Origin of the sequence: Aquibaculum arenosum, assembly GCF_029222965.1 — a bacterium.
Lineage (GTDB): Bacteria > Pseudomonadota > Alphaproteobacteria > Kiloniellales > DSM-21159 > Aquibaculum > Aquibaculum arenosum.
Genome location: NZ_JARHUD010000006.1, coordinates 225157 through 282827, shown reverse-complemented (window position 1 = coordinate 282827; position 57671 = coordinate 225157). Strand labels below are relative to the sequence as shown.

General features: G+C 66.2%; 46 protein-coding genes and 1 tRNA gene (2 of these 47 only partly in view). 30 read left to right on the top strand and 17 right to left on the bottom strand.

The genetic code is table 11. The annotated features are described in order from the left end of the window. Together P2G67_RS11690 and P2G67_RS11685 are read right to left on the bottom strand one after the other, a co-directional pair. Window positions 1–2605, bottom strand: the 5' portion of a protein-coding gene (locus P2G67_RS11690) for a hypothetical protein (protein WP_275823278.1). Its footprint begins 755 nt before the window's first position; only the first 2605 of its 3360 coding nucleotides appear in the window; it begins with the start codon at window positions 2603–2605; its stop codon lies off the left edge, out of view. Then, complete coding sequence (locus P2G67_RS11685) at window positions 2602–4089, bottom strand: glycosyltransferase (RefSeq protein WP_275823276.1); 1488 nt, start codon at window positions 4087–4089, stop codon at window positions 2602–2604. Before P2G67_RS11685 ends, P2G67_RS11690 begins: the two co-directional genes overlap by 4 nt. A 441-nt stretch (window positions 4090–4530) precedes the next feature. On the opposite strand from P2G67_RS11685, the gene P2G67_RS11680 reads away from it, so the two are divergent. From P2G67_RS11680 to P2G67_RS11665, 4 genes are all read left to right on the top strand, one after another. After that, the gene (locus P2G67_RS11680; RefSeq protein ID WP_275823274.1) at window positions 4531–6213 is read left to right on the top strand and encodes an ABC transporter substrate-binding protein; all 1683 of its coding nucleotides are present in this window, start codon (window positions 4531–4533) and stop codon (window positions 6211–6213) included. Window positions 6214–6337: 124 nt separating this feature from the next. Beyond that, window positions 6338–7270, top strand: coding sequence for an ABC transporter permease (locus P2G67_RS11675; RefSeq protein ID WP_275823272.1), 933 nt, complete (start codon window positions 6338–6340; stop codon window positions 7268–7270). A 10-nt stretch (window positions 7271–7280) separates the two neighbouring features. Beyond that, complete coding sequence (locus P2G67_RS11670; RefSeq protein WP_275823270.1) at window positions 7281–8180, top strand: ABC transporter permease; 900 nt, start codon at window positions 7281–7283, stop codon at window positions 8178–8180. Between the two features lie 11 nt (window positions 8181–8191). After that, the gene (locus P2G67_RS11665; RefSeq protein WP_275823268.1) at window positions 8192–10312 is read left to right on the top strand and encodes an ABC transporter ATP-binding protein; all 2121 of its coding nucleotides are present in this window, start codon (window positions 8192–8194) and stop codon (window positions 10310–10312) included. Window positions 10313–10331: 19 nt separating this feature from the next. Here P2G67_RS11665 and P2G67_RS11660 read toward each other — a convergent pair whose 3' ends face one another. Then, the gene (locus P2G67_RS11660) at window positions 10332–11411 is read right to left on the bottom strand and encodes a TAXI family TRAP transporter solute-binding subunit (RefSeq protein WP_275823266.1); all 1080 of its coding nucleotides are present in this window, start codon (window positions 11409–11411) and stop codon (window positions 10332–10334) included. A 221-nt stretch (window positions 11412–11632) separates the two neighbouring features. Between P2G67_RS11660 and P2G67_RS11655 the strand changes: the two genes are divergently transcribed. After that, a complete protein-coding gene (locus P2G67_RS11655; protein ID WP_275823264.1) occupies window positions 11633–12574 on the top strand; it encodes an NAD(P)H-dependent flavin oxidoreductase in 942 nt (313 codons plus the stop codon). A 109-nt stretch (window positions 12575–12683) separates the two neighbouring features. Continuing rightward, the gene (gene speB / locus P2G67_RS11650) at window positions 12684–13640 is read left to right on the top strand and encodes an agmatinase (RefSeq protein WP_275823262.1); all 957 of its coding nucleotides are present in this window, start codon (window positions 12684–12686) and stop codon (window positions 13638–13640) included. Between the two features lie 126 nt (window positions 13641–13766). Here the strand turns inward: speB and P2G67_RS11645 are convergent, their stop codons facing one another. The 5 genes from P2G67_RS11645 to P2G67_RS11625 all read right to left on the bottom strand — a co-directional run bounded on the left by P2G67_RS11645 (window position 13767) and on the right by P2G67_RS11625 (window position 18452). Then, window positions 13767–13946, bottom strand: a complete 180-nt coding sequence (locus P2G67_RS11645; protein WP_275823259.1) for a type II toxin -antitoxin system TacA 1-like antitoxin — start codon at window positions 13944–13946, stop codon at window positions 13767–13769. A gap of 91 nt (window positions 13947–14037) precedes the next feature. Then, complete coding sequence (locus P2G67_RS11640) at window positions 14038–15234, bottom strand: CaiB/BaiF CoA transferase family protein (protein WP_275823257.1); 1197 nt, start codon at window positions 15232–15234, stop codon at window positions 14038–14040. Further along, on the bottom strand, window positions 15231–16562 hold the full coding sequence (locus P2G67_RS11635) for a phenylacetate--CoA ligase family protein (protein WP_275823255.1): 1332 nt from the start codon (window positions 16560–16562) through the stop codon (window positions 15231–15233). Before P2G67_RS11635 ends, P2G67_RS11640 begins: the two co-directional genes overlap by 4 nt. Continuing rightward, entirely contained in the window at window positions 16559–17233 is a 675-nt protein-coding gene (locus P2G67_RS11630; RefSeq protein ID WP_275823253.1) for a TetR/AcrR family transcriptional regulator, read from the bottom strand. Before P2G67_RS11630 ends, P2G67_RS11635 begins: the two co-directional genes overlap by 4 nt. Window positions 17234–17291: 58 nt before the next feature. Next, window positions 17292–18452: an acyl-CoA dehydrogenase family protein gene (locus tag P2G67_RS11625; protein WP_275823250.1), complete on the bottom strand. Its 1161-nt coding sequence runs from the start codon at window positions 18450–18452 to the stop codon at window positions 17292–17294. Window positions 18453–18676: 224 nt separating this feature from the next. Here P2G67_RS11625 and P2G67_RS11620 point away from each other — a divergent pair, with 224 nt between their 5' ends. The 14 genes from P2G67_RS11620 to P2G67_RS11555 all read left to right on the top strand — a co-directional run bounded on the left by P2G67_RS11620 (window position 18677) and on the right by P2G67_RS11555 (window position 33783). Next, window positions 18677–19075 carry a Zn-ribbon domain-containing OB-fold protein gene (locus tag P2G67_RS11620; protein WP_275823247.1) on the top strand — a complete coding sequence of 133 codons (399 nt, stop codon included), beginning with the start codon at window positions 18677–18679 and terminating at the stop codon, window positions 19073–19075. Between the two features lie 8 nt (window positions 19076–19083). Then, on the top strand, window positions 19084–20250 hold the full coding sequence (locus P2G67_RS11615) for a thiolase family protein (RefSeq protein WP_275823244.1): 1167 nt from the start codon (window positions 19084–19086) through the stop codon (window positions 20248–20250). A 24-nt stretch (window positions 20251–20274) separates the two neighbouring features. After that, window positions 20275–21186 (top strand): SDR family NAD(P)-dependent oxidoreductase, encoded by a 912-nt coding sequence (locus P2G67_RS11610; protein ID WP_275823242.1) that lies wholly within the window; start codon window positions 20275–20277, stop codon window positions 21184–21186. Window positions 21187–21189: 3 nt separating this feature from the next. Then, window positions 21190–22056 (top strand): MaoC family dehydratase, encoded by an 867-nt coding sequence (locus tag P2G67_RS11605; RefSeq protein ID WP_275823240.1) that lies wholly within the window; start codon window positions 21190–21192, stop codon window positions 22054–22056. 3 nt (window positions 22057–22059) lie between these two features. Continuing rightward, window positions 22060–23220 (top strand): acyl-CoA dehydrogenase family protein, encoded by a 1161-nt coding sequence (locus tag P2G67_RS11600; RefSeq protein WP_275823237.1) that lies wholly within the window; start codon window positions 22060–22062, stop codon window positions 23218–23220. Window positions 23221–23455: 235 nt separating this feature from the next. Then, window positions 23456–24595, top strand: coding sequence for an ABC transporter substrate-binding protein (locus P2G67_RS11595; RefSeq protein ID WP_275823234.1), 1140 nt, complete (start codon window positions 23456–23458; stop codon window positions 24593–24595). Between the two features lie 71 nt (window positions 24596–24666). After that, entirely contained in the window at window positions 24667–25539 is an 873-nt protein-coding gene (locus P2G67_RS11590; protein WP_275823232.1) for a branched-chain amino acid ABC transporter permease, read from the top strand. A gap of 17 nt (window positions 25540–25556) precedes the next feature. Beyond that, window positions 25557–27260 carry a branched-chain amino acid ABC transporter ATP-binding protein/permease gene (locus tag P2G67_RS11585; RefSeq protein ID WP_275823230.1) on the top strand — a complete coding sequence of 568 codons (1704 nt, stop codon included), beginning with the start codon at window positions 25557–25559 and terminating at the stop codon, window positions 27258–27260. Next, window positions 27257–27967 carry an ABC transporter ATP-binding protein gene (locus P2G67_RS11580; protein WP_275823227.1) on the top strand — a complete coding sequence of 237 codons (711 nt, stop codon included), beginning with the start codon at window positions 27257–27259 and terminating at the stop codon, window positions 27965–27967. Before P2G67_RS11585 ends, P2G67_RS11580 begins: the two co-directional genes overlap by 4 nt. Window positions 27968–27989: 22 nt before the next feature. Further along, complete coding sequence (locus tag P2G67_RS11575; RefSeq protein WP_275823225.1) at window positions 27990–29039, top strand: cyclase family protein; 1050 nt, start codon at window positions 27990–27992, stop codon at window positions 29037–29039. A gap of 31 nt (window positions 29040–29070) precedes the next feature. Continuing rightward, window positions 29071–30159 (top strand): SDR family oxidoreductase, encoded by a 1089-nt coding sequence (locus P2G67_RS11570; RefSeq protein ID WP_275823223.1) that lies wholly within the window; start codon window positions 29071–29073, stop codon window positions 30157–30159. 11 nt (window positions 30160–30170) lie between these two features. Further along, window positions 30171–31316: a thiolase family protein gene (locus P2G67_RS11565; protein ID WP_275823221.1), complete on the top strand. Its 1146-nt coding sequence runs from the start codon at window positions 30171–30173 to the stop codon at window positions 31314–31316. A 4-nt stretch (window positions 31317–31320) separates the two neighbouring features. After that, a complete protein-coding gene (locus P2G67_RS11560; RefSeq protein WP_275823219.1) occupies window positions 31321–31695 on the top strand; it encodes a Zn-ribbon domain-containing OB-fold protein in 375 nt (124 codons plus the stop codon). Beyond that, window positions 31696–33783 (top strand): acetate--CoA ligase family protein, encoded by a 2088-nt coding sequence (locus P2G67_RS11555; RefSeq protein ID WP_275823217.1) that lies wholly within the window; start codon window positions 31696–31698, stop codon window positions 33781–33783. Between the two features lie 22 nt (window positions 33784–33805). Here P2G67_RS11555 and P2G67_RS11550 read toward each other — a convergent pair whose 3' ends face one another. Continuing rightward, the gene (locus P2G67_RS11550; protein ID WP_275823215.1) at window positions 33806–34819 is read right to left on the bottom strand and encodes an aspartate-semialdehyde dehydrogenase; all 1014 of its coding nucleotides are present in this window, start codon (window positions 34817–34819) and stop codon (window positions 33806–33808) included. 312 nt (window positions 34820–35131) lie between these two features. Between P2G67_RS11550 and P2G67_RS11545 the strand changes: the two genes are divergently transcribed. Further along, window positions 35132–36073: a L,D-transpeptidase family protein gene (locus tag P2G67_RS11545; protein WP_275823213.1), complete on the top strand. Its 942-nt coding sequence runs from the start codon at window positions 35132–35134 to the stop codon at window positions 36071–36073. A gap of 101 nt (window positions 36074–36174) precedes the next feature. On the opposite strand, the gene P2G67_RS11540 is transcribed toward P2G67_RS11545, so the two are convergent. The 5 genes from P2G67_RS11540 to P2G67_RS11520 form a co-directional block, all read right to left on the bottom strand. Continuing rightward, on the bottom strand, window positions 36175–36429 hold the full coding sequence (locus P2G67_RS11540) for a hypothetical protein (protein ID WP_275823211.1): 255 nt from the start codon (window positions 36427–36429) through the stop codon (window positions 36175–36177). Between the two features lie 388 nt (window positions 36430–36817). After that, a complete protein-coding gene (locus P2G67_RS11535; RefSeq protein WP_275823209.1) occupies window positions 36818–37858 on the bottom strand; it encodes an aspartate-semialdehyde dehydrogenase in 1041 nt (346 codons plus the stop codon). 151 nt (window positions 37859–38009) lie between these two features. Further along, window positions 38010–38396, bottom strand: a complete 387-nt coding sequence (locus tag P2G67_RS11530; protein WP_275823207.1) for a dihydroneopterin aldolase — start codon at window positions 38394–38396, stop codon at window positions 38010–38012. A gap of 10 nt (window positions 38397–38406) precedes the next feature. Further along, window positions 38407–39147, bottom strand: coding sequence for an SDR family oxidoreductase (locus tag P2G67_RS11525; protein WP_275823205.1), 741 nt, complete (start codon window positions 39145–39147; stop codon window positions 38407–38409). After that, a complete protein-coding gene (locus P2G67_RS11520) occupies window positions 39144–40025 on the bottom strand; it encodes a glycosyltransferase family 2 protein (RefSeq protein WP_275823203.1) in 882 nt (293 codons plus the stop codon). Before P2G67_RS11520 ends, P2G67_RS11525 begins: the two co-directional genes overlap by 4 nt. Window positions 40026–40426: 401 nt before the next feature. Here P2G67_RS11520 and P2G67_RS11515 point away from each other — a divergent pair. The 7 genes from P2G67_RS11515 to pbpC all read left to right on the top strand — a co-directional run bounded on the left by P2G67_RS11515 (window position 40427) and on the right by pbpC (window position 53526). Further along, window positions 40427–40501: transfer RNA gene (locus P2G67_RS11515), tRNA-Thr, on the top strand. Window positions 40502–40670: 169 nt separating this feature from the next. After that, window positions 40671–40922 carry a helix-turn-helix domain-containing protein gene (locus P2G67_RS11510; RefSeq protein WP_275823201.1) on the top strand — a complete coding sequence of 84 codons (252 nt, stop codon included), beginning with the start codon at window positions 40671–40673 and terminating at the stop codon, window positions 40920–40922. Continuing rightward, window positions 40922–42229 carry a type II toxin-antitoxin system HipA family toxin gene (locus P2G67_RS11505; RefSeq protein WP_275823199.1) on the top strand — a complete coding sequence of 436 codons (1308 nt, stop codon included), beginning with the start codon at window positions 40922–40924 and terminating at the stop codon, window positions 42227–42229. Before P2G67_RS11510 ends, P2G67_RS11505 begins: the two co-directional genes overlap by 1 nt. A 166-nt stretch (window positions 42230–42395) precedes the next feature. Next, window positions 42396–44621, top strand: coding sequence for an AAA family ATPase (locus P2G67_RS11500; protein ID WP_275823197.1), 2226 nt, complete (start codon window positions 42396–42398; stop codon window positions 44619–44621). Then, window positions 44618–45778, top strand: coding sequence for a 5-methylcytosine-specific restriction endonuclease system specificity protein McrC (mcrC, locus tag P2G67_RS11495; RefSeq protein WP_275823195.1), 1161 nt, complete (start codon window positions 44618–44620; stop codon window positions 45776–45778). The genes P2G67_RS11500 and mcrC overlap by 4 nt, the downstream gene beginning before the upstream one ends. 163 nt (window positions 45779–45941) lie before the next feature. Next, window positions 45942–51416: an alpha-2-macroglobulin family protein gene (locus P2G67_RS11490; RefSeq protein WP_275823193.1), complete on the top strand. Its 5475-nt coding sequence runs from the start codon at window positions 45942–45944 to the stop codon at window positions 51414–51416. 13 nt (window positions 51417–51429) lie between these two features. Then, complete coding sequence (gene pbpC / locus P2G67_RS11485) at window positions 51430–53526, top strand: penicillin-binding protein 1C (protein ID WP_275823191.1); 2097 nt, start codon at window positions 51430–51432, stop codon at window positions 53524–53526. A gap of 40 nt (window positions 53527–53566) precedes the next feature. On the opposite strand, the gene P2G67_RS11480 is transcribed toward pbpC, so the two are convergent. After that, complete coding sequence (locus tag P2G67_RS11480) at window positions 53567–54295, bottom strand: GntR family transcriptional regulator (RefSeq protein ID WP_275823189.1); 729 nt, start codon at window positions 54293–54295, stop codon at window positions 53567–53569. 217 nt (window positions 54296–54512) lie between these two features. Between P2G67_RS11480 and P2G67_RS11475 the strand changes: the two genes are divergently transcribed. Together P2G67_RS11475 and P2G67_RS11470 are read left to right on the top strand one after the other, a co-directional pair. Then, on the top strand, window positions 54513–55856 hold the full coding sequence (locus P2G67_RS11475) for an acyclic terpene utilization AtuA family protein (protein WP_275823187.1): 1344 nt from the start codon (window positions 54513–54515) through the stop codon (window positions 55854–55856). A 14-nt stretch (window positions 55857–55870) separates the two neighbouring features. Further along, window positions 55871–56224, top strand: coding sequence for an AtuA-related protein (locus tag P2G67_RS11470; RefSeq protein WP_275823185.1), 354 nt, complete (start codon window positions 55871–55873; stop codon window positions 56222–56224). Window positions 56225–56376: 152 nt separating this feature from the next. Here the strand turns inward: P2G67_RS11470 and goxB are convergent, their stop codons facing one another. After that, entirely contained in the window at window positions 56377–57501 is a 1125-nt protein-coding gene (goxB, locus tag P2G67_RS11465; RefSeq protein ID WP_275823183.1) for a glycine oxidase maturase GoxB, read from the bottom strand. After that, window positions 57485–57671 carry the final stretch of a CTQ-dependent glycine oxidase GoxA gene (gene goxA, locus P2G67_RS11460; protein WP_275823181.1) on the bottom strand. 1877 nt of this gene lie beyond the right edge of the window, so the window shows 187 of its 2064 coding nt (coding positions 1878–2064); its start codon lies off the right edge, out of view; its stop codon occupies window positions 57485–57487. Before goxA ends, goxB begins: the two co-directional genes overlap by 17 nt.

The window sequence follows — 57671 nt, the reverse complement described above, 5'->3', positions numbered from 1 at the left end:
CGGCCACCTTCCTGCGTCGATGGGGCATGATGGCATGAGGGTGGCTTGGCGCCGCTTCCAAGGCGGCTCGCAAGTGAGGCACGGCGTCGTGCGGCCGGTCGCTATCGGCGAGCAACTGAGCGAGATCCTCGCGATACTCCGGCACATCCGGCGCATGGCTTGCCGCCAGGCGCATGAGCGCTCCGGCGCGCTCGCCTTCGCCGGCGGCGCGGTCGAGATGGGCGAGCCGCGCGAGCAACGCCGGGCGCTCCGTGCCGTCCAACGCTATGGCCTGCGCCAGGTGGTGGCGCGCCTCCTCCCGACCGGCGGCGGTGTCGGTGGCGAGCAGGGCGTCGGCCAGCAGCTCATGGCGCGCGCCGGTGGGTGCGAGGGTAAGGGCGGCGCGACGTGCCCGAACCTGCAGTTCCAGCGCGTGCGTGCCGCTTGCCGCTTCGGCCAGAAGGTCGAAGTAGCGGGCACGCTGCCGCGGCTCCAGCTCGTCCGGATCGACGAACAGGAGGCTGGCGCGCGCCCGCTGGAACTGCTGCAGTTTCAGCTGCGCCGCAGCAAGACGCAGCAGGCGTCCGGGACTCGCTTCGATCTCCGCGGCCTCTGTCAGCGCCGCAAGCGCTGCCTCGAAGGCACCGGACTGCATGAGAACGTCGGCCAGAGCCTCCAGCGCCGTGAGACGTTGCCGCTGCGATAGGCCTTCTTCGAGCGCCTGGCGCAGCAGATGCGCCGCCATGCCGCGCCGACCGCGCTGCAGCAGTGCATAGGCCAGGGCCAACCTGGCCTGTGAGCCCGCACCCGCATCCACTGCGGCACGAAAGCGACGCTCCGCGCGTGCTTCCCGGCCCAGACCAAGCTCGAGGTGACCCAGCTCGAGAAGCCAGTCCGCTTCGGCGCGACGCTCCACCGCCTGCGCGAGGCGTTTTGCGGCTGTCTCGTGATCACCTCGGGCGCGTGCCAGTGAGGCCGCCCGATAGAGCAGTTCCGCCTCCTGCGGCAGGCGCCGGGCCAGCGCCAGAAGACAGCCTTCCTCCTCGGTGGCGCCCAGGCGGCCGAGCGCATCGCAGTAGCTGCGTGCTTGATCTATGTCCTGGGGCAGGCCGTCAGCCGCCTTGGGCTGTCTTTGCAGCAAAGTCACGAGCTGCTGCCACGCCCCGGCTTGCTGGGCGGCGTAGATCGCGACCCGGGCGGCGCGTGGCGAAAGCTGTCCTGCGGCGTCTTCGGCGCCGGACAGCAAGAGCTGGAGGCCAAGGTCGCCTTGCCCGGCGGTGAGGTAGACTTCCGCCGCCCGGCGTCCTTCTTCAGCGGCCTTGTGCGGGGTGCTGGCAGCAGCGCTCAATCCGGTCAGGAGGCGCGCTGCCTCTAGCGGCCGGTCTTCCTCCATCAGTGTCAGGACCAGTGAGGCCAGCATCTCCGCGCCCTGGGAGGCGGCGAAGGCGCTGCGCAGCATTTCGTCCAGTTGATCGCTTCGACCGCTGCGCCGCAGTGCCGCGACAGCCAGGCGCAGGCACCGCTGCTGCTCCGTCTCCGGTTGGTTACCGCACGGCTGTCCTCCGGTACCGGCCAGGACCAGCCAGGCACGCTCGCCGTTGCCGGCCGGGTCTCCGTTTCGGTCGAGCAAGCGCTGGGCCAGTTCCAACCGCAGCAGCGGATCCTCGCCCAGTGCCAGAGCCTCGGCCGCGGACGTCATCGCAAGCTCTTGCACGCCGACACGTTCGGCAAGGCGTGACAGCAGGCGCCGGCGCCGCGGCTCATAGGCATCCGGCAAGGCCCGGCCGAGAATCTGGCGCAACGCCTCCTCGCTGTGGCCGGCGAGATCGAGACTGTTGGCGAGAGCCAGCCTCACTCCGGATTCGGCGCCCAACTCTAATGCCTTGCGGAAATGCGCCACTGCAGTCTCGTGGTGGCCCAGGGCATGCGCGGCATGGCCCAACGCACGCTCCCTGTCCCGGGAGGGGGGCAAGACGTCTTGCAGTCTGTGACCCAGCCGCTGCGCCGCTTCGGGTTGGCCCAGGTCGACCAGGATCTGCAACTGTGCCGTCGCTGCGCGCGCGAAATCCGCCAGCGCCAGCGGCTGCTCCAGGGCGCGGGTAAAGTCCGTGTAGGCCTGAAGCTGTTCTCCCAGGCGATAGCGCGCCTCGGCACGGCGCAGGTAGGCCGGGCCGAAACTGGGCAACAAGCGCAGCAGCCTGTCGGCTGCCAGGATGACTGACTGATCGTCACCTTGCGCTGTGTGTAGCTCCAGCAGCCGCCAGCCGATCAGCAGATCCCCGGCGTGGCGCTGGACATGAGTGGCGAAGATCCGGCGCGCGGTGTCGAGGTCGTCGTGCTTCAGCGCCAGTTCGACATCGCGCAGCACCGGATGCTGCCGCACCCTCTGTCGCAAGCCTGTAAACCAGCCCCGGCCGGATGCACGACGAAGCTGCGCTTCATAGTCGAGCTCGCCCGTGTGGCTCCGCACCAAAACGCCGTGGGCTGTGAGGTGCAGGAGGTTGGCGCCCTCTGCTTCGCTGTTGCTTGCTTCGGGTACGATGAACAACTGAGCCACCAGCAGGCAGGGCAGCAGGTTCCGCAGGCCACAGCGTGAGCCCGGGACCACCGTGTCGCTGCCGCTCACACAGCATCTCCAAGTGCTATCGGTGGCGCGTGCTTCGAAGGAAGCCGCTTTGCGTGGTGCGAAAGGCTGCGCGGAAAGTGGTGCCGGGTTTTGTCCCAGCCCAGCGGCTCACCGGTCATCTTGTGCTTGAAGTACTGACGGGCGGCGCGCACCAAGGCCAGGTAGTTGATCGCCGTGCCCACGATATAGCGCAGCAGCACCGGCAATGCCTGGCGCCAGCCGTGGAGCGCCGCAACCCAGAGATGCCGGATGGCCAAGCGGTAGAACAAGAAACCCATATTGGCGTAGGCAAGCAGCCACAGCGGATCCTCAGGCGGTAATAGGGGCGGCAGGGCATAGGCCGGGGCCTTCTGCGCCACAATGCTGGCCAAACCTGTGTAGAGCAGGCCCGCGATGCTGCAGCAGGCGGCGGGGCCGCACAGCAAGATCTTGCGGTCGCGGTAGAAAAAGTAGCGCTGTGCGATGCTCCCGCGCCAGCCAATGTACTCCCAGCCCTGGAAGACATTGCCCAGGATCCAGCGCGTCTTCTGCCGTAGGGAAGCGCGGCAGCTGCGGGGAAAGATCTCGCACGTGCCCAGCAAATCCCGGCGGGTGTTGCGGCCTGGTCCCGGTCCGGCCAGCCGCCGCAGGAAGATCTGGCGTGTCCCTTCGTTGGCCAGCCGGTGGGAGAGTTCGTAGTCCTCCGTCACCATGCCGATGCGGAAGGCATCTCCCTGGTTGTTGCGGGCCACGTTCAGCAGTGCCTCCCGAGCGTAGGCCGTGGCAACGCCGGCGCCTGGAACGATTCCGCTCAGCAGCCCGCGCAGCGGTGCTTCCTGAGCGTGCTTCTCCGCGAACTCATCCAGATAGTGTCCGCCCACAAGGTGGCGCAGACGTTCCACCAGCGGAAAGACCGGGAGCTGTATCAGGTCATAGTCGTGCAGCAGGCTGTCGAAGTGCGTCAGCGCATGCTCATGGGAAACGTCTTCGGCATCTTGCAGCACGAAACCGGCAAAGTGCAGACCGTGGCGCGCTTCCCAAGTCAGGATTTCGGCCAATATGGCGTTCAGGCAATGGGCCTTGGACGTGGGTCCCGGTTGGCCGGTGGAAACGGGAATGATGCGTGCGTCTTCTGCGGCAAGTCTTTCCAGTACGTCCCGAGTTGCCGGATCGTTCGGGTAGTAGCCTACGAAGACCCAGTAGCGCTCGTACTGCGCGGTGGACAGCAAGTGGCACAGGGATCGAGGCAACACCTCCGCTTCATCCCAAGCGGGCACCATCACGGCCAAAGGGCGCTGTGGAGCGCGGTGGGTCGGAGCGACTGCCGCCGGCGCCGCAAGTCGACCTTGCAGCCGCGCCAACAGCCACAGCCCATCCAGCAGGGCGTCTTCCAGTGAAGAGAAGAATATCACCAGTGTAGACGAACAAAAAGCGAACAAAAATAGGAAGAGCAGCAGGAACTTAATTTCATCGAAAAGCATCGCTGTCCAAGCCGGCTCGCTCACGCGCACCACCCTTTATCGTTTACGGAAATACTATTTCGACGAGATTTTTTTGTAAAGCGTGTGCCGTGAAGTCGCGCTGGTGTGAGCGCCACAGCTTGCCGAACTTCCGAGTGAACAGCTGGTCGAATAGCCCGTCATTTCAGGGGGAAGGCAACGCATTCGCGTTGGTTGAGAGTCGCCGCAAAGGCAAAGAATGTCGGCATTCCGACACTTGGGCTTTATGGGCCGCCATACAGTCTGCTAAGCTTCTCATAGTCGTGGGGGCTGACGTTGCCGCCGCCCTTTGCAGCAGATGCTTGCAGCGGGATCGGGCGGCGACGGTGGGGCAGGGAGCATGCAAGACGCCGGGCAGGCGCGAGCGCGTGTGGAGGGGCCTGGGCCCGCAAGAGATTATCAAAGGTCCGGCGCCGCTGGGCCATACGCATGAACGGGGAGACAAAAATGTCCACGAATGGCCAGGAAAAGGCAGTCAAGCGGGTTCACCCCCTTCTGTCGAAGATGAAAGAGCAACTCGAGACGGGCAAATGCGGCCGTCGCGAGTTCTTGCGCACTGCGGTCCTGCTGGGCGTGTCAGTGCCGGCTGCCTACTCGATGGCGGGCAAGATACTGGGTGAAGACCTCATGCCGCAGGCCGCGGCCCAGGAGCCGCAGCGTGGCGGCACCCTGCGCGTCGGCATGGCGGTGATGGAAGTCGGTGACCCGGCGACGGTGGACTGGTCGGAGAAGGGCAACCTGCTGCGCATGTCCATTGAGTCCCTGGTGCGCATCGGCACGGACAACCTTTCGCATCCGCTGTTGGCGGAGAGCTGGGAGCCCAATGATGATCTCACGCAGTGGACCTTCCACCTGCGCAAGGGCGTGAAGTGGTCGAACGGCGACGACTTCGGCGCCGACGACGTGATCGCCAACTTCGAGCGCTGGCTCGACCCGGCGGTGGGTTCGTCCAACCAGGGGCGCTTCTCCGCTCTCACCATCACCGAGGACGATGTAACCAAGGCGATTCCCGACGCCATGGTCAAGATCGACGACCACACGGTGCAGTTCAACCTGCGGCGGCCCATGCTGCAGTTCCCGGAAAGCCTGGGCGACTATCCGGCCCTGATCGCGCACCGCTCGCTGGGCGAGACCCTGGCCAGCGGCGGCAACTGGATGACCGACCCCATCGGCACCGGCCCCTGGGCCTTGCAGGAGATCCGTGTCGGCGAGATGGCCGAGTTCACCAAGCGCGACGACTACTGGGGCGACGAGGTCTATCTCGACACGGTCCGCTATATCGACCTCGGTTCGGATTCCAGCGCCCACTTCCAAGCGCTCGCCTCCAATCAGGTGGACATTCTCTACACCCTGGACATCAACTTGATTCCCCAGGTGGAGGGCATGCCCAACCTGCAGCTCTTCGAGAAGACCACGGCGATCACCGGCCTGGCGCGCATGCGCGTCTCCGAGGCCCCCTTCGACAACAAGACGCTGCGCCAGGCCATCCAGGCCGGTCTCGACCGGGCACGTATCCTGGAAGTGGCTTATCAGGGGCTCGGCGTGCCGGGCGAGGACCATCCGGTCTCGCCGATCCATCCGGAGTTCACCTCCCTGCCGCTGCCGCCGCGCGATGTGGAGAAGGCAAAGGAGCTGCTGGCCGAAGCCGGCTATCCGGACGGCATCGACATCACCATGCAGACGGTGAACGATCCCGGCTGGGAAAGCTCCATTGCCTTGGCGATGCGTGAACAACTCGCCGAGTGCAACATCAACCTCAACGTCGAGGTCCTGCCGGGCGGCACCTACTGGGAACGCTGGACCACCTGGCCCTTCTCCATCACCCAATGGACCACCCGTCCGCTCGGCGTGCAGGTGCTTGGCCTGGCCTTCCGCAGCGGCGGAGACTGGAACGAGACCGACTACAACAACCCTGAGTTCGATGAGCTGCTGGACCAGGCCGAAGGTACGGTCGACGTAGAGGAGCGTAAGGAGATCGTCCTCAAGCTTGAGGAGATGATCCAGGATGATGCCATTTCCATCACACCATTCTGGACCAAGATTTACACCGGGAGCACCGACAAGGTGCAGGGCTTTGCGTACCACTTCGCGCGCGAGTTCCATCTAGAGAAAGTCTGGCTCGCGGCCTGAGGCCCAGGGCTGAACGAGTGGTGGTCGGCGGCACGTCCGTGATGGGCGACGCCGCCGGCTGCCGCATCCTGCCGGGGCGTCAAAACCTGATGCCGCGGCGGCACTCTCGCGAGGCGAAGCGATCATGCTGATCTTCGTCGGCAAGCGGCTGGTCTACATGGTGCTCACCATGTTCGCCATCTCCCTGATCCTCTTCCTGGTCATGGAGATCAACGGCGAAGCGGTGGCGCGGCGTGTGCTTGGCCCTTTTACCTCTGCGGAACAGATTCAGGCCTGGCTGGAAGCGAATGGCTACCTCCGGCCCTGGTATGTCCGCTATGTCGAGTGGCTGGGTAACGTCCTTTCGGGCGATTTCGGGCAATCCATTCGTTTCCGCGGTCCGGTGGCGGACGTGCTTTGGCCTCGGCTGGGCAACACGGCGATCCTCGCCGGTGTGACCTTCGCCATCATGGTCCCCCTGGCGCTGACGCTGGGCGTCTTGGCGGGCATGCGCGAAGGCAGCAAGACCGACCGCAGCATCACTGTCGCCTCGGTCATCACCACCTCCATTCCCGAGTTCGCCAGCGCGGTGCTGCTCACGGTGCTCTTTACCACTTGGCTCGGCTGGTTGCCTGGGACTTCCGCCATGTCGGATGGCTGGAACCCGCTGGAATTGATCCTGCCGGTGATGGTGCTGGTGCTCTACGGCTTCGGCTATATCGCGCGCATGACGCGCGCTTCCATGGCCGAGGTGATGCAGCAGCTCTATATCCGCACCGCGATCCTGAAGGGGCTGCCCTATCGCACCGTGATCATGCGCCATGCCCTGCGCAACGCCATGATCGCGCCCTTCACGGTGATCATGCTGCAGATCAACTGGCTGCTGTCGGGGGTGATCGTGGTGGAGGTGGCCTTTGCCTATAAGGGCTTCGGATCGCTCATTCTCGAAGCCGCGCTCAATCAGGATGTCTACCTGTTGGAGGCGGCAACCATGGTGGCTGTGCTGGTGGCGGTGAGCACCCAGGTCCTGGCGGACGTGGGTTACACCCTGCTCAACCCGCGCATTCGCTTCAAGTAGGGGGCGAGGGATGGCTGACACAGTCAACACCAAGACGGCCGCTTCGCCCGGTGGGTTGCGTGGACTCCTGCGCAGCATGATCGGCGGCCTCGGGCTGCTGCGGGAATCCACCATCGGCATGATCGGCTTCGGCCTGGTGTTCGTCTGGGCCCTGGTGGCGCTCTTCGCCCCGCTGATTTCTCCGCTCTCTCCCACGGCCCAGATTCAGCCCTTTGCACCACCGGGCACGGTGACGGAAACCGGCCAGACCCTCTGGCTGGGTGCAGACCAGCTCGGCCGTGATGTGCTATCGCGCATCATCTACGGTTCGCGCACCGTTCTTTTCTATGCCCCCATCGCGACCTTCTGTGCTTATTTCGTCGGCTGCATCTTCGGCCTGCTGGCGGGCTATCTCGGGGGTTGGGTCGACGATCTGCTGAATCGCGTGGCGGACATCATTCTCGCTTTCCCGGTGCTGGTACTCTACGTGGTGATCATCGTGTTGATCGGTCCTTCGGGCCTCAACATCATCCTGGCGGTCACCTTCGCTTCGGCGCCGGGTATCATGCGCATCGTGCGCGGGCTGACGCTCGATTTACGCAATCGCGACTACATCGCGGCCGCCCAGACCTCCGGCGCCAGCCTGTCCTGGATCCTCTTCGTCGAGCTGCTGCCCAACGCCCGCGGGCCGCTGATCGTCGATGCCTGCCTGCGCATGGGTTACGTCATCATCACCATCGGTGTGCTCGGCTTCCTGGGACTGGGCCTGCCGCCGCCCACGCCGGACTGGGGCAGCATGGTGGCCCAGAGCCGCGCCATGATCACCTTCGCCCCCTGGATGGCGATCTTCCCCGCCATTGCCATTTCCTCGCTGGTCCTCGGCTTCAATCTCCTGGCCGACGGCATCCGCGAGATCTCGCTGCGCGACTGAGGAAAGGCGCCATGAGCCAAGCCAGTACGCCGACCTTCGATTGGACACCCGACCAGCCGGTGCTGGAATGTGAAGGGTTGTGCATCAGCTACTTCACCCGCGCCGGCGAGATCCCCGCGGTGCTGGATTTCGACCTGAAGGTGATGCAGGGGCAGTCGGTGGGGCTGGTCGGGGAGTCCGGTTGCGGCAAGTCGACCGTGGCCATGGCGGTGATGCGCTATCTCGGGCGCAACGGCGGCATCGTCGGCGGCACTGTCCGCTACAAGGGACGCGACATGGCCAGCCTCTCCGCCGAGGAGCTGCGTCAGCTGCGCGGCGGCGAGATCGCCATGATCTATCAAGAGCCCATGGCATCACTGAACCCCTCCATGACCCTGGGCCGACAGCTCATGGAGGTGCCGCTCAACCACGAAAGCGGAATCAGCGAGAAAGAGGCGCATGAGCGGGCCGCCCAGATGCTGGCGGACGTGAAGCTGCCGGACCCCGAGCGGGTGATGCGGGCCTATCCGCATCAGATCTCCGGCGGTCAGCAGCAGCGCGTGGTCATCGCCATGGCCCTGCTGTCGCAGCCTTCACTGCTCCTGCTGGACGAGCCGACCACGGCGCTGGACGTCACCGTGGAGGCGGGCATTGTCGAGCTGATCGGCGAGATCGCCGCGCGCTTCAACACCTCCATGATCTACATTTCCCACAATCTGGGCCTGATCCTGGAGACCTGCGACCGCATCAACGTGATGTATTCGGGCGTGGTGGTGGAAGAGGGCAGCGTCGAAGAGGTCTTCGACCGCATGCGCCACCCCTACACCCGTGGCCTGTTCAACTGTATTCCCCTGCCGGGCGCGGACAAGAACGCGCGGCCGCTGATTCCCATCGTCGGGCAACTGCCGCTGCCGCACGAGCGGCCGCAGGGCTGTTACTTCGGGCCGCGCTGCGAGTTCTTCGAAGGCGGACGCTGCGACGCCGGACCGATCCCCATGGAAACCATCCCCGATCAGACGGGCCATCGCACCCGCTGCCTGCGCTGGCAGGAAATCGACTGGGACGCCAAGGCGCGCGGCAGCGACGCTGGTGAGGAGATCGACGAGGGCGAGGTGGTGCTGCGGGTCGATAGCTTGCGCAAGTACTACGAGGTGCGCGACAGCTCCATCGCCGCGCTGATCAGCGGCAAGCGACTTCGTCACGTCAAGGCCAATGAGCGCATCACTTTCGATGCCCGGGAGGGGCAGACCGTTGCCATTGTGGGCGAGTCCGGTTGCGGCAAGTCGACCTTCGCCAAGGTGCTGATGGGCCTGGAAACCGCGACCGAGGGCAGCATTGCATTCCGTGAAGCGGACCTGGCGGACAAGCCGATCGAGAAGCGTTCGGCGGCGGAAATCGCCTCCATGCAGATGGTCTTTCAAAACCCCTTCGATACTTTGAACCCCAGCCACACCATCGGCGGACAGTTGGCGCGGGTGATCAAGAAGTTCGGCGTGGAGAAGGACCCGGCGAAGGTGCGCCAGCGGGTTCTGGAGCTGCTCGACCTAGTCAAGTTGCCGCGTGAGTTTGCCCGCCGGCGCCCACGCCAGCTCTCCGGCGGCCAGAAGCAGCGCGTGGGCATCGCGCGTGCCTTCGCCGGCAATCCGAAGATGGTGGTGGCCGACGAGCCGGTGTCGGCCCTGGATGTGTCGGTGGCGGCGGCGGTGACCAGCCTGCTGACCGACATCCAGCGCAGCTACCGCACCACCCTGCTGTTCATCAGCCACGATCTGAGTCTGGTGCGCTACCTGGCCGACCGGGTCGTGGTCATGTACCTGGGGCACATCGTGGAGCAGGGGACGACCGACGAGGTCTTCTCACCTCCCTATCATCCCTATACCGAAGCTTTGCTGTCGGCCGTGCCCATCGCCGACACCTCCATCGAGAAGAAGCGGATCATTCTGGAAGGTGCGCTGCCCTCGGTGCTCAATCCGCCCAAGGGCTGCCCCTTCAACACCCGCTGCCACCGCAAGATCGGCCGCATCTGCGAGACCGAGGTGCCGCCGATGGTGGAGACCGAGCCCGGTCATGTGATTGCCTGCCACATCCCCGAAGAGGAACTGCGGGCCATGGATCCGGTGATCGCCGAGAAGCGGCCGGCGGCGGCCGAGTGAACTGGATACGGCGTGAGGGTCAGCCGCGATCCTCTGCCGGTTCAGCCTCCTCCGGGGCGTCCAGGTCGAAGGGCTCGGTGACCGACATGCCCATTTCCTCGTAGAAACGCCGCGCGCCGGGGTGGAGCGGCACGCCCAGACCGTCCAGCGCCGTTTCCAGCCGGATCAGGCGGCCCTTGGGGTGGCCTTCGTCCAGCAGATGCCGATTGTTCGGGTGCCAGAGGGCCGCGGTGATGGCGTAGACCAGATCGTCGCTCAGGGCAGTGGTGGTGAGCCACTGGGCGCCGATCGACAGGCTGGTGATGGGAAAGGTCGATGGGTAGGCCCCGGGCGGCACGTTGGTGCGGGTGAAGAAGGGATAGCGCGTCTGCAGCGTCTGCGCCGGATCGCCGGTGATCGGCACCAGATTGATCGGGGCTTCCCGCGCCAGGTCCTGGATCGAGGGCGTCGGCACCCCGGCCACCATGAAGAAGCCGTCCAGTTCGCCGACCCGCAGCATGCCGGCGGCGATGTTGGCCGGCACGTAGTGAGCCTCCAGGTCGTCGGGTGACAGGCCCCAGGCATCGAGGATGAGCTTCGCGTCCACTTGGGTGCCGGAGCCGTCGGCGTCGATGGAGATGCGCCGGCCGCGCAGGTCCTCCACCGAGCGGATGTTGCTGCCGGCGCGCACGACAAGGTGCACCACCTCGGGATAGAGGTTGGCGATGGCGCGCAGCTCTTCTTGGGGCGTCTGCCCTTCAAAGGGCCCTTCCCCCTGGAAGGCCCAATAGGCCACATCGGCCTGGCAGAAGGCGGTCTCCAGTCGGCCCTCCGCAAGGCCGACCACATTGTCGACCGAGCCGTGGGTGGTCTGCACCACCGCAACCAGCCCCGGCACGCCGCAGGAACCGCCGCGTTCGCACTCCCGGCTGCCGGGCGGGCTGGAGATGGCGCTGGCCAGCAGACTGCCAATGGGAAAGTAGATGCCGGCGGTGGACGCCGTGCCGATGCGCAGAAAGCTTGGGTCTTGGGCACGCAGCGCCGACGGCAGCAGCGGCAGACTGCTGGCAGCGCTCAAGACGGCGAGGAGATGGCGGCGGGTGAGGCCCTGGCGGTCCATGGCGAGCGCGTCCCTTCTTGCAGCCTCTCCAGGATAGGCCGAGGAACGCAGCATGGCCAAGGCGATCTCGCGGCCATTTTTTGGCAGGGGTTATGACAAGGCAGCCGGACACAGCTTCCTGGCGTTGCCAGTCGGCCCGCGACTCTGCCACTGTGGCGATAATCTCCCTTCCGTCCTTCCCCGACCCACGCGGTCATCCCTGCCGACAGGAAAGCGCGCTCATGCAAACGCCTCTCACGGATCTGCTCGCCATCGATCATCCCCTGCTGCTCGCCCCCATGGGCACCGTGGCCGGTGGAAAACTCTGTGCTGCGGTCAGCGATGCCGGGGGACTGGGCCTGCTTGGCGGCGGCTATGGCGATGCGCAGTGGCTCGAACGCGAACTGGATTTGCTCGAGGGCAAGCGCTTTGGTGTGGGCTTCATCACCTGGAGCCTGGCGCGCCAGCCGGAACTGCTGGACCTGGCCCTGGAGCATAGGCCCGAGGCGGTGATGTTCTCCTTCGGCGAGGCTTCGGCTTTCGTGGCCAAGGCTGCGGCCAGCGGCGCCAAAACGATCTGTCAGGTGCAGAGCCTGGCCGCGGCACGCCAGGCGCGGGACTGGGGCGCCGACATCATCGTCGCCCAGGGCACCGAGGCCGGCGGGCACGGCGGCGCGCGCTCGACCTTCACGCTGGTGCCCGCCGTGGTCGATGCGGTGGCGCCGCTGCCGGTGGTGGCCGCCGGCGGCGTGGCGGACGGCCGCGGTCTGGCCGCGGCCCTGATGCTGGGCGCCACCGGGGTGCTGATCGGCACGCGCTTCTTCGCCTCCGACGAGGCCCTGGCCGCACACGGAGTGAAGCAACGCCTGCTGAGCGCGGCCGGCGACGAGACCCAGCGCACCCGGGTCTTCGATCTGGTGCGGGGCTATCCCTGGCCCGACCACTTCACCGGCCGGGCGGTCGCCAACGACTTCCTGCAACGCTGGCACGGCCGCGAGGCGGCGCTCTCCGCCGACCTGGAGGCCGAGCAGGCGCGCTACTTCGAGGCGACGGCCCGGGGTGATGCCGACACGGCGGTCGTCTTCGGCGGCGAATGCCTGGACCTGATCGCCGAGCAGAAGCCGGCGGCGCAGATCGTGGCGGAGATCATGCAAGAGGCGCAGGCCCGGCTGTCGCGCTTCTGAGTGCAGCGCTTCACCTCGAGAATCTGTAAAGTAAAGATCGGCTAAAATCGCTTTTCCGCCGGGCGTGTGCGGGACGATGGTCAGCCAGGACCAGTTCAAGGGACAGGCAATGAGCGAAGAGCTTTCCGCCACCGACACCAGCGCCATGCTGACGCCGCGCTATGCCGAGATCGCCACCTTCCTGCGCGCGCCCCTGGCCGGGGACTGGAGCGCAGTGGACATCGGCCTCTTCGGCATTCCCTACGACGGCGGCATCACCAACCGCGCCGGCGCCCGCCACGGTCCGCGGGCCATTCGCGACGCCTCCTCGCTGATGCGCATGATCCACCATGTGACGCGCTTCAATCCTTACGAGGTCTGTCGCGTGGCCGATCTCGGGGACGTGCGCTTCCGGTCGGTCTACGACCACGAGACGGTCATGGCGGATATTGCGGCCTTCGCCGGCCGGGCCCATCAGGCGGGCATGCGCCCCTTCGCCGTCGGCGGCGATCACAGCGTCTCTCTGGGCCTCCTGCGGGCCGCAGCCGAGCGGCACGGCCCGCTCGGCCTGGTGCACGTGGATGCCCACACCGACACCTGGGACCAGTTCCACGGCTCCAAGTTCATGCACGCCACGCCTTTCCGCCGCGCGGTGGAGGAGGGGCTGATCGACCCCAAGCGCAGCATCCAGATCGGCATCCGCGGCGCCCAGAACTCACCCGAAGGCTGGGAGTATTCCCGCGAGCAGGGCATGCGCGTGATGTTCATCGAGGAGGCACAGGACCTGGGCCCGGCCGCCGTGGCCGCCGAGGCGCGCCGGGTGGTCGGCGAGGGCAAGGTCTATCTCAGCTTCGACATCGACGGCCTCGACCCCGTCTATGCCCCCGGCACCGGCACCCCGGAAGCCGGCGGCCTCTCCATCCACGAAGCCCAGCGCTTCCTGCGCGCGCTCGACGGCCTCGACTTCATCGGCGCCGACTTGGTGGAAGTCGCCCCGCCCTTCGACGTCGGCGACCTCACCTCCCTGTCCGCCGCAACCCTGATCTACGAAATCCTGTGCATCATGGCTGGGAGGTATGCGGCGTAGGGGCGTGGCTGTCTTCGTTCTGGGAGTTAGCCGCTTTTATCCCGGTCAGATCCAACAACTGAGCGGCGACTGCATGCGGCTAATGGTCGGTGATCTCAGATAGCCGCTCTATTGTGAAGCGAGCCGTCACTTGGGCCCGACGAGTTCAGCATGCCGCTGCGCTGCCCGCTGCAGGCGCGCGTTTGGTTGCCGCGGATTGATCAGTGCTTCGGCAAAGCGAATCTGATCCTCGGGGTTGAGCCGCTGCAAGTCTGCCTGGTCAACCTCGCTGGCGGCGGTTTCGCTTTCCATGGTCGATCTTGGCATGGTTTGCCCTCCTCGCCGCAGAATATGCGAAAGAATGTAGTACAATCCAGCGAAGCAATTCTGCGCAGTTGCGATACTTTGCGCCATCACCCTAACGCACCACCCCCGCCGCGCGAAACCCCGCCACGGCCCCTGCGTCGAGTCCCAGGACCTCCCCAAGAACCTCTGCCGTGTGCTCGCCCAGGTCGGGTGGGGCGATGGGCGCGCGCACGGGTGTGCCGCTGAGTTTCAGGGGGGAGCCGGGGAGGGGTAGGGGGCCGAGGCCGGCTTTTTCGGCCACCTGGCGTAGGCCGCGGGCCAGCACTTCCGGTGCCTCGAAGACCTCCGAGACGCTGCGCACCGTGCCGGCGGGAATGCCGGCGGCGCGCAGGCGCTGTAGGCAGTCGGCGGTGTCGAACTGCTCGAAGGCCTCGTTGAGGGCCGGGATCAGGCTTTCGCGGTTCAGCACCCGGGCGCGGTTGGTGGCATAGCGCGGATCATCGGCCAGTTCCGGTCGCGCGATCACCACCTCGCAGAGCTTGCGGAACTGCGCATCGTTGCCCACGGCCAGCGCGATCTCCCCGTCGCTGGTGGGAAAGAGCTGATAGGGCACGACGGTGGCGTGGGCGTTGCCGTAGCGCTTGGGCTCGCGGCCGGTGCCCAGATGCCCGCTGGCGACATTGGCCAGCGCCGCCACGGCGGAGTCCAGCAGCGAGATGTCGATGTGCTGTCCCTCGCCGGTGCGGCCCCGGGCGATCAGGGCCGCGAGAATCGCCTGGGTCGCGTTCATGCCCGAAAGCAGGTCGCAGATCGCCACGCCCAGCTTCATGGGCTGCCCATCCGCCTCGCCGGTGATGGCCATGAGGCCGCTTTCCGCCTGGATGACGAAGTCATAGCCGGGCTCGGCCGCGCGCGGGCTTTCCCGGCCGTAGCCGGAGATCGAGCAGTAGACCAGGCGCGGGTTGACCGCGCGCAGGCTCTCCCAGTCCAGGCCGTAGCGCGCAAGCGCGCCGAGGCGGAAATTCTCCACCACCACGTCGGCCTCGGCGGCCAGGCGGCGGACCAGTTCGGCGCCTTCAGGCTTGGCGATGTCGATCGCCAGGCTCTTCTTGCTGCGATTGCAGCAGAGGAAGTAGGTGGAGAACTCGCCAATCTCCGGCGGGCGCCAACTGCGGGTGTCGTCGCCGCGTTCGGGGTGCTCCACCTTCCAGACCTCGGCGCCGAGATCGGCCAGGGTCTGGGTGCACCAGGGCCCGGCCAGGATGCGCGAAAGGTCGAGGACCTTGATGCCGTCCAGCGCGCCCGTCATGACCGCAGCAGCCGCTTCGCCTTGTGCACCGCCCGGGGCAGGCTGCCGGCTTCGACCACCTCGACGGCCGCGCGCACGGTGAGAAGATCGCGGATGCGCGCCGCCAGTTGGCCGCCGAAGTCCTGTGGCGCGTCCGATTGGGCCTCCACCGTGAGCTTGAGACCGGTGAGAAAGCCGGTGGCCGGATCCTTCAGGCTGTCGTCGACGATGATGCGGTACTCGCCCGTGGCGCCGGGGTGGGAGCGGATGACGTCCTCGATCGCCGTGGGGAAGACATTGACCCCGCGCACGATCAGCATGTCGTCGGCCCGGCTCAGCACACCGCCGGGCAGGCGGGCATGGGTGCGCCCGTCCGGCGCCGGGCGGCTGTCACGCACCACGATGTCTCCGGTCCACCAGCGCAGGAGCGGCCCGGCCTCCTTGTCCAGGTGGCTGACCACCAGCACGCCGCGTTCGCCATCGGGCACCGGCTCCATTGTTTCGGGGTCGAGGATCTCGGCATAGATGAAATCCTCCGCCAGGGTCGGGCCGCTTTGCGCCGCCGTGTCCCAACCGATGGGCTGGCTTTCCAGGCTGCCGTAGCAATCGAAGGTCTTGGCGCCCCAGGCCTCCTCCAGGCGCGCGCGGGTCGCCGGGATGCTGGCACCGGACTCGCCGCCCAGGCAGAGCATGCGCACCGGGGACTGGCGGAGGTCCTGGCCCATCTCCGTCGCCACCTCCACGAGATGCGCGAGGAAGGAGGGCGTGCCGATCACCGCGGTGGTGCCGAAACGGAAGATCGATTCCACCTGGCGCTTGCTGTCGCCGCTGCCCCCGGGAATCACCGTGGCGCCGACGGCCGTGGCCGCCGCGGTGGCGCCCAGGCCGCCGACGAACCAGGCGTAGCTGAAGAGGCACTGGAAGACGTCCGTGCGCCGCAGCCCCTGCGCATAGAGGTATCGCGCGTAGAGGTCGGACCAGCGCTCCAGGTCATGGGCGGTCCAGCAGGCGGGCGTCGGCTGCGAGGTGGTGCCGGAGGAGAAGTGCACGCGCACCACCTCCGCCGGGTCCACGGCCAGCAGTTCGCCCCAGGGCGGGGCGGTTTCCAGGCCCTGGAGGTAGTCCTGCTTACGGGTGACCGGAAGCTTGCGCAGGTCTTCGAGCGAGCGCAGGTCACCTGGCGCAAAGCCGATCTCCCGAAAGCGCCGGGCATAGAAGGGGCTGTCGCTTGCAAGCCGGGCCACCTGGGCCTGCAGCCGCTCGAGCTGATGGGCCTCAATGCGGTCGCGTGACCAGAGTTCGGCCGCGTCCCAGACCGTTTCGGAGTGGGGGCGGGGGGCGTCGGTCATGGCAGCGGCTCTCCCTTGCGCAGGCCCTTGACCACGAAATCCGCGATCATGCGGGCAATGATCTCAATGTCTTCCGAGCTTTCACCGCGACGGGGTTGATACCACACGGTGAGCCAGTTAAGCGCCCCCAGAACCGGCTTGGTTGCCAGGCGCGGTGGCTGCACCGCGAAGTCGCCCTCGCGCATGCCTTCGCTCAGCACCTCGGCGAAGAGCTGCTCATAGTCGTCGCGCAGCCGCACGATGGCCTGCAGGGTGTGCTGGTGCCGAGCGGTGGCGCCGCGCAGCAGGTGGCGCTCCAGCTTGCCGACCGCCACCTTCTGCTCCGGGCTGCGCGTCATCAGCATGCGCGCATGGGCCATGGCCATGGCGTGGAGCCGCTCCGCCGCGGTGCCGGGGCCATCCAACAGCGGCGCGACCGTGGCGATGAGCGTCTCCATGGCGCCCTGATGGATGCCCAGGAAGAGGTCGGCCTTGCTCGGGAAGTAGTGGTAGACGCGTCCCTTGGTGGCGCCCAGGCGTTCGGCCACATGGTCCAGGGAGGTGGCAGCGTAGCCGTATTCCATGAAGATCTCGGCCGCGGCCTCGAGAATCTCCCGGCGTGAGGATTCGGGGTCGCGTCCATGGCTTCGGCTGCCGGCGCGCGCCTCGCTCTTGCGTTTGGCCGAACTCATGGCTGGAGACCCACGCTCCCGACCTGGTGCGTCCGCGAGGGCGCGGTGGCGGCCGGGGTCACCCCTTGACCTCCACCTCACTGCGGATTGCGCGGCCCAGAACCAGGCGCTGGATCTCCGAGGTTCCCTCGTAGATCTCCAGGATGCGCTGGTCGCGGTAGAGGCGCTCCACCTTGGAGGGCTTGCAGTAGCCGTCGCCGGCCCAGACCTGCATGGCCACGTCGGCGGCCTTGTGCGCCACCTCGGAGCAGAAAAGCTTCGCCTGGGCACCGATCACCTGCACGTCCTCGCCGCGGTCATAGGCCTCGGCCGCGCGGTAAAGCAGCAGGCGGGCCGCGGTGATCTGGGTGGCGACATCGGCCAGGGGGAAGGCGATGCCCTGGTTGTCGATGATCGCCTTGCCGAAGGTTTGTCGGCTGACCGCCCGTGCCGCGGCTTCGCGGAAGGCGCCGATGGCGAGGCCCAGGGACTGGGCGGAGACCATGATGCGGCCGACATTGAGCGTCTTCAGCGCCAGGCGCAGGGCCCGGCCGCTCTCGCCCACCTGGGCGCTTTGCGGCACCAGGGTGTCGAGGCGAAGGTTCGAGGTCTGGGTGCCGCGGATGCCCATCTTGTCGGAGAGGTGGTCGACGCTCACACCCTCGGCTTCCTTGTCCACCATGAAGGCGGTGATGCCGCGCCCGCCGGCCTCGGGGTCGGTCTTCACGAAGGCCACGTAGTAGCGCGAGGCGCCGCCATTGCCGATCCAGAACTTCTCACCGCGCAGGCGCCAGCCGTCGCCTTCCTCGACGCCGGTGGCGGCCATGGCCGCCGGGTCCGAGCCGGCGGTACGCTCGCTCAGCGCAAAGCTGGTGGCGGTACCTTGGGCCATGGCGCGCAGATAGACATCCTTCTGCTCCGGCGTGCCGGCGAGCAGCAGCGGGAAGGCTCCGAGCTGGTAGGCGCAGAGGATGGCGGCGGTGGAGGCGCAGTCTTCCGCGATGCGCTCGACCACCGACACGGTTGCGGTGAGGCTGGCGCCCTGGCCGCCATACTCCTGGGGCAGGAACAGCCCGGCGAGTCCGCTGTCCACCAGATGCGGGATCGTTTCCCAGGGATAACGCTGCTCCCGGTCCAGTTCCTCGGCCAGTGGCGCACAATGCTCCCGGCTGAGGCCGTCGGCCGCCGCACGCCATTTGCTAGCCTCGGCATCGAGCTCCGGTTCCCAGATTACCGCCATGGGGGCGTCTCCCGCGTCAGGATTGTGTCTTGGCACGATTAGGGATTCCTACCCACAGGTATGTCAAGCACTCTGTCTCGTGGAGCGGCTGTTACGGTTTAAGACTTTGTAAATGCAAGAAGTGTTTCGATTGTGCGGCTGGATTCACTTTTGCTGTTGCGAAACATCCCCATCGGTATGTAGCCTTCACCGCAACAGCCACGGAAGCCAAGCGGGAGGCCCGGGTGACAGAGGCGGCATTCGAAGGTCCCGGACCGGACGTCCGGTTTCGGGAGTTCCTGGCGGCAGGAGAACTGCAGCTGCAGTACTGCGCGGCCTGCGCCGCCGTGACGGCGCAGATGGTGGTGCTCTGCCCGAGTTGCGGTGCGCCAGACCTGACCTGGCGCCGCGCCAGTGGGCACGGCACGGTTTATTCGGTGACCGTGGTACGCAGCGGCCCGGGTCGCGATGCCCCCTACTGCGTGGCGCTGATCGACCTGGATGAGCGCGCGCGGGTGATGAGCCGGGTCGAGGGCGTGGCACCGGATGCGGTGCACATCGGCATGGCGGTCGTCGCCGAGGTGGTGCAGCCGGCCGAAGGTGAGGCCTATCACATCTTCCGACCCGCGGAGGTGCAGGCATGAGCGCGCCCATGAGCAGGGGCGAGAGCGGACGCCACCTCCGCGGAAAAGTGGCCGTCGCCGGCATCGGCAACACTAAGCGCTGGGACGCCCCGGGGCGCAGCGCCTTCGACCAGCTGGGTGAGGCGGTGCAGCTGGCGCTCGGCGATGCGGGCCTGCGCAAGCAGGATGTGGACGGCCTTTTCTGCACGCTTTCGGTCAGTGGTTTTCCGCTGCTGAACGTGGCCGAGCGTCTCGGGCTGCAGCCGCGCTACTTCGACGGCTCCATGGTCGGCGGCTCTTCCTTCTTCGGGCATGTGCGCTCGGCGCTGCTGGCCATCGAGGCCGGGCTCTGCTCCGTGGCTTTGATCTGCTACGGCAGCAATCAGCGGAGCGCCGGCGGCAAGCTGGTTTCGCTGCCCGACCCGCAGCCGGCGGAAGCGCCTTACAACCCGCTCTATCCCATCAGCTCCTACGCCCTGGCGGCGGCGCGCCACATGTATGACTACGGCACAACGCGCGAGCAGCTGGCCGAGGTGGCGCTGGCGGCCCGGGCTTGGGCTCAGCGCAACCCCGCGGCCTTCAAGCGCGAGCCCTTGAGCCGCGACGAAGTGCTGGCCTCGCGCCCGGTCAGCGATCCGCTGACCCGCGCCGACTGCTGCCTCGTGACCGATGGCGGCGGGGCCCTGATCCTGGTTTCCGCGGAGCGAGCCAAGGACCTGCCGGCACCGCCGGTCTATCTGCTGGGGGTCGGCGCGGCGCTCAGCCACCGGCAGATCGCCAACATGCCCGATCTCACGACGACCTGTGCGGTGAACTCGGGGCAGCAGGCCTATGCCATGGCCGGGCTGGGTCCGAAGGACATCCCCATGGCCCAGCTCTATGACGCCTTCACCATCAACACGCTGCTCTTCCTCGAGGACCTGGGCTTTTGCCCCAAGGGCGAGGGCGGGCGCTTCGTCGAGGAGGGGGGTATCGCGCCGGGCGGGCGCCTGGCGGTCAACACCAATGGCGGCGGCCTCTCCTGCAATCATCCAGGCATGTATGGCCTCTTCCCGATGATCGAGGCGGTGGAGCAGCTGCGCGGCCAGGCGGGCGAGCGCCAGGTGATGGACGTGGAGGTCGCGCTGGCGCACGGCAACGGCGGTGTGCTGTCCTCGCAGGCGACGGCGATCTTCGGCACAGCCGCCGCGCTATAACCAAGACGTAAGGAGATACGATCCATGGGCTTGCTCGAGGGCAAAGTGGCGCTGGTGACCGGTGCGGGGCAGGGGGTCGGCCGAGCGCTGGCCATGGGGCTGGCGCAGGCCGGTGCTGCCGTGGTGGTCAACGACATCGGAGTCAGCCTGACCGGTGCTGCCGAGAACGAGGGTGCGGCTGCGGCCGTGGTGGCCGAGATCGAGGCGGCCGGCGGCAAGGCCCTGGCGAACAGCGACAGTGTGGCGGAGTCCGAAGGCGCGGCGCGGCTCGTGGCTGCGGCGCGTGACACCTTCGGCCGGCTCGACCTGGTGGTGAACAATGCCGGCATCCTGCGCGACCGCATCTTCCACAAGATGACCCAGGAAGACTGGACATCGGTCATCGCGGTTCACCTCAACGGCTCCTTCAATGTGTCGAGCGCCGCCGCGCCAATCTTCCGCGAGCAGGGCAGCGGCAGCTACGTGCACATGACCTCCACCTCCGGGCTGATCGGCAACTTCGGTCAGGCCAATTACATGGCGGCGAAGATGGGCATCGTCGGCCTGTCGCGCGGTATCGCCATGGACATGCAGCGCTTCGGCGTGCGCTCCAACTGCATCGCGCCTTTCGCCTGGAGCCGGATGATCTCCTCCATCCCGACCGAGACGGAGGCCGACAAGGTGCGCGTCGAGAAGCTCAAGCGCATGACGCCTGAGAAGATCGCGCCGCTCGTGGTCTTCCTCGGCTCCGATGCGGCCAAGGAGGTGAGCGGGCAGATCTTCGCGGTGCGCAACAACGAGATCTTCCTGATGAGCCAGCCGCGGCCGCTGCGTGTGATTCACCGCGGCGAGGGCTGGACCCCGGAAGGGGTGGCCGAAATGCTGCCCGGCGCCATCGGGCCCTCGCTTGTGCCATTGGAGCGCTCGGCCGAAGTCTTCACCTGGGATCCGGTCTGAGCCATGACCATCGACCGCGATCACCTACTCGCCCTGGACATTCCCGAGGTTCGGCAAAGCTGGGGGCCGGACCAGGCGATCCTCTACGCGCTGGGCTGCGGCGCCGGGTTGGATCCCCTGGACGAGGCCGACCTGCCTTTCGTCTATGAAGAGGCAGCCTTCAGCGTGCTGCCGTCCTTTGGCACGGTGCTCGGTCATCCCGGCTTTTGGGCCCGCGATCTGGACAGTGGCATTGACTGGGTGCGGGTGGTGCACGGCGAGCAGGGCTTCCGCCTGCACCGGCCGCTCCCAGCCAGCGGCGAGGTGCGCGGCAAGAGCCGCGTGGTCGAGGTGATCGACAAGGGCGAAGGCCGCGGTGCGCTGGTCTATGTGGAGCGGCGCCTGACCGATCCGGCCGGGAAGCTGCTGGCAACCGCGACCCAGACCCTCTTCTGTCGGGGCGATGGCGGCTTCGGCGGCCCCAGCGGCCCCGCGGCCAAGCCCGCGCCGCTGCCGGAGCGTGCGCCCGATGAAACGGTTACCTTGGCCACCTCGCCACAATCCGCCTTGATCTATCGCCTCTCCGGCGACCGCAATCCGCTGCACGCCGACCCCGCCGTGGCGCGCAAGGCAGGCTTCGAGAAGCCGATCCTGCACGGCCTGGCGACCTTCGGAATCGTCTGTCGGGCGCTGGTGCGTAGTCTCTGTCCGGAGCGTCCGCAGGCGCTTTCGGCCATGGACGGGCGCTTCTCCAAACCGGTCTATCCGGGCGAGACCATCGAGACCGACATCTGGCGGCTGGACGAAGTGGGCGCCTATGCATTCCGGGCCCGGGTCGGGGAGCGGGTGGTGCTGGACAACGGCCGCGCGGCCGTGGCGACGGGAGACTAGCCGGTGGATTTCACCCTGAACGACACGCAGCTCATGCTGCAGGACACCGCCCGCCGCTTCGCGCGGGAGGAGCTGCCGACGCTGGCCCGCCAGGTGGAAGATGCGGCCGAGCCCGTGCCGGCCGAATGGCTGAAGCGCTACGCCGAACTGGGTTTCCTGGGCCTCAATACCGGTGAGGCATTCGGCGGCGCCGGGGCCGGGCATCTGGATGCGCTGATCGTCTTGGAGGAGTTTGCCAAGGTTTCGGCCGCGGTTGCCTTCCCGGTTTTCGAGGCCTGCACCGGGCCGGTGCGCATCGTCGAGCGGTTCGGCAGCCCCGAATTGCGCGAGCGTGTCGTGCCCCAGGTGGTGGCTGGGGAGATGATCGTTGCCATTTCCATGTCCGAGCCGGACGCCGGCACGGCGCTCACTGACCTGCGCACGCGCGCGCGGATCGAGGGCGACGAGATCGTCATCAACGGCAGCAAGCGCTGGTGCAGCGGCGCCGGGCACTCCCAGGGCTACGTCGTTTTCTGCCGCCTCTCCGACGCGCCGGGCGCCAAGGGTGTCGGCGCGGTCTTCGTCGATCGCGAGACGCCGGGTCTCAGCTTCGGGCCCCAGGAAAGGCTGATGGGCTTCCGCGGCATCCCCAGCGCCGACATGACTTTCGAGGAGGTGCGCGTTCCGCGCAGCCATCTGCTGGCCGACGCTGGAGAGTTCGGCAAGCTGATGCAGGCCTTCAACCTGGAGCGCTGCGGCAACGCGACCATGTCGCTGGGGCTGGCCGCCGGGGCGCTGGAGCAGGTGCTGGACTACGTTCAGGACCGCGCGCAGTTCGGCAAGCCCATCGTGGATTTCCAGGCGGTGCAGCTCCGTCTGGCCGAGATGGCGACCAGAGTGGAAGCAAGCCGCCTCCTGATTCACCGCGCCGCGGCCGTGCCGCCCGGCAGCTTTCCCGAGGCGCAGCAGGCGGCCATTGCCAAGTGCTTCGCCAATGAAATGGTGCGCGATGTTGCCGGTGCCGGGGTGCAGCTCATGGGCGGCTACGGCTATGCCAAGGAGTACGGCATGGAGCAGCGCCTGCGCGACGCCTGGGGCTGGGGCATTGCCGGCGGCACCGTCGATATCCAGAAGATCAACATCGCCGCCGGCCTGGTCGGTCGGCGCTTCGATCAGCGGCGTTGATGAAGCTGCGGAGGGCCGGACGATGACAGCACGATCGCGCGACCGCGGCGCACCAGCCCTTGCGGCCGTTGACAGCCATCATACTGGGCTATGTGATACATCAAACATCTACACGGGAGGAGCCGGGATCCCGATCCCTTCCTGTTAGGGCATCGACACTGCGATGCCGGACTCAGGCGGCCGGAGAAGCCGCCGCATGACCCCAAAAACAGAAACTGCATTGGAGGAACGAGTTATGAGACGTGAATTGCTTGGGCTGGCGGCGGCCAGTTTAGTGGCCTTTGCCGCCGCGGACAGTCGTGCCGAAGACCCGGAAAAGTTTACCATCGGCGCCATCCTGGCGATGAGCGGCAGCGGTGACTGGTACGGCAAGGTCATGAGCGCCGGGATCGAACTGGCGGTCGAGGAGATCAACGCCGAGGGCGGCATCGACGGCATCCCCCTGGAGGCGGTCTTCGAGGACCACAAGAGCGGCATCGCCCGCGAGGGCGTCAATGCGATCAACCGCCTGATCAACATGCACGACGTGCAGGCAGTCTTCTCCTCCTTCTCGCCGCCCACCATCGCCATCGCTCCCATCGCCGATGAGCAGGGCATTCTGGTGGTCAATGGCGGCGGCGTCAGCACCGCCATGGTCGGCATCTCCGACAACCTCTTCCACAACCGCTCGCTGGCCTCGGATCTGGGACGTGCCGCGGTGGCCTTCGCCGACGAAGAGGGTTGGAGCCGCATGGCGCAGATCGCCTGGCGCACCGACGCCGGTGAAAGCATCATCTCCGAGGTCGAGCCCTACTGGGAAGAGCTGGGCGGTGAGGTGGTCGCGACCGAATGGATGGACCAGGGCGCGACCAACATCGACACCCAGATCGCCAAGATGCGTACCGCCAATCCGGACTTCCTGGCGCTCTGGCTCTTCAGCCCCGATCCCGGCATGGCCATGCGCCGCGCGCGGGAGTTCGGCATCGACGTGCCCGTGGTCGGCGTGGAGTACACCGCGGACGTGGCCGAAATCGGTGGTGATCACATGGAGGGTTACTACTACACCTCCGACTACTTCACCCCGACCGATGACTGGTCGCAGCGCTTCCAGGAAGCCTATCGCGAGCGCTACGGCGAGGATCCGGAGTTCTACGCGGCCAACTACTATGAAGGCGTCTATCTGATCGCGGAAGCGATCCGGCGCGCCCGGGCTGAAGGCGGCGACTACTACGATGGTGCCAATCTTGCGCGCATCATCCGCGAGCAGCCGACCTATCCCAGCGTTTACGGCGGTGAAATGACCTTCCAGGATAACGGCGTCGCCCAGAAGCGCGTTGCACTTTTCCAGATCCAGGACGGTGAGAGCGAGTTCCAGCGGTACCTGGACCTCGAATAACCCCCTTTGCTTGACCGCACCCGGAGTGGCCCAAGGCTGCTCCGGGTGCCTCCTACTTCGGAGCCTGCGCGATGGATCTCGCCCTGCAGCTTCTCGTCAACGGAGTCATCACCGGCAGCCATTACGCGCTGCTCGGCGTCGGCTTCGGCATCATCTTCGCCACCACGCGGATCGTGCACTTCGCCTACGGCCCGATTTTCACGGTGGCGGCCTATATGGCTTGGTACTCGGCAGCGATGCTGGGCTTGCCGATCCCGGTGGCTCTGCTGATCGCCATCCTGGCGGCCGTGCTGCTGGGCGTGGGCAGCTACGTGCTGCTCTACGAGCCCTTCGAGAAGCGCCAGGCGCCCCACCTCGTACCGCTGATCGCCTCCCTTGGTCTCTACATCGTGCTGGAGAACCTGGTCGGCATTATCTTCGGCTCCGGCGTGAGGGTGGTGCGGGAATTCACCAACGGCATCCACTTCATGGGCCCGGTCTTCTTCACCACCATCCACATCTGGCAAGTGGTGGTCCTGGTGGTGCTTGGCGGCGCGCTGGCCGTCTTCCTGCGCTGGACCAGCTACGGTAAGGCCGTGCTGGCGATGACCGACAATCCCGAAATGGCCCGAATCATCGGTATCGACACCCGCAAGGTGGCAATCCTCGTCTTTGCCATCGGCTCGGCCATCTCCGCCCCCTCGGCGGTGCTGATCCTGCTCAAGGATGGCGCCACAACGCACATGGGCTTCCTTGCCGTCTTCATGGCCTTCGTCGCTGTCATCGTTGGCGGCATCGGATCCATCAAGGGGGCGGTGATCGGCGGCTTTGCTCTGGGCATGGTGGAGAGTTTGGGCATGCTGCGCATTCCCACGGAATGGCAGAGTTCCATCGCCTTCATGCTGCTCTTCCTGGTGGTGCTGTTGCGGCCCCAGGGCCTCTTCGGCGCAGCGATGCGACGGTAAGGGGGAACGCCGCAGCAATGGAATACATCCTACACATTCTCGTCATGGCGTCGCTCTACGTGATCCTGGCGACGTCCTTCAATCTGTTGATCGGTTTTGCGGGCCTTTTTGCCCTGTCCCATGCTGCCTTTTATGGTCTGGGCGCCTACGTCACGGCGATCCTGACCACCAGCCTGGGGATGCCCTTTCCTATCCCGCTGATCGCGGGTGTGGCCTTTGTGGCGGCTGTCGGCGTCCTGGTCGCGTTGCCGGCAATCCGGGTGTCCGGGGAATACCTGGTCATCATATCCCTGGCGCTGCAGATCATCGTGGTCGAGGTGATCTTGAACTGGCGCGGCCTAACCGGTGGCGGCGACGGCATCGCCGGCATTCCCAACATCACGATCTTCGGCGGGCGCCTGTCCTCGCCGGGAACCTTCCTGCCGCTGGCCGTTGCATTTGCTGCGGGTTGCTTCTGGATAGCCTGGCGCCTGGCGCATTCGCCCTTCGGGCGAGCCCTGCGGGCGATGCGCGAGAATGCCTCCGCCGCCCAGGCCTGCGGCAAGGACCTCGTCTATATGAAGCTGACCGTCTTCGCCTTTGCCGCCGGTCTGGCGTCGATCGCGGGCGGTCTCTATGCCCACTACTTCAACTACGTCGGCCCCGACGGCTTCACCATCGACGAGACGATATACATCCTGGCCATGGTGATCCTTGGCGGCACCGGAAACCTCTGGGGGTCGGTTGTGGGCGCCCTGGTGCTGGTGGGACTGCCCGAGGCCCTGAAGTTCATCAACATGCCGGTGGACATCGCCGACAAGGCGCGGCTGGTGATCTACGGCGCTCTCTTGATCCTGATCCTGCGCATTCGTCCCGAAGGCATCCTGCCTGAGCCGCAGTCGCGCAGCGTCACGGCCACGGCCACCGCCGGCGGGTCGCAAGGCAAGGCGCAGGAAACCCTGCTGAAGGCGGAAGGCAGTGCGGATGCCCAGCCCATCCTGGAAGGCCGCGGCCTGCACAAGTCCTTCGGCGGCATCACGGCGGTGTCGGGCTTCGACATCGTCATGCGGCGCGGTCAGGTGACCGGCCTGATCGGGCCGAACGGCGCCGGCAAGACCACCGCCTTCAATCTCCTGACCGGCTTCCTCAAGCCGGACGAGGGCGAGATCCGCTACAAGGATAAGTCGATCGCCGGGCTCAAGCCGCATCAGATCGTCGGCGCTGGCGTCGCTCGCTCCTTCCAGGACCTGCGGCTCTTCACCAAGATGACGGTGCTGGAGAACGTGGTGGTGGCTCTGCCGCGCCAGTCCGGCGACAATGTGTTCAAGGCCTATTTCGCACCGCGCCAGGTGGCGCGCGAGGAACGTGAGAATGCCGAGCGGGCCATGGAGGTGCTGCGCTTCGTCGGGCTGGAGGACAAGGCAGACGAGCGGGCGGAAAATCTCTCCTACGCCGAGGAGAAGCTGCTGGTGGTGGCACGTCTCTTGGCCACGGGTGCGGAAGTGCTGCTCTTCGACGAACCGCTTTCCGGCCTCGACGGCAATGCGCTGCAGGAGATCTTCCCGGTGATCCGCCGCCTGGCGGAGGAGGGTAAGACGATCTGCATCATCGAGCACAATCTGGATGTCATCAAAACGCTCTGCGACACCGTCTACTTCCTCGATGAGGGGCACACCATGGCGGTGGGCTCGCCTGACGAGCTGATGAACGATCCGGAACTCGCCGAGAGGTACTTCAAATGAGCACGGCGATCCTGGAAGCGCGCGATCTCTGTGCCGGCTACGGCAAGAAGCAGATCGTCAACGGCGTCAGCCTGTCCCTCAACACGGGCGAGGTGCTGCTGATCCTCGGCCACAACGGCGCCGGCAAGACCACCTTCGTGCGGGCACTCTTCGGGCTGATGACACCCATGGCCGGCCAGGTCCTCTACGAGGGCAAAGAGATCACTGGGCGCAAGCCTGCAGCCAACGTGGCCGACGGCATCGCCTTCGTGCCACAGGGCCACGGCATCTTTCGCAGCCTGTCGGTGCACGACAATCTGGAACTTGGCGGATTCGTCGAGCCCGACAAGTCGGTGCTGCCGCAGCGCCTGGAGCAGATCAATGGCCTCTTCCCGATCCTGAAGGAGCGGGCGAGCCAGACCGCGGGCACTCTGTCTGGCGGCCAGCAGCAGATGCTGGCCATCGGCATGGCGCTGATGCACGAGCCGCGGGTGCTGATCCTGGACGAGCCCTCGATCGGCCTGGCGCCCAATCTGGTCGAGCGCGTGATGAGCAGCATCACCGAGATCAACCAGCGCTTCGGCACCTCGATCCTGATCATCGAGCAGAACGTGCCCCTGTCCCTGCCCATCGCGCACCGTGCCGCGGTGATCAAGACCGGAGAAGTGGTCTACGAGGGCGCGCCGGAGCCGCTGCAGGACCACGTCAAGCTGATGCAGCTCTTCTGAGCCGAGAGGAAGGAAGCAAACCATGACCCAGCGTTGGAAAAATCGCCCGGAGGGTTCGAACTGGGGTGACTTCGGCCCGGACGACGAACTGGGCCGCCTCAACCTGCTCACGCCCGAGCGGGTGAAGCGCGCGGTCGGTGAGGTCCGGGAGGGGCGGACCTTCTGCCTGTCGCTGCCGCTTGATTATCCCGGTGGCAACCTCCTCAACCCGCGCCGCCATCCGCCGCGGCGTTTCGCGACGGTGCGCGAGGGCAAGCCGAACTACAACTACCCCCTGACCTGGGAAGAGGCACCCTTCACCGACGTCATCAGTGACGATGCGGTGCTGCTCCACACCCAGTATTCCAGCCAGTGGGACGCGCTCAGCCACGTCGGCGCACTCTTCGACGCTGACGGCGATGGCGAGGCAGAGGTCGTCTACTACAACGGCTGGCGCGGCGGTGAGGACGTGATCGGCCCGGCCAACGCCCATGAGCATGCCGAATCGGGCGCCTGTTCGCCCTTCGAAGGCGTTGAAGCCAAGCGTTTGGGCATCGACAAGATGGCCGCCAAGGTGGTGCAGGGCCGCGGCGTTTTGGTCGATCTGCGCCACCACCTCGGCGATGAGCGCACCCGGGTTGGCTACGACACACTCATGCGCGTCATGGAGGCCGACGGCGTGAGCGTGGAGGAGGGCGATCTGCTCTGCCTGCACACCGGCTTCGCCGACGTCATCCTGGGCATGCAGCGCAAGCCTGACCTGGAGCGGCTGAACCGCTCATGTGCGGCTCTGGACGGGCGGGACAAGCGACTGCAGCAGTGGATCGCCGACAGCGGCATCGCTTGCCTCATCGCCGATAACTATGCGGTGGAGGACTACCCCTCCGCGCCGGGCGAGGGGCGGCACGCCGCCTTGCCGCTGCATGAGCTCTGCCTCTTCAAGCTGGGCATCCACCTGGGCGAGCTCTGGTACCTGAGCGAGCTTGCCGCCTGGCTGCGCGATAATCAGCGCAACCGCTTCTTCTTGACCGCACCGCCGCTGCGCCTGCCCGGCGCGGTGGGCTCGCCGGCCCAGCCGGTCGCCACGGTGTGATTACCAACAGTTCGAAGAGGGGAACGAGAGGATGAGCCGCAAAACCGTTCTGGTGGCCGGTGCGCTGGGCCTGCTCGGCCGCGCCGCCGTCGAGCACTTCGAGAGCCTGGGCGAGTGGGACGTCATCGGCGTGTCGCGCCGCGCGCCCAACTTCCCCACCAAGGCGCGCTTTCTCTCCGTCGACCTGACCGACCGGGCCGCCTGCGAGGCGGCCTTCGGGTCGCTGTCGGACGTGACCCATGTGGTCTATGCCGCGCTCTACGAGAAGCCGGACCTGATCGCCGGCTGGCGCGACCAGGAGCAGATGGCGGTCAACCTCGCCATGCTGCAAAACCTGCTGGAGCCGCTGGAAGCCGCTGCGCCGAAGCTGCAGCACATCTCTCTGCTGCAGGGGGCCAAGGCCTATGGCGTGCACATCGAGCCGGCGCCGGTGCCCACCAAGGAACGCTGGCCGCGCCATGCGCATGAGAACTTCTATTGGCTGCAGGAGGACTGGATCCGGGAACGCCAGCGGGGCAAAGGCTGGAGCTTCACCATCTTCCGGCCGCAGGCGGTGTTGGGATTCGCGCACGGCAGCCCAATGAACGCAGTGGCGGCCATCGGCGTCTACGCCGCCCTGCGCCGCAAGCAGGGCTTGGCGCTGGCCTTCCCCGGCGGCACGGGTGAGCGCGTCAACGAGGCCACGGACTCCCGCCTCGTCGCCCGGGCCATGGCCTGGGCCGCCGAAGCGCCGGTGGCGGCCAATGAGACCTACAATGTCCACAACGGCGATGCCCTGGTCTGGCAGCACCTCTTCCCGCGCGTGGCGGAGGTCTTCAACATGGAGTACGCGCCCGAGCCCGAGGCCCAGCGCTTGGAAACCGAAATGCCCAAGCAGGAAGGCCTTTGGGCGGAAATCGCGGCCGAACATGGGCTTGTGGAGCCTTCGCTGCAGCGTCTGGTCGGCAGCTCCTGGGCCTTCACCGACCGCACCTTCGGCCACGGCCACACCCACCCGAAGCCTCAGTCGCTCAGCACCATCAAGATCCGCAGCCACGGCTTCCACGATTGCCTGGACACCGAAGACGCCCTGGCCTGGTGGCTGCAACGCATGCAGCGCGAACGGCTGCTACCGGGGTGAGAAGGGGAGGCATGAAGCAGGCCTGGATCGCCGGGGTCGGCGATACGCCTTTTGGCCGTCTCGAGGGGCGGGACAGTCTCGATCTCATGTCGCAGGCGGCGGCCGCGGCGCTTGCCGATGGCGGTTTCGAGCGCGGTGAGATAGACGGCTTGTTGACCGGCTACTCCACCGCCATGCCGCATCTCATGCTGGCGACACTGTTTGCCGAACACTTTGGGCTTTCGCCGCGCTACTGCCACGCTATCCAACTCGGCGGGGCGACGGGCTGTGCCCTGGTGATGCTGGCCAAACTGCTGGTGGAAAGCGGGCAGTGCCGCAACGTGCTGGTGGTGGCGGGGGAGAACCGGCTGACCAACCCCGGCGGCCGTGACAGCGCCATTCAGACCCTGGCCCAGGTCGGTCATGCAGAGTTCGAGGTGCCCTTCGGCGCGACGATACCGGGCTACTACGGCCTCCTGGCGTCTGCCTACATGGGTGCCTACGACATCAGCGAGGAAGACCTGGCGGAGATGGCGGTGCTGATGCGCCGCAATGCCGGCCGGCATCCCGGCGCGCAGCTGCGCGATCCCATCACGGTGGCCGATGTCATGGCCTCGCGGCCCATCGCCTCGCCGCTGAAGCTGATGGACTGCTGCCCCATCTCAGATGGTGGCGTTGCGGTCCTGGTCACGGCGGACGAAGGCCGTGCCAAAGGCGTGCGCCTCGCCGGCGCCGGTCAGGCCCACACACACCAGCACATCAGCGCTGCCCCGAGCCTAGACGCCTTCGGCGGGGCGACCGCGGCACAGCAGGCCTTCGAGCAGACTGGTCTCTCGGTCTCCGAGGTACAGGTGGCCGGCGTCTATGACTCCTTCACCATCACGGTGACCATCCTCTTGGAGGAGATCGGCTTCGCCGCGCGCGGGCAGGCTGCGGCGTTGGCGCGGCAGGGGCATTTCGAGCCCGACGGCCCCCTCCCGCTCAACACCCACGGCGGGCTGCTCTCCTTCGGGCACTCTGGTGTGGCTGGCGGGATGGCGCATCTGGTCGAGGTGGTGCGGCAGATGAGCGGCGGTGCCGGGGAGCGGCAGATCGACCGGCCGCTGGATGTCGGTTTCGTCCATGGTGACGGCGGCGTGCTTTCCTCGCACGTCAGCCTGGTTCTGACCCGGGAGTGAGACCATGCAAGAGTTGATCGAGCGCCACCGCCAGGACGCCGCCGAGGGCAAGCTGGCCTATGAATCCTGCCGCGCCTGCGACCATCACCAGGCCTTCGTGCGCGGCTTTTGCAGCCGCTGCGGCAGTGAGGACTTGGAGTGGAAGACGGCTGCGGGTGGCGGTCGCGTTGCCGCGCACAGCGTGCTGCACCGTGCGCCCACGCCTGACTATCGCGAGAAGGTGCCTTACGCCATCGCCCTCGTCGATCTCGACGAGGGCATGCGGGTGATGGGCCACGCTGGCCTTGACCTCAAGCCGGGCGAACGGGTGAGTCTGTCCTTCGCGCCCCATGGAGAGCGTAGCCTGCTTCGTTTCGATCGTTCCAGCCGGGAAGAATAAATGAGCCTTGAAGCCTTACTGGCGCCGCGCAGCGTCGCCATCATCGGTGCCTCCGACAATGCCGACAAGATTGGCGGGCGGCCGATCCGCTACCTGCAGGAATTCGGGTTCACCGGCCGCATCCTGCCGGTGAACCCCGGCCGCGAGACCGTACAGGGGCTGCCGGCCTATCCCTCCATCGCCGACCTGCCGGAAGTGCCCGATGCGGCCATCATCGCGGTTGCCGGCCAGACGGCCGTGGAGGCCATCGAGGCCTGCGCGGCGAAGGGTGTGAAGGCCGCCGTCATCATGGCCAGCGGCTTCGGCGAGACCGGACCGGAGGGCAAGGCCGAGGAGGCGCGCCTGCGCAAACTCGCCAATGCGGCAGGCATGCGCCTCGTCGGTCCGAACAGTCAGGGCCTGGCCAACTTCGGCACGGGCGCCATCCTCTCCTTCTCCACCATGTTCATCGAGGCCCAGCCCCAGGATGGGCCGGTGGCCTGCATCAGCCAGAGCGGCGCCATGAGCGTCGTGCCCTATGGCCTGTTGCGCGAGCGCGGCATCGGCGTGCGCCACGTCCATGCTACCGGCAATGACTGCGACGTGACGGTGTCCGAGCTTGCCGCCGCAGTGATCCAGGACCCGGACGTCAAGCTGCTGCTGCTCTATCTTGAGACGCTGACCGATCCGGAGCATCTGGCCCGGGCGGCCGCCATCGGGCGGGAGCGGGGTGTGCCGATCATCGCGCTCAAGTCCGGCCGCTCCCAGGACGGGCAACGCGCCGCTGCCTCGCACACCGGGGCCATCGCCACGGCGGACCGGGTGGTGGATGCCTTCCTGGAGAAACACGGCATTTGGCGGGCCGACGGCGTGCTCGACCTGGTCCAGGCGGCGGAACTTTACCTGCAGGGCTGGAAGCCGGCGGGCCGCAATCTGGCGGTGATCAGCAACAGCGGCGCCACCTGCGTGCTGGCGGCTGACGCAGCTGACCGCGCCGGCCTGCCGCTGGCCCAGTTGGCGGAGCAGACCGAGGCGGACTTGCGGTCCATCCTGCCCTCCTTTGCCTCGGCCCGGAACCCCATAGACATCACCGCGGCCCTGCTGACCGACAGCGGCTTGTTCAGCCGGGTGCTGCCGGTGGTTGGTGCCGACCCGGCCGTGGACATGTTCTTGATCGGCATTCCGGTGAGCGGGCGCGGCTATGACTACCCGCGCTTTGCCTCTGATACGGCCGACTTCCTGAAGCAGAGCGGCAAGCCCGTGGTGCTGGCCGCGCCCCAGCCCAAGGTGCGCGCCGCCTTCACCGAACTTGGCGTGCCGGCCTTTGAGACCGAGGACGAGGCGGTGGCCGCGCTTGCCCAGTTCGCAGCACACCACGAACTGTTGGCGGCCAGCCGCGGCGGCGCGCTGAGCCGTCCGGCGCTGGCGACGGCAGAAAAGGCGGTGGAGGAGACCGCATTCCTCGACGAGCACCGCTCGCTTTCGATGCTGGAGGCTGAGGGGCTGACAGGTGTCGAGCGGCGTTTGTGCCAGACGGCGGACGAGGCTGTGGCCTTTCTGAACGCGGCGGATTCACCGCTGGTGCTCAAGGCCTGCTCGGCGGCGCTGCCGCACAAGAGCGAGTATGGGCTGGTGCGCCTGCGCCTTTCCGACGCGGCCGCGGTCGAGACCGCCTTCTCCGAGATTAAGGCCGGCGTCGAAGACCTGGGCCATGCCTTCGAGGGTGTGCTGGCCGCACGGATGACCTCTGGCGAGCGGGAACTGGTCGTGGGCGGGCGCATCGACCCGGTGTTCGGACCGGTGGTGATGCTCGGCGACGGCGGCATCCTGGTCGAGGCCATGCCGGACACCGCCCTGCTGCTGCCACCCTTCGACGAGGCTGACGTGCGACGGGCCCTGGCTGGCCTGCGGATCGCGCCGCTCTTCGAGGGCGTGCGTGGCAAGCCGCCGCTGGATGCCGCGGCTGTCGCCCGGGCGGCCCAAGCCGTGGGAGCCGTGCTTGCGGCAGGCGAAGGGCGGGTGCGCTCGATCGATGTCAACCCGCTGCTGGTCTCGGCCGAGGGTGCGGTTGCTCTCGATGCCCTGGTGGAGGTGGCGCAGGGAGAGTGAGGCTCTCCCCGCGTCAGCGCGATTACAGGTAGGCGCTCACCAGCGTTTCGGCGATCTGCACCGTGTTGAGGGCGGCGCCCTTGCGCAGATTGTCCGCGACCACCCAAAACGCGAGCCCGTTCTCCACCGTGGGGTCGGTGCGCAGGCGGCTGATAAAGACCGCATCCTCGCCGGCGCATTCCGCCGGGGTGACGTAGCCCTCGTCCACACGATGGTCGACCACCGTCACCCCCGGCGCCTTGCGAAGGACGGAGCGGGCCTCGTCTTCGTCCAGCGGCGTGCCGAACTCCACGTGGACCGCCTCGGCGTGGCCGATGAAAACCGGCACCCGCACGCAGGTGGCGTGGAGCCGTATCTGGGGGTCCAGAATCTTCTTGGTCTCCGCCATCATCTTCCACTCCTCGCGGGTGGCACCATCCTCCATGAAGCTGTCGATGTGGGGGATGACGTTGAAGGCGATCTGCTTGGTGAAGTGCTCGCGCTTCATCTGGTCATTGACGAAGATGCCGCGGGTCTGGGTGAAGAGTTCGTCCATGGCCTCGCGGCCGGCACCTGAGGTCGACTGATAGGTCGAGACAATGACCCGTTCGATGGGAGCCAAGTCGTGCAGCGGCTTGAGCGCCATCACAAGCTGGATCGTCGAGCAGTTCGGGTTGGCGATGATGTGTTTGCGGGCATAGCCGGGCAGGGCGTCGGGATTGACCTCGGGCACCACCAGCGGCACGTCCGGGTCCATGCGGTAGTGGGAGCTGTTGTCGATCACGACCGTTCCCGCCCGCGCTGCCCGCGGAGCGAACTCCTCAGAGACCTTGGCGCCGGAGGAGAAGAGCGCGATGTCGACGCCGGAAAAATCGAAGTGGCTGAGGTCTTGGACCTTCAGCACATCGTCCTCGCCAAAGGAAACTTCGGCCCCGGCCGAACGCTCCGAAGCGACCGCGTAGACCTCGTCGGCCGGAAACTCCCGCTCCGCCAGCGTCGTCAGCATCTCGCGCCCGACATTTCCGGTGGCTCCGACCACCGCCACCTTGTAGCCCATTGCTCTGATCCAATCCTGTGGCTGCTGTTGCGCAACGGGGCGCCGCCGATCGAGGCAGCACTGAGCCTATCACCGTGGTCGCCGCGCCCCATTGAGGACCGGCAATCTAGGTGCTGTCGGGGCTTTTGCAAGGTATGGCGAGAGACGGGGTGGGCGTGGCGGAAGCGTGACAATCTGCTGGCGCGCTATTGCTTTGGCGCGGCCTCGCCTTGTCCTCGCCAGGATTCGGGGGTATCTGCGACTCTTGAAAGAGGCAATTTGAAAGAGGCAATGCGCCTTTGCCTTTCTGTCACAATTGGAGAGATGCGAGGCATGCCGTCAAGACTAACACTCGACCGTCGCCGGCTTCTCGCCCTGGTGTCAGCCGGAGTGGGCAGCGGGCTTCTCGCCGGTTCCCTTCCCTTGCGGAGCGCCACTGCCGAAGAGCGTGCGCGCAAGGTGGTGGGGCGGATGCAGAGCTACCGCGCGCGCGCCGAGGACACGCTGGTGGATATCGCGCGGCGCAATCACCTTGGCTTCGTCGAGGTGAAGGCCGCGAACCCCGGCGTCGATGTCTGGCTGCCGGGCGAGGGCACGGAGATCCTGCTGCCGACCCAGCGACTGCTGCCCGACGCGCCGCAGCGCGGCGTGGTGATCAATCTCTGTGAGATGTGTCTCTACTACTATCCCTCGGATGGCGGTGAAGCGATGACCTTCGCCATCGGCATCGGGCGCGAAGGGCGCGGCACGCCCATGGGCTCCACCAGCATCGTGCGCAAAGCGGAACACCCCACCTGGTATCCGCCGGAATCGATCCGGGCGGAAAAGCCGGAGCTGCCAAGCGTGTTCCCGCCGGGACCGGACAACCCCCTGGGCACCCGCGCGCTCTATCTCGGCTGGCCTGCCTATCTGATCCACGGCACCGCCCTGCCGGAGGGTGTCGGCCGGCGCGTGAGTGCGGGCTGCATCCGCATGTACAACGAAGAGGTCGAGCGGCTCTATCCGCTCTGCGGTGTCGGCACTCCTGTGACCGTGGTCGACCAAGAGGTCAAGATTGCTTGGCTGGACGACGGGGAACTCTACCTGGAAGTCAGCCCCTCGCAGGAACAGGCGGACCGCATCGAGATCTCCGGTTATTTCGAGCCGGAGATGCCGGCAGACCTCATCGACCGCGTCTTGGAAACCGCAGGTGCGCAGTCCGGGCGCCTGAACTGGGCTGCGATCGAGCGTGCAGGCCAGGAGCGGCGCGGCTACCCCATCCGCATCACGACTTGAGGCAAAACGCAAAGACCCGGTACGGCGTGGGCCATACCGGGTCTCGACACAGAGCCGCCTAGCGGAGCACCAAAGCGCCCGCTAGGCGGCCTTTGAGTCTGTTACTTGCGCATGGATTGCCCGTAGGAGCGCTCGGCCCGGGCGGCTGCGCTTTCGGCGCGCTGTGCCGAGGCTTCGGCGGAACGGGCGGCTTGCTCCGCGCTGCGCGAAGCGGCTTCGGCGCGCTCAGCAGAGGAGCGTACCTGCTCCAGCATAGCGCGGTCTTCGTCATTGAGGGAGGACTGGCACGCTGCGAGGCCCAGCGCGGACGCAGTCACCAGACCGAGGATACCCATACGACGTGCAACATTCTTCATGACGACCCCCTTTTAGGGTTGGTTGATCTGTTGTTCGCCGGCGATTTGGCGGTACGACGTTTGGCGCGAGCGCTCTCCATACCCCAAACGAAGTGCCGACGATCACCACAATCTGCGGCTTCTTCTGGCAGAATTGCAAGGGGCGTCTTGCAATCGCCTCAAGAATATCACTGCACCCAACGCTCGCCTGATCCTGCTGCTCCCCCCTCTCAGCCCTTCAGCGCGGAGGGGCAAAGTGCGGGTGGAGGCCGCTGCGCGACGGCCGCCGAAGGTGGTCACGCCATCCGCTGGCGCACGCTTGGCGTAGCGTTGGTGTGGGGGCTCCACGATACCGGATGCAACGGCACCGAAGGCCCTCCAGCAAGACCGGGTAGCTGTTGGATAGGCCTCAGCGAGAGAGTACCAGCGTCCCCTCTGCGGCCAATGCCTCGGCGACCTGGACGGCGTTCAGGGCCGCGCCCTTGCGCAGCTGATCGCCCACCAGAAAGAAGTCGAGGCCCTGTGCCCCGAAGACGAGGCTCTGGCGCACGCGGCCGATCTCCACGGGGTCCTTGCCGCTGGCGGTCAACGGCATGGGGTAGCGCAGGCTCTCGGGTTCATCCACCAGCACCAGCCCGGGTGTGCCGGCAAAGAGGCGACGCCCTTCCTCGGGGGTGCAGGGGCGTTCCAATTCGACTGTCACGGCCTCGCCATGGGCGCGCAGGGTCGGCACCCGCACGGCGGTGCAGCTCAGCGGCAGGTCGGGCAGGCCCAGGATCTTGCGGCTTTCCCAGACCACCTTCATCTCTTCGCGGGTGTAGCCATTGTCCTGGAAGGCATCGATCTGGGGGATGATGTTGAAGGCCAGCGGGTGCGCGAAGGCTTCGGCCGGCACCGACTCACCGGCGAGATCTCGGGCTACGCCGACGCGCAGTTCCTCCATGCCGGCAGCGCCGGCGCCGCTGGCGGCCTGATAGGTTGAGACGATCACCCGCTTCAGGCCGCAGGCGGCGTGCAGTGCAGCCAACGCCGGCACCAAGATGGCCGTGGTGCAGTTTGGATTGGCGATCAGGCGTGCCTCGCCGATGGCCTTCGCATTCACCTCGGGTACCACCAGGGGCACGGCCGGGTCGTAACGGAAGGCCGAAGAGTTGTCGATCACCAGCGCGCCGGCCTCGACCAGTGCTGGGGCCTCCACCGTGGCGAAATCGCCGGAGACTGCCATGAAGACCAGCGTGCCCGGGCGGATCGCGTCCCTGCTGTAAGGCTCGACTGCGATCTCCCGCCCCCCGACCGTCAGGGTCCGCCGTCCGCCGCCGGCGGAGGCAAAACAGGTGAGGGACCCAAGATCGGGTGCGCGCTCCGCCAGAACGGCGATCAATTCGCGCCCGACAGCACCTGTGGCGCCAAGGATGGCAACATTGATTCCGGCAAGCGGGGAAGCGGACATGGTGTAAACTTTCCTTCGGTCTGCACTCTGGCTGCGGCCACCCTCTCGGACGCCGCGCTATCTCTTTGATCTATGCCCTTGTGTCCGGTGTCAGGCCGGCGCTTGCAAGGGCGAAGGGCGGATGCCTGTTATGCCGAACGGGTGATCTGGTCTATCGCCGACGATAGAACTCGACACCCGCAGCGGCGGCATTCCAGTAGATGTCCGGCTTGCGCAAGGCCACGCGGCAGGCCTCGATGCGCGGGTCGCTGAGACAGGCGTCCGCCAGCTCCTGGGCCAGCGTTTCCAGCAGGTCGGTGTGCGGGCGCTCCTGCCAGTCCTGCAACAGGCGATAGAGACGGTCGTAATCGATCACGCTGTCGAGCGTTTCGCCCTCGTGGCGCTCCTGGCGCAGGAAGCACTCCACCGTGGCCAAGACCTTCATGCGCTTTTCGGGATGGCGCTCCCACTCGGTGGCGCCGATCTTCAGGTTCAGTGCGACCTGCTCCAGGAAGACGCGGGTGTAGCCGGCGCTGCCGTCAAACCAGGGGGCGGTCATGGGGGGCTCCTTAACTGTCGAGCGGCTGGCTGAGGAAACGCTCGCCGCCATCCACATAGAGGATCTGGCCGGTCACCGGATCGGCGGCCAGGAGATAACGCAGCGCACGCTGGATATCCGCAACCTGCGCGCCGTAGCCCAGCGGCGCGGCGGCCTGGGCGGCGGCGAACTCGGCCTCGCTCTGGCCATTGCTGGGCAACGTGAGGCCCGGGGCAATGGCATTAACGCGCACCTGTGGCGCCAATTCCACGGCCAGCATGCGGGTCAGGGTCGCCAGCGCACACTTGCTGAGCGTGTAGGACAGGAAGTCCCCGGCGCGCGGCGCGGCAATGCGGGTGTCCAGCAGGTTGACGATGCTGCCGCTCTGCCCTGAAGGCAACTGCTTCACGAAGCCCTGGCACAGCAGAGTGGGCGCGCGCAGGTTGATCGCGAAGTTCCGCTCCCAGGTCTCCGACGCGAAATCTTGCAGGCGATCCTCCTCGTAGATCGAAGCGTTGTTGACCAGAACGTCCAGCGATCCCAGCAGCCCGGCGGCGCGCGCCGGCAGCTCTGCCGCCGCTGTGGGATCCGAGAGATCGGCCTGGAGCGTCACGGCCTCGCCGCCTGAGGCGCGGATGCGCTCGGCAAGGCTTTCGCAGTCCTCCCGCGATTGGTTGTGGTGCAGGCAGAGGCTGTGGCCATCGGCGGCCAGTGCTTCAGCCATGGCCAGGCCCAACCGCTGGCCGGCACCGGTGATCAGCACGCGGCTCACGAGCGCCCCTCCTCGAACAGCCAGGCGGCCCGCCCGTTCTCGGTCCGGTCCAGGAAGTCCTCCAGGCTGGTACAGCGCCCCTCGACCAGCCAGCGGGCGAAGACGGCGTTGCTCTGGCGGTTGCGGGTGAACTCGGCTTGCGCGGCGGCGCGGATGTCATCCGCAAGCGGGAAGGCGGGATCCGCCAGCAGGTCGAAAATGGCGCCATAGCCGGCATCCGCCAGGCCTGCGGTGCCGGCGTCGTGGGTCATGGAGCCGGGCGTCTTGTAGTAGTGGTAGAGCGGCTCCGGGTGGCAGAGCAGGGCGCCGCCGGCCCGCCGCGTCCGGTCGAGCAGCCCGAGGCTTAAGAGCACATCGGAGCAGAAGGGCACAGCCGGCCAGCCGGCCCCGGCCAGTTCGCGCCGGAAGAGGGGAAAGAAGGGCGAGCGTGGCGACAGAATATCCTCTGCCGTCATCGCGAAGGGCGCGCGGGCGTCGGGAAAGGGGCGCTTGTAGGCATGGCCGCTCTCGTCGTGCGTCAGGGTGTTGCAGACCGCGGCTCCCGCCTCCTCCGCCAGCGGCATCAGTTCGGCCAAGCGCTGCGGCGCCCAGGCATCGTCGGCATCCAGCGTGGCGATGAACGGCGTGTCCCCCACGGCCTGCAGCGCCGCATTGCGCGCGCCGTGATCGCCGCTGCCGGTGTGGCCGGTGGAGACCTGCCGCAGGCGCGCATCGCCGAGGCCTTGCTCGGCCAGCAGGGCCAGATAGTCCCGGCCGTCGTCGCTGGCGATGACCGCCGTCCAGTCCTCACGGCTTTGCGCCAGCAGACTGGAGACCGCGCGCGGCAGGGTGGCCGCGGCGTGATAGGCCGGCAGGAGGATGGTGACGCAGGCGTTCACGCGACTCCCTTTCCCCGATCCCCGAATGGGCTGGAGACCTTATAGCTTGCGCAAGAGGAGGGGGCCAGAACAGCCGGGCTCGGAACGACCGGGCCGGGAACCAGTGAGGTGCGGGCCCCGTGACGACGCAAGATCGTCCGCACCTTTGCCCGCCAGCCCGGAAGAGCCAGCGGTCGCCGCCACGGGATCACTGTCCTTACGCCCAAACATCGAGCAAGAGCCAGAGGCATGGCCGTGACCACTTTGTGGCGAAGCGCCGGCGCCACCTCCCGTACTCACTTCCAGCCCCCGCGGGGCGGCAGCCATAGTCACGAAAATTTGCACATGATCACGCTTGCCATGCCGGGGGCTCGGTGGCATGTTCCGCCCGCTTGCCCAGGGCGCCCATGCGCCCCCTTCGTGCCGCCGTAGCTCAGGGGTAGAGCACACCCTTGGTAAGGGTGGGGTCGCGTGTTCAATTCACGCCGGCGGCACCATTTGCTCCCTTGGAAGTTGTTGTGCAGAGAATGGTTCTGTTGCGCGTAACAGTGAGTTCGACTATGAGCCAATTCCGATAAGTTAGATTTATCGGTCTTAACGCATAATTCCAGTTTATGCGTCGATTCCGATATTGATATTTTATCGGAATGGACCCATAATCATGGCATGACAGAGCACGCCCGCACCCCGAAGCAAATTGGCAATCTGGTCCGCCGCGCCCGCAAGCGACGTGGCTGGAGCCAGACGCAGCTCGGCAACAAGGCCGGTCTGCGCCAGGAAACAATTTCTCTGATAGAAAACGGCAATCCGGCGACGCGGCTGGAGACCATCCTCGGCCTCCTGGCAACGCTCGATCTGGAGTTCCGGGTCACAGCCAGGTCCAAAGGACACCCCTCCGAGTTCGAGGAACTGTTCTGATGGCCCGCCGCCGCAAGCACACTCCGCTCCGCGTGTATCTGAACAACCGCCTTGTGGGTCACCTAAACAAGGAGTCCAGCGGCGCGATCCACTTTCACTATGATGAAAGCTGGCTTGAATGGGAGCAGGGCTTCCCCGTCTCCCTCTCATTGCCGCTTCGCGAAGATGCCTATCGCGGCGAAGCGGTCGCGGCCGTCTTCGAGAACCTGCTGCCGGACACGGAATCGCTGCGCCGCCGTGTCGCCGAAAAAGTTGGCGCCGGCGGCACTGACGCCTACAGCCTGCTTGCCGCGATCGGGCGTGACTGCGTCGGTGCGCTCCAGTTCGTTGCCGACGGGATCGACACCACCGACAGCACCGTGATCAAAGGCGAGCCGGTGGACGACGCGGCGATCGAGAAGCTCCTGCGCAATCTCATGCAGGCTCCGCTCGGCCTGGACAGCGACGACCATTTCCGGATTTCAGTTGCCGGCGCACAGGAAAAAACCGCCCTCCTCCGCTATGGCGATGCATGGCTCAAGCCGCGCGGCACGACACCGACAACGCATCTGTTCAAAACACAGATCGGGCAACTGCCAAACGGGATCGACCTCTCCAACAGCGTCGAGAACGAGTATTACTGCCTCAAGCTCCTCGCCGCCTTCGGCTTGCCTGTCAACGCGGCGGAGATTCAGACATTCGGTGAGACGACGGTACTGGTCATCGAACGCTTCGACCGCCACTGGACACGAAACGGCCGCCTGCTCAGAATGCCACAGGAAGATTGCTGCCAGGCTCTGTCGGTCCCGCCCTCACGCAAATACCAGAATGATCAGGGGCCGGGTCTGGTTGATATCCTCGACTTGCTCAAGGGCAGCGACACGCCGGCAGAAGACCAGAAGCTGGTGCTGAAGGCCCAAATCCTGTTCTGGCTGATCGGTGCCACCGACGGTCACGCCAAGAATTTCAGCATCTTCCTGCGGCCTGGCGGCAGCTTCTCGCTCACCCCTTTCTACGATGTGCTGACCGCGCAACCGAGCCTCAATGCCCACCAGATAGAGCGCAAGCAAATGAAACTGGCGATGTCGGTCGGCAACAATAATCACTACCGCATCGATCAGATCCATGGCCGGCACTTCGTCCAGACGGCCGAGCGCGCCGGACTGCCGAAAGCGCTCGTGCGTGAAGCGGTCAATGAAGTCCGCACGCAGGCTGATAACGCAATCGCGCAGATCGAAAGCGGCCTCCCTGCCAACTTCCCGGCCTATATCCACGATTCTGTCAGCGCCGGCCTGCGCGCGCGGCTGCCCGGTCTTGAACTGCCGTAGGCCGCAGCCGAGTAGCGGGCGCCGCAACGCGCACGCGGTCGAAGGAAGCCAAGGCCGCGTTAGATTGTGAGCGCCGGGGCGCGCGCTTCGGGGGAGCCGTCTGAAGCGCCAAGCGATCCGTCGAAATTTCTACACGGACAGCGCTTCGTTCGTTAAAGTTCCCGCTATGAGCGACACTCTTAATCTGCAGACAACATACAGAACCATCATCAACGCCGCGCGGGAGCGCCGATTCATCAGTTACGGTGATCTCGCAAAAGCCAATGGCGCGCAGTGGCATCATGTCCGCTACAAGATGAACACGCATCTCGGTGATCTTGTTAAGATTGCGGCCGGGCGCAACTGGCCATTGCCGAGCGCAATAGTGGTCAACAAAACCAATCTCAAGACCGGCACGCTTGATGGCACCGCTCGTGAAGGCTTCATCGCGGCAGCCAAGGAGTTCGGCTATGAGGTCAATGATCCAGCAGCCTTTGTCGAACATCAGCAGGAGGCCTTGTTCGAATGGGCGCCGAACGCGCCTGACAACCTTGGATTGATTGAAGCGCATGAAGCAACGGAGGTTGCTTCAGGGGGGCCGAAGTTCGTTCAGTTTTTCGGTCCGGTGTTGGATGCCTTGCGATGGTTCGGTGGATCGGCAGAGCCCCGGCAGGTGATTGGGAAGGTGGTCGATTTTGCCGAGGTCACTTCTGAGGAGCTGAAAGAGACCAACAGGAACGGCCAGTCGAAGTATGAGAATCAGGTTGCATGGGCGCGCTTCTATCTTGCGAAGGCCGGCCTGATCGACCGTAAGAAGCGCGGGCTATGGTCACTCAGCCCCGAAGGGCGGGAAACCTTTCTCGACCATGAGAGTGCGGTTGCGCTCTTCAAGAGCATCCATGCCCGGTATCGCGATACGACTGCAGATGATGAAGAGGCCGCGCCGCCATCGCTGGGTGAGGCAAAAGGCACGTTGTTTGATGACCCAAACCGGAGCTTTTGGTTCGTCGGGGCGCTCTGGGGTGGAACGGATGATCAGACCGAACGCTTCATGAATGAAGGCGTCTGGCAGAACGGAAATGACGATAAGTTCGCTGCTCAGGTCGCCCGGATGAAACCTGGCGATCGCATCGCGATCAAAGCCACTTTCGTCCGGAAGTACGGACTGCCATTCGAGAATCAGGACAAGCCCGTTTCCTGCATGCGGATCAAAGCAGTCGGTACAATCACCGAAGCGACGAAAGACGGCAAAACCGTGAAAGTGGATTGGAGGCTGCTCGAGAAGCCGAAGGAGTGGTACTTTTACACATACCGCGTCACCGTCGTTGAGGCCGACGCCTCTGACGAGTTGGCAAGGCGACTGATCCAATTCACCTTCAGCGATCACAAGCAGGACTATGAGTTCTGGCTGCGCCAACCGTACTGGGCGAAACGTTACGGAGCCCGCCCGCTCACACTGACCGAAATCGAGCTGGAAGAAGAAGAGGCCGATGCCGATACCGAGGAGGCTGAGACCAAGCCTTACGGTGTCAAAGATATCCTGAGCGATGGCTGCTTTCTGGACGAGGATGAACTGACCGCCGCGCTTTCACGCTTATCGGGGAAGTTGAACCTTATCCTTCAAGGGGCACCCGGCACCGGCAAGACCTGGCTAGCCAAACGCTTGGGCTACGCCCTCATTGGAACCAATGATCGCGCAGTGATCCGGAAACGAATGCGTTCGATCCAATTTCATCCGTCACTGTCCTATGAGGACTTTGTGCGGGGCTGGCGTCCTGATGGTGATGGAAAGCTATCGTTGGTTGATGGCGTGTTTCTTGAAGCCGTCGAAGCGGCACGTGCCGAACCGGATCGCCCGTACGTTTTGATCATCGAGGAAATCAATCGCGGCAATCCCTCCCAGATATTCGGGGAGATGCTCACGCTTCTTGAAAAGGACAAGCGCAGCGAAGTGGAAGCCCTCCAGCTTGCCTACTCTCATGAGGGCGAGCGAGTTTTCATCCCGCGTAATCTGTTCGTCATCGGCACCATGAACATTGCTGATCGCTCCCTCGCTCTCGTTGATTTAGCGCTTCGTCGACGCTTTGCCTTCGTCACGCTGGAACCGGCATTGAATAACCGTTGGCAGCAATGGTGCATGGACCAAGCCGGTATCGACGAAGTTGACCTGAAACAGATCAGGCGCCTCATGAGCGAGCTCAATGACGAGATCGCGGCAGACCGATCGCTTGGGGTGCAGTTCCGAATCGGCCACAGCTACGTCACGCCCGCACCTGGCGACAGCGTGCCTGACGGTAGGGCGTGGTTTCGCTCGATCGTCGAAACGGAGATTGCGCCACTGCTTGAAGAGTACTGGTTCGATAATCTGGATAAGGCCGCGTCGTCGAAGGCGCGGCTTCTACAAGGTCTGTGAGCGCTGCATCGGACTTCGCTGGCTGGCAAGCGGATGAGGTAGAGCTTGCCTACGACAAGATACCGATACGGAATGTCTGGTTGCTTTTCCTGTACGCCAACGATCTTGCCCGTTTTCAAGGGCGGTTCGATGCTGAGATCGAAGACTCACCGGACCTCAAGTCTTTGATTGCCCGGTTGCTCTGTCATGCCGTCGAAACCCGTCTTCAGCGCAACCTTAGCTTTGGCTACCGTAGACGCGCCGATACATTGAAGCGCGTAAGGGGGCGCATCGAGATACTGGAGACTGAATCCCGCGCTCTCTTTCGACGGGGCGAAGTCGCTTGCCGGTTTGATGAATTTACGATCGATACGCCTAGAAATAGACTGGTGCGCGCAGCTCTTACGGCGCTGTCCGGGCGGGTATCCAATCCAAGTTTGTCGCATAGAACCCGAACCCTTTCCGGAGCTCTGGCGCGTGCGGGTGTCAGCGGCCAATCGCCGTCACGCGCCGAATTTGCTACAGACCAGATCGCTCGCCACGAAGGCGAGGACAAGCTCATGGTGTCATTGGCCCGCGCTGTCTTCGAGCTCGTCTTGCCCACCGAGCAAGAAGGGGTGCGTTCACTGTTCAAGGCATCGCGCGGCGATACGGCGTTTCGGAAACTGTTCGAGCGGGCCATTGGCCGCTTCTTTGCAGAGGAGTTGTCGCGGAAAGAGGGCTGGCGCGTCTATCCCGGAAAGCAGATTTCCTGGCCGGTGGGCGCTGCATCTCCCGGCATCCGCGCGCATCTGCCCATGATGGTGACTGACATCATTCTGGAGAACGAGCGGGAGGATCGCCGGATCATCATCGACACAAAATTCACGAGCATCTTGACCGATGCGCACTACGGAATGGGGCAGCGATTCAAGACTGGCCACATTTACCAACTCTATGCCTATCTTCGCAGTCAGGAAAAGGAAGACGATCCACGATCTTTGAATTCAGAAGGTATTTTGCTTTATCCAGCGCTTGGCGTTGATGTGGATGAAGCAGCCGAACTTCAGGGGCATAGACTTCGTTTCGCCACTGTAAATCTCGCCCAACCAACGGCCAGTGTTATAGAGACATTGCGACAGCTTCCTGTGCTGAGTCGTTTGGACATGTCGCACATATCGGCAACTGGGCAAGCGTAGGCCAGTCCGGTCGAGTAGGAAATTGCTGATTTTTGGGGCGTAACTCTCGCAGCAAGTCCATCCGACCTGGCTCGGCATTCGAAGAACGCTCACAGCACGTCATAGACCTCGCCGCATCCTGGAGTCAGACTGGGGCCGGTTTCCGTAAAACGGGAGGCGGGTCATGGTCTGGCGTTTGGCAAGTGTGGTGGCAGGTCTCTTCGTGCTGCTCTCCCTCTCTCCCGCCGAGGCCGAGAGCGAGCGGCGCATCGTCACCATCGAGGGCGGCGACTACTTCGGCTTCGATCTCGAGACGGTGCGGGATGTCACACTCGACGATTGCTCGCAGATTTGCCTGGCGGAGTCCGAGTGCCGCGCCTTCACCTACAACCTCAACGCCGGCTGGTGCTTCCTGAAGAGCGACTATGGCGAACTGCGCAGCTTTGACGGCGCGGTGGCCGGCCGCGTGGTGGAAGCGCCGGCGCCGCGCGAGGTATTGGCGCGTCCGGACCTCTCCTTCCTGCCCGAGTGGGTAATCGACGACGCTGAGCGCTATCAGGGCGAGGTGCGCTCCGCTCGGGAAAAGGGCAGAGATCCGCTCACCTTGGCGGCCGAGGGCGACAGCGCGCTGCAGGCGGGCGATGCGAACAGGGCCAGCGACTTCTTCCGCCGCGCCTTGACCCTGGACCCGGAGGAGGGCGCCGTCTGGACCAAGCTTGCGCGCGCCCTGCTCGCCGCCGAACCGACGCAACAGGTGGATGCCTATGAGCTGCAGATGGGGGCGACGGGGGCTGCGCTCGGCGCTGTGGTTCAGGCACCCACCCGGAGTGCGCGGGCCGAGGCCTATGCGCTGCTCGCCGAGGCGCTGGTCGAGCGGGGGCTGTTCCGCCCGGCGCTGGAATCCTACAAGGCGGGCCTCGCGCTGCAGGAAGATGCTGAGATGCGCGCCGCCTTCGAGCGGCTGCGGGCCGAACACGGCTTTCGCGTGGTCGATCACACCGTGGACGCCGACGCTGCGAGCCCGCGCATCTGCGTCCAGTTCTCCGAGAACCTGATGCGCGGCCGGGTCGACTTCACGCCCTATGTGACCCTGGATGGCGCCCCGCCCGCCGCGGTGACGCCGCAAGGCCAGCAGCTCTGCGTGGAAGGCGTCGAGCATGGCGGGCGCTACCGTCTCGCCCTGCGGCCCGGCTTGCCATCTGCCGTCAATGAGCCCCTGGAGCGGCAGGTCAATCTCGACATCTACGTGCGCGACCGCGCGCCGAGCGTGCGCTTCTCCGGGCGCGCCTACGTGCTGCCACGCGTCGGCACCAAGGGCATTCCCGTCATCTCCGTCAATACGGAGGAGGTTGAGCTCGAGCTCTATCGTATCGGGGCGCGCGGCCTCTCAGGTGCCTTCGGCGACAACAGCTTCCTGAGCCAGCTCGGCGACTATCAAGCCAATCGGATTGCCGAGGAGACTGGCGAGAAGCTGTGGGAAGGCACGCTGGACGTCCGCGCCGAACTTAACGAGGAGGTGACCAGCGCCATCCCGATCGATGAGGCACTGCCTGAGCGGGAGCCCGGCGTCTACGTGCTGCGTGCCCGCGCGCAAGAGGCGCACACGGAGAGCTGGCGGCCGCAGGCGACCCAGTGGTTCGTTGTCTCGGACATCGGCCTCTCCACGCTCATGGGCGGCGACGGGCTGCATGTCTTCACCCGTTCCCTGTCGACCGCTGGGCCCAAGGCCGATGTGACGGTCACGCTCGTTGCGCGCAACAACGAGATCCTCGGCGAGGCGACCGCCGATGCCGACGGCCATGTTCACTTTGCGGCCGGTCTCATCAGGGGCGCCGGCGGCCTTGCACCCGGCCATCTCGAAGCGCGGGCGGAGGGGGCTGACTTTGCGCTGCTCGACCTGTCGCGCTCCGGTTTCGACCTCACCGACCGTGGCGTTGAGGGGCGCGCCGCACCCGGACCCGTTGACATCTTCCTTTACGTCGAGCGCGGCGTCTACCGGCCGGGCGAGACGGCCCACCTGACGGCGCTTGTGCGCGACGACGCTGCGCGGGCGATCGAGGACCTGCCACTCACCTTCGTCATGACCCGGCCGGATGGGCTGGAGGATCGCCGGCTCCTCTCGACTGAAGCCGCGCCCGGAGCCCATGTGCTGGACTTGCCCTTGGTCGACAGCGCCATGCGCGGCCCGTGGCGCGTCGCGGTGCATGCCGATCCCGAAGAGGCGCCGATCGCGCAGACCGAGTTCCTGGTGGAGGACTTCGTGCCCGATCGCACCGAGTTCGACCTCACGGTCTCCGCGGAAGAGCTGCCACGCGAGGGATCAGTGGAGGTTTCGCTCGACGGGCGCTTTCTCTACGGCGCACCGGCCGCCGATATCGCACTCGAGGGCGAACTGCGCATTGCCGCGACCGACCGGCGGCCAGAGTTGCCGGGCTATCGCTTCGGCTTGGCGGACGAGGAGACACTTGCGCTTCGCGAGCCGCTGCTTGATCTGCCGCCTACGGACGAAGCCGGACGGGCAAGTTTTGACGTGGCGGTGCGTGACTTGCCGGCCACGACGCGGCCGCTGGAGGCGACGCTTGTCGTCGCCCTGCGCGAAGCGGGGGGCCGCGCCGTCGAGGAGACGATGACGCTGCCCATCGCGCCGGCCGGCGAGATGATCGGCATACGCCCGGCCTTTCCCGGCGACGCGGTGGATGAGGGCGGCACCGCCGCCTTCGACCTCATGGCCCTCGATGCCGCGGGCCAACCCAGCGCGCTCTCCGGCGTGCGCTGGGAGCTGTTCCGCATCGAACGGAACTTCCAATGGTATCGGGCCGATGGCCGCTGGTCCTACGAGCCGGTCGAGTACACCAGCCGGGTGGCGGATGGCACGGTGGACCTGACTGCCGCCGATCCGACACGGATCACCGCTCCCGTGAGTTGGGGGCGCTACCGGCTCGAAGTCTCCTCGCCCGGCGATACCGGTGCCGCCTCCAGCATCGACTTCACCGCGGGCTGGTATGTGGAAACGGCCGACGCCGACAGCCCTGACCTGCTCGACGTCTCCCTCGACCGCGCCGCATACGAAATCGGCGAGACGGTCCGTGTGACCCTGTCCTCGCGCTTTGCCGGTACGGCACTGGTCAACGTCGTCGGCGAAGGCTTGCTCGAAAGCCGAGAGGTGGAGGTCAGCGACGGCGACACGACCATCGAGCTGGAGGTGACTGAGGACTGGTCGCCGGGTGCCTATGTGAGCGCAACGGTCTTCCGCTCCTCCGACGCTGAGGCGCAGCGCATGCCCGCCAGGGCCGTGGGCCTTGCCTGGCTGGCGGTCGATTCCGCGGATCGCACGCTCGCCGTCTCCTTCGAGCTGCCGGATATCGCCGCGCCGCGGGAAAGCCTGGCCGTGCCGCTGCAGGTCGACAACCTGCCGCCAGGGGAGACCGCCTGGCTCACTGTGGCGGCGGTCGATGTCGGCATATTGAACCTGACCGGCTTCGAACCACCGGAACCCGAGGCCTGGTATTTCGGGCAGCGCGCGCTCTCCATGGAGATGCGCGATCTCTACGGCAGCCTCATCGAGGGGATGCTGGGGGAGACGGGTCGATTGCGCTTTGGCGGCGGCGCGCCCTCGGGCGGGTTGATCGGCAGTCCGCCAACCCAGGAGCCCGTATCGCTCTTCACGGGGCCGGTTCAGGCTGACACCGATGGCGCCGCAAGCGTCGATCTCGATATTCCCGAGTTTAACGGGACACTGCGGCTCATGGCGGTGGCCTGGTCCCAAAACGCCGTGGGGCAGGGAACCGCGGATCTGACAGTGCGCGATCCGGTCGTCATCACGGCAGCCCTGCCACGCGTCCTGTCACCCGGGGATCGCTCGCGCCTGCGCCTCGACCTTCACAACATGGAGGGGCCGGAGGGCCGCTACAGCCTCGCTGTGGATGCCAGCGATCACATCGCAGCTGGAGAGGCCACCCCGGCGCAACTCGAACTCGGCGCCGATGCCCGCGCCGCCGTAGAGGTCCCACTGACCGGCGTCGAGGTTGGCCAGGGGCACCTGACGGTTCGCCTTACCCATGAAGATGGTCTGGAGATCTCGCAGCAGCTCAACATCACCGTGCGCCCGGCTCAGCCGCCCGTGACGGAGCGGCGGGTCGTGACGCTGGAGCCTGGAGAGAGCCTCACCTTGGATGGCGAACTGTTCGCCGGGACGGTGCCGGATACATCCAGCGTGAGCTTGTCGGTGACCAGTGCCGGGCGGCTCGACCTGCCGGGCCTCCTCGGTGCCCTCGAGCGCTTTCCCTATGGCTGCTCGGAGCAGATGGCGAGCCGCGCGATGCCGCTGCTCTATCTGCCAGAAGTTGCGCGCGAGGCGGGGGTGGTGACCGAAGGCGGAGTTGAGGAGCGGATCGTCGATGCCATTCGCACGGTCACCGCCAACCAATCTTCCGGTGGCAGCTTCGGCCTCTGGGGACCGGGCTCCGGGGATCTTTGGCTGGACGCCTATATCACCGACTTCCTCACCCGGGCACGCGCGGCCGGACAGGAGGTGCCGCGCCTGCCGATCCGGCTCGCCCTCAACAACCTCGCCAACCAGCTCGGCTATGCCGGCGACGCCGCCGACGAGGGCGAGGCCATCGCCTATGGGCTCTACATGCTGGCCCGCAACCAGCGCGCCGCCATATCGGATCTGCGCTACTACGCCGATACGGCGCTGGATCAGTTCCCCACGCCGCTCGCCAAGGCGCAGCTCGGAGCGGCGCTTGCGCTCTATGGTGAAGGGCGCCGTGCTGACGACGCCTTCGCCGCGGCACTGGCCGATCTGCAGGCCGAGGCACCGCAGGACGGAGACCGGCGCGACTATGGCTCGCGCCTGCGCGATGCGGCAGCGACCTTGGCACTGGCTGCGGAGGCGGGTTCCGAAGCTGCTCCCCTGTCGGCGCTGCTCGAGATCGTCGAGAGGGAGCGTGAGCTAAGGCGCAGCACCAGCACGCAGGAGAAGGCCTGGATGTTGCTCGCAGCCAATGCGCTGTTAGCTGAAGGTTCGGACGTCTCTCTCGAGATCGACGGAGAGTCGGTTACGGGGCCGGTTACCCGGCGCTTCGAGGGCGAACGCCTCGCAGCGTCGCCGGTCACGCTCACCAACCGCGCCGAACGCCCCGTCGAGGCCCTGGTGGGGATTACGAGCGTGCCCGACGCGCCGCGGCCTGCGAATGCGACAGGCTTCACCATCGAGCGCGACTACTACAGTCTCGAGGGTGAAGCCGTGGAGCCCTCCGCCATCGCCCAGAACGAGCGGATGGTGGTGGTGCTGCGGGTGTCGGAGGATCGCGCCTGGACCTCCAACCTGCTTGTGGTGGACATGCTGCCGGCAGGCTTCGAGATCGACAGCCCGCGCCTGGTGGACAGCGCCGATATCGCCGGCCTGCCGTGGCTGGGTGACGAGACGACCGCCGCCCACACCGAGTTCCGCGATGATCGCTTCGTGGCCGCCTATGAGCGCAATGCGCGCAGCCCGCGCTCCTTCACACTGGCCTACTTGGTGCGCACGGTGTCGCCCGGAACCTTTGCCCATCCGCCGGCAATGGTCGAGGACATGTACCGGCCATACCTCTCAGCGCTTACTCAGAGCGGACGCGTCGAAGTGAGGGCTCTCGAGGCATCGGGATCCAGGTGATCGAACGACGGCCATGACGCGGCGGTTTCGACGGGCAGTATTGGGAGCGGTGGCGGCCATCGTGATCGCCGTCGCGGCGCCAATAGCGCTCGCCCTACTGTTTCTCTTCAACGAGGCGGGCGACGCTGCGGTGGAGCGTGCGCGGGCCGTGGAGGTGTCGCGTCAGGTGCTCGACCGATCCGGCACGCTGCTGCGGCCTTTTCCCCTCACCGATGGCCGCTGGCGGCTGCCGGTTGCTTTGGAGGAGGTGGACCCTCGCTTTGTTGAGATGCTGGTGGCCTACGAGGACTCGCGTTTCTACAGCCACGCGGGTGTCGATCCGCTGGCGGTCCTGCGGGCGGCTTGGCAGTGGACGCGTCACGGTGAGATCGTCTCAGGCGCCTCGACGCTGAGCATGCAGGTGGCACGGCTCCTGGCCCAGCCGGGCGCGCGCGGCCTGCGCACGAAGCTCGTCCAGATGCGTGATGCGCTGCGGCTCGAGCTTGCCTTCACCAAGACGGAGATGCTGGAGCTATACCTGACCCTGGCGCCCTATGGCGGGAACGTCGAGGGCATCCGCGCGGCTGCGCTCGCCTGGTTCGGCAAGGAGCCCCGGCGGCTGACCCCGGCGGAGACGGCTTTACTGGTCGCCCTGCCGCAATCACCGGAACGGCGCCGGCCGGACCGCTTTCCCGCAGAGGCGCAGGCGGCGCGCGATCGGGTGATCGCCCGCCTCGCCGCTGCGGGGACACTCACCGACGCCGAAGCTGCCTTGGCGCTGGCAGGGCCCGTGCCTCAGGCACGCCTTGCCCTGCCGGCCCGGGCCCCGCATCTCGCCCGGCGGGTTGCGGCCGGCGCCCCGGACGAAGCCGTGCTCCGCGTGACGCTGGATGCCTCGCTTCAGGCTCGTCTCGAGGCGCTGGCAGGGGAGCGGGTGGAGGCGTTTGGATCGCGTGCCTCGCTGGCCATCCTTGTGGCGGACCACCAAAGCGGCGAGGTGCTTGCCGAGGTTGGTTCTGCGGGTCTGTTTGCCGACGCGCGGGCAGGCCATGTGGACATGGTGCACGCGGTACGCTCGCCGGGCTCGGCCCTGAAGCCGCTGATCTACGGCCTCGCCTTCGAGACCGGTGTTGCTCACCCCGAAACGCTGATCGAAGACCGCCCGGTGAGCTTTTCCGGCTATCGTCCCCGGAACTTCGAACTGGCTCACCAGGGCACGGTCAGCGTGCGCCACGCGCTGCAGGCCTCGCTCAATGTGCCGGCGGTGCGGCTGCTGGAAGCGGTCGGCCCCAGCCGCCTGACTGCCCGTCTGCGCCGCGCCGGCGTAGCGCCGGTGTTGCCGCGCCAGGGTGCCGCCGGCCTGCCCGTGGGTCTGGGTGGTGTCGGCCTGACCCTGGATGATCTGGTGCGGCTCTATGCCGGCATGGCCCGCGGCGGTGAACCGGTGGCGCTGCGCCGTGCGCCGGAGGAGGGCGTACCATTGGTCGGCGAGTTTCTCGACAGCCGCGCCGCCTGGCTAGTGTCCGATGTTCTCTCCGGCACCCCTGCGCCGCCCGGACAAGGGCGGGAAGCAATCGCCTACAAGACCGGCACCTCCTACGGCTACCGCGATGCCTGGGCGATCGGCTTCGACGGGCAGCACGTGATCGGGGTTTGGGTCGGTCGTCCCGATGGCGCGCCGGTGCCGGGCATGACCGGGCGGACCGCGGCCGCCCCGATCCTGTTCGACGCCTTCCGCCGCGTGTCGCCCACGCGCGCAGCGCTGCCTCCGCCACCACCCGATACACTCGTGGCAGGCAACGGCGCCCTGCCTGCCGCCTTGCGTCGCTTCGCCGGGGACCTGCCCTTGGCCAACGGCGCGGACGCCGGTGCGGAGGCGGCGCCAGTGATCGTCCATCCGCCCGACGGGGCGCGGGTCGATCTGGCCCTGGGCGAGGCTGCGGCTGCGCCGCTGGTCATCAAGCTCGACGGCGGACGCCCGCCCTTCCGTTGGTTTGCCGACGGGCGGCCGGTGGGCGGCAGCGAGCGCCGTCGCGCCACCACCTGGTCACCACCGGGGCCCGGCTTCTCCACTCTCTCGGTCGTCGACGCCAGGGGTGAGGCGGCCAGCGTCACGATCTTTATCGAATAGGCCCGGCTTTATCGAATAAGCCCGGCGTGTCGGATCATACCTATGCGCTGTTGGCCCTGGCCCTGCGTTCCCCAGCGCCGGAGTCGCGCTGCACGGCATCATCGAAGGTCGAGTAGTGGCGGTCTTCCAGGCGCACCCCGCGCAGGGTGATGTCCTCGACGATGGCGGCGGCGGCTTCCTTGGCATCGCCGACCGCGACCGCGCGACACACCCGCAGGTGGTCATGGCTGGCGGGGTCCACGGCCGGGTGCTTGAGGTAGAGACTGTGCTGATAGGGGCCGCTGCGCGCCCAGAGGGTTTTCACCATGGCACAGGCCTGGGGCAGGCCCGCCTTGTCGTAGAGCGTGAAGTGGAAGTGCCGATTCTCGATCATCACCGTGCGGAAGTCGCCGGACTGCTTGGCAGCGATCAGGCGGGTGTGAATGGCATCCAGCGTCTTGGCTAGGGCCGGGTCGGGCCGCTGCACCGCTTCCAGGGTCAGGAGATGTTCAAGCGCCGAGCGGATCTTGCGGATCTCGATGAACTCTTCCTTGCTCAGCACCGGTATGGAAAAGCTGCGCGGCTCGAGCCGCAGGGTCTGTTCAGCGGTGAGCTGCAGCATGGCTTCGCGCACCGGGGTCACGCTGATGCAGAAGCGCTCGGCTTGCTGGCGAATGCTGATCTTCTCACCGGGCTTCCAGAGGCCGCTGATGATCTCGTCGCGCAGCTGATTGTAGGCGAGCCGGGCGAGGCTATCGCGTTGCGAAAGGTCGACGATGTCCCGTGCCATGGGGGTGTCCTTCGGGTGTTGTCCTCATTGTAATCAGACCGGATTCACGCATTTGAACTGAAACCGTGTCGTTCAGATCAAGTGCGATCCGGTCTGAGCAGGTGCAGTCAGCGGTAGCATGTGCCGCGAGCGCTTGACAGTGGTCATCCATTCAAGATGATATATCACGTATCATACATGGCGCAGGCGCTTCTGCGATAGGGAGGAAAAAAGATCCATGACGCTTAGAATCGGATCCGGCTCAGCCTGGTGGGGCGATCGGATTTCGCCCGCCGAGGCCAACGCGGCGCGCGGTGATATCGACTATCTCTGCTTCGAGACCATGGCTGAGGCGACCATCTCCACCGCGCAGGTGCGCAAACGCCGCGATCCGGACTTTCCCGGCTATGACACCTATCTCGATGACCGCTTTCGTGCCGTGCTGCCGCATTGCCTGAAGCGCGGCACCAAGATTGTTTCCAACCAGGGCTGGATCAATCCGCTGGGCGCAGCGCGCCACGTCAAGGCCATCGCCCGCGAGTTGGGCTATCCCGACCTCAAGGTGGCGGCGGTGTCCGGTTCGCTGATCACCGACAAGATGGACCAGCTGACCGGCACGGTGATTGAGACCGGCGGATCCCTGGACGAGATTCGTGGCGAGATCGTTTCTGCCGAAGCCTACATGGGCGCTGACCCCATCGTAGAGGCACTGGCTGCCGGCGCCGACGTGGTGATCACCGGGCGGGTGGCCGATCCCTCGCTTTTCCTTGCGCCCATGATGTACGAGTTCGGCTGGACCCGGGAGCAGGCGGAATTGATCGCCCGCGGTTCAGGCATCGGCCACCTCATGGAGTGCGGCGCCCAGGTCACCGGCGGCTACTTCGTCGATCCGGGCTATAAGGATGTTCCCGATCCCTGGGATCTCGCCTTCCCGATCGCCGAGGTGGAGAGCAACGGCGACTGCGTCATCACGAAGCTCGACGGTACCGGCGGCGCGGTGAACCGGCGCACCGTGCTGGAACAGATGTTCTACGAGGTGCACGACCCGGCCAACTACATCACGCCAGACAGCGTCGTCGACTTCACCACCTCCGATGTGGAGGAACTGGGCAACGACCGGGTGCGGGTGCGCAACATCGGCGGGCGTGATCGCACGCCCACCCTCAAGGTCTCCGTGGCTGTGAAAGAGGGTTTCGTGGGCGAGGACATGTTCTTCTATGCCGGCCCCGGTTGTCTGGAGAAGGCGAAGCTGGCCGAGCGCGTGCTGCGCGAGCGCTTCAAGATCGTCAACCTGCAGGCCGAGGAACTGCGGATCGACTTTCTGGGCGTCAACGCGATCCACGGGGCGGCGTCACCGGCCATCGACTATGAACCCAACGAGGTGGCCGTGCGCGTGGCCGTGCGGGCCAAGACCCGTGCCGAGGCCGAAAAGGCGGGGCGCGAGGTCGACGGCATGGCCGTTTCCGGCCTGGGCTCCACGGGCAAGCGCGTGCCCCACGGCGAGCGCGTGCGCGAGGTGATCGGCGTCTGGTCGATGCTGGTCGACCGCGACCTGGTTCGCCCACAGATCGATTTTGCGTGAGAGGGAACGCCAACATGAGAGTTCCGGTCCGGGCCATCGCCCACAGCCGCTCCGGCGACAAGGGAAACACCTGCAACATCACCGTCATCGCCTATGAGCAGGACTTCTACGAAGTGCTCAAGGAACAGGTGACCGAGGAGGCGCTGAAGGCGCACTACGCCGGCGTCATCACCGGCAAGGTCACCCGCTATGCCGTGGATCGTCTCGGCGTGCTCAACTTCGTGTGCGAAGGCGCACTGGGCGGCGGCGTTTCCCGCAGCCTCTGCTTAGACAACTACGGCAAGTCATTGGCCTCGCGCATCCTCAGCCTCGAGGTCGAAGTGCCGGAGCGCTTCGCCAATCGCCTGCGCCGCGGCCAGGCGGCCTGACGTCACCTTCACTGCACAGACCCCACGCCCCTCGCGTGCAAGGCGCCCGCAAGAAGGCCCGTTTTCGTTTTCACACAGCCCATCTCCTGCGCAGCGTCTATCGCAGTCTTCCTGGCCGACAGCGCTCAGCCTGATCGCCTGAGGCCCTCGCTTCAGTTCGGGTGACGCGCAGCCCAGAAGCGGCTGTTGGGAAAGCGGGTCTCGGCGGCGTAGAAGCGCGCCTGCTGTCGGTCGAAGTCGGCAATGCCTTCGGCGAGCGCAGCGGCATAGGCGTCCAGCCCACTGCGATCGCCGGACAGGGCGGCAGCCATGGCTTCGCCCGCCTTCCAGCCGCCCCAGAGCGCTGTCGTCATGCCGTGGGAAGACAGCGGATCGAAAGCCGCGGCCGCATCGCCGACCGCCATCCAGGGCGGAAGCCTGCCGTTGCGTCCGACGGGCGCGGCAATGCGCGTGGTGCCGGCGCTGTAGAGGCGCGGCGGACGTTCAGGCACAAAGCCGGCCTCCGCAATCCAGCGCGCGATGTGGCGGCTCTGCTTCAGGACAGCAGCGAGCACCTGCGGGTCGCGCGATATCCCGGCCGGCATCAGGTCGGGATCGGTGAAGTAGGCCAGCGAAAGCGCCTCATCGGGTAGCAGCGCCGCGTAGAGCCAGCCGTCCGGCAAGGCCTCGATGAGCGTGGCCCGGGTCGGCTCGACGGAAAGGTCGTGCTGCCGCAGCAGGGTGGCCGCAGCGATCAGGCGATCGCGGCGGATCAAGGGGCTGTGCCGGCGGGCGAAAACGGCGGCGCGGCCGCTCGCGTCCACCACTGCGGAGGCGGTGCAGTTTTCCCCGTTGGAAAGGTGCAAGCGCCAGACCTGGTCCTCGCCCGCCGCGCTGCTCAGGCGATGGGGAAGCCGTTCCGCAAGGGCCGCGGCGCGGGCACGAAGATCGGCCTCGAAGCGCAGGCGGTCGAGCACGTAGCCCGGCGGCCCCGCCTGCAGTGCGGCGTGGCGGGCGGTGAGGCGATCGCTGCCCCAGGCGGAAAAGCTGGCGTTGGCAGGGCGGTGAGCGCTGGAGGTGAGCAGGTCTTCCAGGCCTAGGGCTTTGAGGATGGGCCTGGCGCCCGGCCCCAGGGATTCGCCGAAAGCCTGCGCCTGCTGCTCTGCCGGCGGGGCGAGCCAGAGCGGCGGGCAACCCGCCCGGGCCAGGGAGATACAGGCGGCCGCGCCGGCGATGCCGCCGCCGATCACTGCTACGGGAGGCCGCTCGGTCACATCCGGCTCAGAGCGTCTGCCCATCCGAGGCTGTCCAGTCGGTGCGCCGTTCCATGGAGCCGCGGCCGGTCTCGACGAACAGCTCGCTGGGCAGCCCGGTCGGGCGCTGCGCATCCTGCGGGCCCGGGCGCTTCACCACGAAACCCATGCGCTCCCAAAGCTGGATCATGCTGACGATGCCATCGGTGTAGCTG

Bases quoted from the DNA above. Each gene is read 5' to 3' on its own strand.
- P2G67_RS11580 (WP_275823227.1), top strand. From the start codon at position 27,257: ATGAGCACGGCGATCCTGGAAGCGCGCGATCTCTGTGCCGGCTACGGC.
- P2G67_RS11610 (WP_275823242.1), top strand. From the start codon at position 20,275: ATGGGCTTGCTCGAGGGCAAAGTGGCGCTGGTGACCGGTGCGGGGCAG.
- P2G67_RS11605 (WP_275823240.1), top strand. From the start codon at position 21,190: ATGACCATCGACCGCGATCACCTACTCGCCCTGGACATTCCCGAGGTT.
- P2G67_RS11560 (WP_275823219.1), top strand. From the start codon at position 31,321: ATGCAAGAGTTGATCGAGCGCCACCGCCAGGACGCCGCCGAGGGCAAG.
- P2G67_RS11550 (WP_275823215.1), bottom strand. From the start codon at position 34,819: ATGGGCTACAAGGTGGCGGTGGTCGGAGCCACCGGAAATGTCGGGCGC.
- P2G67_RS11510 (WP_275823201.1), top strand. From the start codon at position 40,671: ATGACAGAGCACGCCCGCACCCCGAAGCAAATTGGCAATCTGGTCCGC.
- P2G67_RS11630 (WP_275823253.1), bottom strand. From the start codon at position 17,233: ATGAGTTCGGCCAAACGCAAGAGCGAGGCGCGCGCCGGCAGCCGAAGC.
- P2G67_RS11660 (WP_275823266.1), bottom strand. From the start codon at position 11,411: ATGGACCGCCAGGGCCTCACCCGCCGCCATCTCCTCGCCGTCTTGAGC.
- P2G67_RS11475 (WP_275823187.1), top strand. From the start codon at position 54,513: ATGACGCTTAGAATCGGATCCGGCTCAGCCTGGTGGGGCGATCGGATT.
- P2G67_RS11595 (WP_275823234.1), top strand. From the start codon at position 23,456: ATGAGACGTGAATTGCTTGGGCTGGCGGCGGCCAGTTTAGTGGCCTTT.
- P2G67_RS11655 (WP_275823264.1), top strand. From the start codon at position 11,633: ATGCAAACGCCTCTCACGGATCTGCTCGCCATCGATCATCCCCTGCTG.
- P2G67_RS11590 (WP_275823232.1), top strand. From the start codon at position 24,667: ATGGATCTCGCCCTGCAGCTTCTCGTCAACGGAGTCATCACCGGCAGC.
- P2G67_RS11470 (WP_275823185.1), top strand. From the start codon at position 55,871: ATGAGAGTTCCGGTCCGGGCCATCGCCCACAGCCGCTCCGGCGACAAG.
- P2G67_RS11615 (WP_275823244.1), top strand. From the start codon at position 19,084: ATGAGCAGGGGCGAGAGCGGACGCCACCTCCGCGGAAAAGTGGCCGTC.
- P2G67_RS11635 (WP_275823255.1), bottom strand. From the start codon at position 16,562: ATGACCGACGCCCCCCGCCCCCACTCCGAAACGGTCTGGGACGCGGCC.
- P2G67_RS11585 (WP_275823230.1), top strand. From the start codon at position 25,557: ATGGAATACATCCTACACATTCTCGTCATGGCGTCGCTCTACGTGATC.
- P2G67_RS11530 (WP_275823207.1), bottom strand. From the start codon at position 38,396: ATGACCGCCCCCTGGTTTGACGGCAGCGCCGGCTACACCCGCGTCTTC.
- P2G67_RS11575 (WP_275823225.1), top strand. From the start codon at position 27,990: ATGACCCAGCGTTGGAAAAATCGCCCGGAGGGTTCGAACTGGGGTGAC.
- P2G67_RS11535 (WP_275823209.1), bottom strand. From the start codon at position 37,858: ATGTCCGCTTCCCCGCTTGCCGGAATCAATGTTGCCATCCTTGGCGCC.
- pbpC (WP_275823191.1), top strand. From the start codon at position 51,430: ATGACGCGGCGGTTTCGACGGGCAGTATTGGGAGCGGTGGCGGCCATC.
- P2G67_RS11675 (WP_275823272.1), top strand. From the start codon at position 6,338: ATGCTGATCTTCGTCGGCAAGCGGCTGGTCTACATGGTGCTCACCATG.
- P2G67_RS11540 (WP_275823211.1), bottom strand. From the start codon at position 36,429: ATGAAGAATGTTGCACGTCGTATGGGTATCCTCGGTCTGGTGACTGCG.
- P2G67_RS11500 (WP_275823197.1), top strand. From the start codon at position 42,396: ATGAGCGACACTCTTAATCTGCAGACAACATACAGAACCATCATCAAC.
- P2G67_RS11565 (WP_275823221.1), top strand. From the start codon at position 30,171: ATGAAGCAGGCCTGGATCGCCGGGGTCGGCGATACGCCTTTTGGCCGT.
- P2G67_RS11505 (WP_275823199.1), top strand. From the start codon at position 40,922: ATGGCCCGCCGCCGCAAGCACACTCCGCTCCGCGTGTATCTGAACAAC.
- P2G67_RS11555 (WP_275823217.1), top strand. From the start codon at position 31,696: ATGAGCCTTGAAGCCTTACTGGCGCCGCGCAGCGTCGCCATCATCGGT.
- P2G67_RS11670 (WP_275823270.1), top strand. From the start codon at position 7,281: ATGGCTGACACAGTCAACACCAAGACGGCCGCTTCGCCCGGTGGGTTG.
- P2G67_RS11570 (WP_275823223.1), top strand. From the start codon at position 29,071: ATGAGCCGCAAAACCGTTCTGGTGGCCGGTGCGCTGGGCCTGCTCGGC.
- P2G67_RS11640 (WP_275823257.1), bottom strand. From the start codon at position 15,234: ATGACGGGCGCGCTGGACGGCATCAAGGTCCTCGACCTTTCGCGCATC.
- P2G67_RS11645 (WP_275823259.1), bottom strand. From the start codon at position 13,946: ATGCCAAGATCGACCATGGAAAGCGAAACCGCCGCCAGCGAGGTTGAC.
- P2G67_RS11625 (WP_275823250.1), bottom strand. From the start codon at position 18,452: ATGGCGGTAATCTGGGAACCGGAGCTCGATGCCGAGGCTAGCAAATGG.
- P2G67_RS11480 (WP_275823189.1), bottom strand. From the start codon at position 54,295: ATGGCACGGGACATCGTCGACCTTTCGCAACGCGATAGCCTCGCCCGG.
- speB (WP_275823262.1), top strand. From the start codon at position 12,684: ATGAGCGAAGAGCTTTCCGCCACCGACACCAGCGCCATGCTGACGCCG.
- goxB (WP_275823183.1), bottom strand. From the start codon at position 57,501: ATGGGCAGACGCTCTGAGCCGGATGTGACCGAGCGGCCTCCCGTAGCA.
- P2G67_RS11665 (WP_275823268.1), top strand. From the start codon at position 8,192: ATGAGCCAAGCCAGTACGCCGACCTTCGATTGGACACCCGACCAGCCG.
- P2G67_RS11545 (WP_275823213.1), top strand. From the start codon at position 35,132: ATGCCGTCAAGACTAACACTCGACCGTCGCCGGCTTCTCGCCCTGGTG.
- P2G67_RS11680 (WP_275823274.1), top strand. From the start codon at position 4,531: ATGTCCACGAATGGCCAGGAAAAGGCAGTCAAGCGGGTTCACCCCCTT.
- P2G67_RS11490 (WP_275823193.1), top strand. From the start codon at position 45,942: ATGGTCTGGCGTTTGGCAAGTGTGGTGGCAGGTCTCTTCGTGCTGCTC.